Origin of the sequence: Noviherbaspirillum massiliense JC206, from assembly GCF_000312045.1 — a bacterium.
Lineage (GTDB): Bacteria > Pseudomonadota > Gammaproteobacteria > Burkholderiales > Burkholderiaceae_D > Noviherbaspirillum > Noviherbaspirillum massiliense.
In genome coordinates, this window is the sequence record NZ_HE978634.1 from 985,206 (window position 1) to 1,026,838 (window position 41,633).

Sequence of the window (41,633 nt, forward strand, 5' to 3'; positions counted from 1 at the left end):
GCCGTTGTCGATCAGGACCGTATTGCAGCCGGCGCGCCTGCCGGCTTCGACGTCATTGAGGATGTCGCCGATCATCCAGGACTGCGACAAGTCGATTCCGTGCTCGGCGGCGGCACGCTCCAGAAGGCCAGGCAAGGGCTTGCGGCAATCGCATTCCATTGCATAGTGCGGTACGACCCCATCGGGGCTGTGCGGGCAGTAGTAGAAGCCGGTCAGGCTCACGCCGTATTGCGCGAGCAGTTCATCCAGGCGCTGGCGCACCGGCACCAGTGCCTCCTCGGTGAAGAATCCTTTCGCAATGCCGGCCTGGTTCGTTATCACGAACAGGGCATAGCCCAGGGTCTGAAACAGTTGCAGCGCCTGGCCTGCCTGCCAGGTAAGCCGCATCTGATCGATATTGACGCTGTATGGCACGTCTTCGATGAGCGTGCCATCCTTGTCCAGAAATATTGCGCGCATGGCGGGAGCTTTCGTGATTGCTGTCGCAGCCGGTGCCCGTGCGGGCACCAAGGTAGGTCCCTCGGGCCTGCACGGGAGCGGCGCCATGTGTCAGGGCCAGGAGGTCTCCCGCATCGGCAGCACCGTGATTTCGGGGATCACGGTCTCTGGCGGCAGCAGCAGCAGCGACTGCACTGCCTGAGCAACATTCATCGGATCCTGCAGCACGCCGGGGTCGATATCCGGGAAACGGTCAAGCAGGAAAGGTGTGCGCATGCCGCCTGCGATCACTGCCGTCACCTTGATGTTGTGGGGACGCAATTCCGCATGCAGCGCGTGCGACAGGCCAAGCAGTCCCCATTTGCTGGCGTGGTAGGCGGAAGCATTCGGCCAGGTGCGCTTGGCCGCGGTCGAGGCGATGTTGATGATCTGGCCGCCGCCACTGCGCTTCATCAGGCGCGCAGCGCGCTTCGATAGCAGGAAGGGTCCGTACAGATTGGTGTGCACCACGCGGTCCCAGTCTTCGTACGCGAGTTCTTCGATCGGGCAGGTGACATCGGTGCCCGCATTGTTGATCAGCACATCGAGCTTGCCGAACTTGTCCACGATCTCATCGATGGCGCGCTCGGCGGCATCCGGTTCGCCGACATTGAAGCCGATCGCATGCACCGGCGCCCCGAATTCCTGCAGGCGCGTGGCCATCTCCTGTGCCTTGTCGTGACGCAGGTCGCCTACAACCGTGGTGGCGCCGCAGCGTGCCATGGTTTCCGACAGCGCGGCGCCAAGGCCGCTGGCGCCGCCGGTCACGAGGATGACTTTGCCGGCAAGGGAAGAAGCGGTGTTGCTGCTGTTCTGGGTAGCTGTTGCATTGCTCAATTCAATCTCCAGAGGTTAGAAGTGGATGTTTTCAAGAACGGATTCCGGATTCGGCGGAAGCCACCAGTGGCGACAGCGGCAGGGTGGCGGCGCTGAGGGCGGCTTCATAGACTGCGGCAACCTGGGAGGCTACATTGCGCCAGGTAAATTGCTGGTAGGCGCGGCGCATGCCGGCCCAGCCCAGCCGCTGCGCAATCTGCGGATGATCATGCAACCAGGCCAGCCGTTCGGCCAGCGCGGCAGGGTCGTTCGGCGGCACCAGGTAACCGGTCTCGCCGTCGACCACGGTGGACTTGATCCCGCCGACTGCCGTGCCGACTACCGGTGTGCCGCAGGCCATTGCTTCCAGCGGCGTGATGCCGAAGGGCTCGTACCAGGGCGTGGTGACGAACACGTTGGCTGCACTGTAGAAGTAGCGCAGCTGGTCGCGCGGGCGCTGGCCGGTGAAGGTGACGGACTCGGTGATGCCCACGGATTCGGCCAGGGCCATCATGCGCCCGAGTTCGGGCGTGGCTTCGGGATCGGGTTCGGGCGTGTTGCCGCCGACGATGAGCAGCCTGCATTGCACCTGGTACTGGTGCTTCAGGATCGCGACTGCGCGGATCACGTTGTCCACGCCCTTGCGCGGCACCATGCGGCCGAGCTGCAGGACGACGAATTCATCCTTGCCGATGCCCAGAGGCTGGCGGGCATCGATTGTGTCTGGCCAGAATTCATCCGGATCGAAGCCGCAGGGCACGATGTCGATGCGCTCCGGCGGCGCGCCATACAGCTGTTCCATGTCACTCTGGTCCTGCGGGCATTCGGCAATGACGCGATCGGCTTCCTGCATCAGGCGTTCCTCGATGGCGAAGCGCACGTCGGGAAAGGAATCGGCCTGTCCCTGCGACAGGCGGCGCACACGGCCCAGCGCATGAAAAGTCATGACGAAGGGAATGCCGAGGATTTGCTTGACTTGCTGGGCAACCATGCCGGACATGAAGAAGTTGGCATGGAACAAGTCATAGGGGACTTTTTGCCGGCGCGCAAAGCGCACGACGAAGCGGCTGAACTGGTCCACGAAGGGCAGCATTTCTTCCTTGGGAATGAACTGCGCCGGCCCGGCCGGCACATGGATCACCCGCACGTTCTGCTCCCATTCGACTACTTGCTCCTGATTCTCGGCATCGCGCCGGGTAAAGACATCCACCACATATCCGAGACGCGCCAGATGTCGGGATAACTGGGCTACATATACATTTTGTCCGCCGCTGTCGGTGCTTCCTATCTGCGCCAAGGGTGACGCGTGCTCGCTGATTAGGGCAATTTTTCGCATGATTATTGGGTTGTGTTGTAGGACGTGCTTTTCATGCAAAGCAATCTACATACCTGCTTGCCGTTATTACATAGCAGACGGAAAGAGCCCGTCTTCGCATTTGTCAATGCCGCATCAGGTTCTGATCCACGCGGTGCAAGCTGTGGATATTTCACAGAAGGCAAGTAAGAAATACAGGGCCGTGTAAAAAATGGACGGCCACCCGTGTGAGATCTACACGCATGAAAACTTCCTTTTCCGAAAGAAGCGAAGCGGCACCGACGCTGCAGGCATTTCCGTTCTGGCACGCTAAGTGCATCGTCTCGGCAAAGAAGCATCTCGTGCTGAGAATTCGCGCTCCCGCTTCTTCCCATTCACCTGAGCGGTCTGCACTTCGTGTCATCAGCGACTGCCATTCATTCACGAGGTCAATATGTCGATTCAAAGCAAAAAACTGTGTGCCATCGGTATCGCCGTCATGTCTCTTGCCGCGTGCGGCACTTCCCCCAACAACACGTCCAGTGCTTATCCTGCAACGAGCAGCACGACGAGCACGGCCAGCGGATATGGCGTGGTGCAATCCGTTGATACCGTCAGCCGTGAACAGGCATCGCACATGGGCCTGGGCACGATTGCCGGCGCGGTAGTCGGAGGCGTGCTGGGCAACCAGGTCGGCTCCGGCCGGGGCAGGACGGCGGCTACGGTCGCGGGTGCCGCTGGCGGTGCGCTTGCCGGCAACCAGATGCAGAGGAACATGGACTCTTCCCAGCCGGTCTACCGGATTTCCGTGCGCATGGACAATGGCTCGATCCAGACACTGGCACAGGAAACGCAACCCGGGGTGCAAGTGGGAGACCGGGTGCGCCTGGCGAATGGCGTGATTGTCGAGCGTATGCAGTAGCGCATGCAATAAGGCGGCTGCTTCCAGGGAGAGACCCGGCGATGCGGGCCGAAGGCCCGCATCGCGACCAGCCTTGCCCGGCTGCGGCCGGGAACCCTTCATATGTTTCTGCGCGGCGCTGCCCACAATGGGTGGTGCCGACGCATGCATCGAATAACCGGAACAGATGAACCTGCGTGAATTCGAACAGTGGATCTATGAGGCCCGGCCGTTATTGCACATCGCCCTGATCTGGCTGCTTGCGGCCGTACTGCTGCGTTTCATTCACCGGTTGTTGCGTTTGCTGCAGGGACACATCGCGCAGCGTACGGCCGGCCAGGCCGATCACAAGCGCACCGAAACCCTGATCAGCGTATTCCGCTATGCCGCCAATGTCGTGATCATTGCTCTGGTTGCGATGCTCACCCTGGCCGAAATCGGGATATCGATCACGCCCATCCTTGCTACCGCGGGCGTGGCGGGCATCGCCATCGGCTTCGGCGCGCAAAGCCTCGTCAAGGATTTTTTCAATGGACTGTTCCTGTTGATCGAAAACCAGATCAACGAGGGGGACAGCATCGACGCGGCGGGGAAGGCGGGCATCGTGGAACGGGTGACGCTGCGCCACATCCGCATACGCGATTATGACGGCAGCGTGCATTTCATTCCGAACGGCATGATCACGCTGGTGACCAACCGGAGCCGGGAATTTTCGTATGCGGTCATCGATGTCAGCCTGCCCCGGCAGTCGAATCTGGACCAGGCATTCGGCCTCTTGCAAAAGGTTGGCGATGAAATGCGGAAGGATCCCGCACTGGGCGCGCTCATTGTCGCTGACCTGGAGATCTCGGGGCTGGAAAAAGTGGAAGAGGCGACAGTCGTGGCGCGCTGCCGGATCAAGGTGCTGCCCGCGAAGCAGTGGCGGGTGCGCCGGGAATTCCTGCTCCGGATGAAGCGTGAACTTGACGCGGTCGAGGCGAAGCCTCCCGCGGACTAGCACGGCTGCCGCAACGCGCCCCGCTGCCGCTCTGCATGCAGGGACCGGGCGGGCGGCTGATCCGGTTGATTCGCGGGCATGGATGTTGCCTCGGTTCGGGAAAGAAGTCTGCCCGGACGCGGGCTGACTTGGGAAATACTTTCAGCAAGATAAGGAGCACTGAGTATGGCAACTAGTGAAGCAGACACACGCACAAGCGTCGCCCGGCAGCGTCTCGATGCGGCGGACAGTCCCTACATGCGCAAGCCCCTGTTCCCGGCAATCCGCTGGGGTGCCGTGATCGCCGGCGTGGCGGTCGGCATTTCGGTGCAGATGCTGCTGACCCTGCTCGGCATTGCCACCGGCTTGTCGAGCATGGATATCGCCGAGGGGGAAATGATGGGCGCTGGCCCCTTGCTGTGGGCAGGTTTCAGCATGCTGGTAGCCGCTTTCGTGGGAGGCTATGTGGCCGCCCGCATGTCCGGGCTGAAACGCAAGGCCGACGGCGTACTGCACGGCGCGGTATCCTGGGCAGTCACCACCATCCTGTTCGCGGTACTGGCAACTTCGATCGGCGGCACGCTGCTTTCCGGCGTATTCAGCAACATCACCCAGGCGGCGGGGCACGCCGCAAGCAGCGGCTCGCCATTGAACGCCATGCTGAACAGCCAGCTCGGGCGCTCGATCGACCCGTCTACGGTCCAGCGCCTGCAGCAGTACCTGCAGACTGGCCAGCGCGACCAGGCGGTCGCGCTGGTGAGCTCGCTGGGCGTGGACCAGGGGCGCGCTTCCACCATCGTCGACCAGGCTCTGATCGTCTCCGGCTCTCCCGGACAGGCATCGCCGCAGGGTCGGCAAAAGGCCGGCTCCGCTGTGAAGGCTGCCGGAACCGGGACCTGGGTCGTGTTCGGCGCCGTCACGCTGGCACTGGCTCTGGGCATAGCTGGCGGCGCATTGGGCGCAGCCGGTTCCAGGCGGGTCAACTGGTCCGGGGGCGCTTCCCCGGTACGTTGAGATTCACCGAAAGAGGAATATTGCATGCAACATCGATCAGGGGATGCTTCCGGTACGGCGCCGCGAACATCGGGCGCTTCCCGTTTCAACCGGATTGCCGCGCGCGACTCCGGCACCGCAGACCTGATGCAGGGGTGCCGAGTAGTCACTGTAGATGGCGAGGAAATCGGCGAAGTCGATCATCTCATGGTCGACAAATACACGCATCAGCTTCGCTATGTGATGCTGTCGTCGGGCGCTTCCGGTGCAACGATCGCCATCCCGTGGCAGACCTTGTATTTTGATTCGTCGCGCTCGCAGCTCGTGTTCTACACTGCGGCGTAGCCGGTCGTCAGGCGCATCGTCGAAGCCGGTTTCTGTGCGGGGACCGGGTGCCGCAGGCTGCAAGCGGGCACCCGGGATGGGTCATGCCTCAGGCAGGAACAGCGCCTTGCCGCGGGCCTGGGCGATGTTGCCCTTGACGATCGCGCGCAGGCACATCGCCACCGTGCCGGCAAATGCTTCGTCATACCAGGCATTGGCGCCGCTTGCGCTGACCACGATGCCGTCGACCACCACGCTGCCCCAAAGCACGGTATCCCGCGCGGCCAGCAGGTGGGGCCGCAATTCCTGCACCATGTGCCCGTCCATCCCGCTGCGCCAGGCGACGAGCGCCTTGGCCCGGGCGAAGCCGGCATAGTCGGCATCCCATTTCTCGCGGTCGCCCACCGAGTATTCATACAGGATCGCTTCCTCGAACGAGGAATTGGCCGGGGTACGCAGCGGGTCCATGACCACGATATACAGGAAGCCGCTTTCGCCGACTTCCTTCCTCTTCATTGCCTCGGTGATCAGCGGCAAGCTCATCTTCACCGCCGCCTCGGCGGCTTCACGGTTTGCAAAATAACTGCCTGTGGATGCCATCGGTTTTTCTCCTCTGTAATCCGGTTATTTATAAACGGATGGCCGTGGCAACGTATTGACGCATTCGAATCCAGAGGACCGTAGGGTGCGCCGCGCGCACCAATCCTGTATGTCTCGTGCCTCATTCATGGAACCCGGTGCGCACGGCGCACCCTACGTCCTGTCTCACAAACCCGTCACGAACCGGAGGGTCTTGTCCCAGTCATCCACGAAGCGTTCGATGTTGAAGCGCTCCAGTGCGTAGCGTCGCGCGCCTTCACCCAGTACGCGTGCCTGCTCCGGATCGGCGAGCAGTTCCTGCATGCGGGCCATGAGCTTCGGTATGTCGGTATCCACATAGCCGGATACGCCGTTCTGGATCACGGTCGCCATTTCGGTGGTGGCCAGTCCCACGACGGGGATGCCCACCATCATCGCCTCGATCACCGCGAGGCCGAGGCTGGTGTAGCGGATCGGATTGAACAGGAAGCGGTAGCGGGAGGAAAACGCAGGCAGCTGCGCATGCAGGACCTCGCCGATACCGCCGGCCACTTCTTCCGCGCCCATGCCGACCAGGTCCAGCGGCACCTGCTCGCGCACCCGCAGGTAGACATCGCCGCCAAGGCGCCTGCCGCGCCGGGCCAGATGGTTTACCACGACCAGGCCGCGCTCGAGCTCGCCACTGTAGCGCACATCCTTCGGCGCAACCACGCCATGGTCGATGATCCTGACCGGCGTGCGGCCGCTGTCCCACATCAGAGCATTGAAGGGCGTCACATGCACCAGCAGGACCGAAGGATCGTCCACCGGATGCCGCATGTCGGTCGGATGCTCGCGCGGCGTGTCATGCTCGATGTAGATCTTCGGCAGCCGGCGCTGCGCTTCGCTCAGATAGAGATACTGGTCTTCCATGTATTGCGGATCGTCCTGGAACAGGATGCAGTCGAACTGGGCATCCTTGGCCTCGCTCACCGGCAGGTCGATGACGTTGTCGCCCCAGGGCATGTGGCCGCAGCGCCCGCCGTATCCCGGCGGACGGTCCGGCTTGGACAGCACGTAAAAATCGTGCGGTGCCTGGGTCAGGTAGTAGAGATAGCTGCCGTGGGTATGCCAGGTCAGGATTTTCAGTCGGCGCATGGTTCCTTTTCTTCAAAAAGTGCCCGAGTACAGGGCGCAGCTGCGGCACACCTCGGGCGGCGTGTCGGACGACAGCTGTCTGCGGAATTCGGTATAGGCCGGATTGTTCCAGACCTGTTCGACGCCCTCGTCGAGCATGCTGCCGAAGTTGATCCGGTCCGGAGTCGCGACCATGCAGCAGGGCATGGCCTTGCCGTCATAGCTGACGTAGGAGCCGCGCCACGGCCAGTCGCAGCGCGAGCGGCCGGATGCCGGCGTTTCGCCCTCAGGGCGCGGCCGGGTACGCGGCAGCCGCAGGTCCACGCTCAGCGCGGCAGCGCGGGCGCGCGCCGCGTCGAAGAACTGCTCGATGCGCGCAAGGTCTTCATGCAGCAGGGTTTCGCTGTCGATGAATTCCCGCATCGGCCGGTAATGGGCGGGCAGGCTGGCTTCGCCGAAGTCGTGGCACAGGTGCTGGACGAATACCGTGTGCACGCCTTCATCGTGCGCGAGCTGCACCAGTTCCGGCAATTCCGGGAGGTTGGCGCGCATGACCACCGCCACGAGGCGCAGGTGCGGCAACTCGCTCTGCAGTCTTGCCTTGGCCTGCACCAGCCGGCGCAGGTTGCGCAGCACCCGGTCGAAGCGGGCGCGGATGCGGATCGCCTCGTAGGCTTCGGCGCTGGCACCATCAAGCGAAACATGCAGCGTATGCAGGCCGCTGCGAACGCATTCTTCCGCGCGCTGCTCGGTCATGACCGTCATGTTGGTATTGGTCGAGACGCGGATGCCGCGTGCCGTCGCATAGCGCACCATGTGGAAGAACTTTGGATGCAGCAGCGGTTCGCCCAGGCCCTGCAACTGCAGCTCCTCCACATCGGGGTACTGGTCGATCAGCGTGCGGAAATCGTCGAAGCGCAGGAAGGCTGATGGCTTGCCGGGTCCGCCGTCGGTACGGAACTGGATCGGGCACATCCGGCAGCGCAGGTTGCATTGCCCGACCGGTTCGATCTGGACGAAACGGGGCAGCGGCGTCGGCGTCATGGCCGGACCGTGTTGCCGCAAGCAGGGCGGCAGCTCATAGGAAACCCACCCGGAATTTCAACGCTCCCACCGCGCGCCAGAATACCGCGACCGGCGGGATCAGCGCGGAGGTGACGACCATTTCGGCGATATGGCCCGCGGTCTTGGCGGTATGGCGCAGCCGGGACAGGCAAAAGCGTGCGGTCATGAACAGCCAGATCGCGCCGGAGAGGAAGGCCAGCTCGGGCTGGTCGCCCGCATAGCAGAAGATGGCGGCCAGCAGCGCGGCTACAGTCAGGTAGTAATCCCAGCGCGGCTTGGCGCGGATCCGGCGCCGGTACAGGAAGGGATGCTTCTTGTAGAGCAGGGCATCGAACTGAATCTTCTTGAGCTGGGTCAGGCTTACCCCCCAGGGTGCGGGGCGGATCGGGTGCTCGACCACCGCCTGCGGCGCGCGCACGATATTCGCGCTGTAATCGATCAGGCGGAAATGCAGGTCGGAATCCTCGCGCCATGCGAAGCGGAAACGCTCGTCGAAGCCGCCGAGGTCTTCCAGCACACGCTTGCGGCAGAAGCAGTTGGCGGTCACGAATTCGGCCGTCTCGAGGTTCATCGCATCGCGCTCGTAGTCGGTCGGCGTGCCGGAAAAGGGCATGACGATCTGGCCGCAGACGGTGTGCACGTCGGGGCCGAACGCGGCCAGCCCGTTCTTCAGCCAGTCCGGAGTGGCAACGGTGTCGTCATCCGTGAATGCAATGATCTCGCCGCGCGCGGCCTGCCAGCCATGATTGCGCGCCGCCGCCGGGCCGTGCGGGCCGGGCGAGGGAATGTAAATGATGTCGGGTCCGTCGCCGGAGGAGTGCATTTTCCAGCTGGCGACAATTTCCTTGGTGTCGTCGCTCGGGCCATCGTCGACCACGATGATTTCATAGCGATGGCGCTCCATGCTCTGCGCCACCAGGCTGCTCAGGCACCGGTTAAGCAATTGCGGCCGGCCGCGCGTGGGCACGACCACGGAGACGGCGATATCGGCCTTGACCGGTGCTGCCGCGTCATTGCCGTTGCGGCTTAGCGGCGAGACCGATGCGAGCGGACGCGAACTCGTGGTTGCGACAGCCTCGGCGTTTTTCCTCTCGCCCCTGCTGTCCAGGGCGGAGCGTTTGTATTTTCTTCCAAGTGCGATTACTTTCGGCATGAGTCCTGTTCCAAAAAAATCGGTGAAGCGTATATGGATAGGCGGATAGACCGGCTTTGCCGTATCCATCCGTCATGATGGAATTCGTAAACGCAAGTTTCGTTCCATCGCAGCATTGCCTTATCGACTCTGCGCAAGCGGAACGGTTCAATCGCAAGCGGATAGGCCGGACACAGCGGCCATCATGATTGCCACACGGATCGTGCAGCCACGAGCATGTTGAAGCGGTTCATGCGACGCGTTCCGCGTTGTCCATCTGCTCGCTGGCATCGGTGTGCTGCTGCAGCTGCCACATGCGGGCATACAGGCCTTCGCGCTTCACCAGTTCGGCATGGGTGCCGCGCTCGACCACGGTGCCGCGTTCCAGCACCAGGATTTCGCTGGCCGCGACCACGGTGGAAAGACGATGCGCAATGATCAGTGCGGTGCGGTTTTCCGACATGCGGTCCATTTCCACCTGGATCGCACGTTCAGAGCGGGAGTCGAGGGCCGAGGTGGCTTCGTCGAAGATCAGGATGGGCGGATTCTTGAGAATGGCGCGCGCCAGCGAGAGACGCTGCTTCTCGCCTCCCGACAGCATCACGCCGCGCTCGCCGACCGGGGTTTCGTATTTCTGCGGCAGGGAATTGATGAACTCGTGCACCTGTGCCGCCTTCGCCGCCGCCACGATTTCCTCATGGGTCGCGCCGACGCGACCGTAGCCGATGTTGTAGGCGATGGTGTCGTTGAACAGCATGGCTTCCTGCGGCACCACCCCGATCGCTTCGCGCAGGCTCTTGGAATTCACGCTGCGGATGTCCTGGCCGTCGATGAGGATGCTGCCGCTGCCGACGTCGTAGAAACGCAGCAACAGGCGCGCCAGCGTGGATTTGCCCGAACCGCTGCCGCCGACGACCGCGACCGTCTTGCCGGCCGGGATGCGGAAGCTCAGGTTGCGCAGGATGGGCCGCGCCGGGTCGTAGCCGAAGTTGACCTTGTCGAATACCACTTCACCGCGCGTGACGTGCAGCGCCGGCAGCCCCGGAGGTTCATCGATGTCCGGCTTTGCGCGGAGCAGGGCGAACAGCTTTTCGGCATTCACCATCGCATCCTTCGCCTCGCGGTAGACGAAGCCAAGGGAATTCAGCGGAAGGCAGATCTGGATCACGTAGGCGTTGATCAGTACCAGGTCGCCGACCGTCATCTCGCCGCTCATGACGCCCATGCCGGCAAGCAGCATCACCGAGGCCACGCCGAAGGCGATGATCGCGCTCTGGCCGACGTGCAGCGTGAACAGTGCCTTCTGGTTGTGGACCGCCGCCTCGGCCCAGCCGCCCATGATGTGGCGGAAGCGGTTCGCTTCCACCTGTTCATTGGTGAAGTACTTGACCGTCTCGTAATTGATCAGGCTGTCGGCGAGCAGGCTTTTGGCATTCGAGTCGAGCCGGTTGACACGGCGCTGGATCGTGGTGCGGCGCGCGGTGAAAAACAGGGTGAAGCCGGTGTAGCACAGGAAGGTCACGCCCAGGATCGCGGTATAACCCAGGTTGTAGCGCGCGGTCATGATGACGATCACCATGCCGATTTCGAGCAGGGTCGGCACCACCGTAAACAGCGCGACGCCGAGCAGGAAAGCGATGCCGCTGGTGCCACGATCGATGTCCGGCAGCAATCCGCCGATGCGGCGCGTGGCATGGAAGCGTGCACCCAGTTCATGCAGGTGGGCGAAGGTATTGAGGGCATAGGTTGCCACCGTTTGCTGGGTGACCCGGGAAAACATCAGGTCGCGCAATTCATTGAACAGGGTGCTGGCAAAGCGCAGGATCGCATAGCCGGCCAGAAGGAAGACCGGCAGCGTGTGCACCAGCTCGGGCCGCCCGAGCACGTCGACGATGCGCTTCAACGCCAGCGGGACGCCGATCACTGCCAGCTTGGCCAGGATCAGGAAAAACAGCGCCCCGACGACACGCCAGCGGAAGGCGGATACGACCCGCCACAGGTCGGCCGTCACACTGGCGCGCTCGGTGGCGGGGGCTGGTTGGGATTGGGCTTGTGACATGGATGTGGAATGCCTTTTCTCTCTGATGGTGAAATTGGTGGCTCAGGACCATGCATCCTTTCCCGGACGGAACCTGCGTCCGTCCTTGGAAAAGGGATGCCGGACTGCAAAAGCGGCGACCGGACAAAGGTGCGTTTGCTTTGAACAATCAAAAACCGTGCCGTTTTCACTTGCGGGAAATTCCGGCCCGGCTTTTCCTGGAAACAAGCGCGGCTTCTTGGTATGGAAGTTGCACTCGGAATCCGATAGAACATCTCTCCCGGCATCTTGAACGACAGCGTGTCTATGGTTTCTGCAGACGCATTGTCCGTACCAGGCTTCCCCGACCGGCGGGAATGGCTTCAATTTTTCCTTCAAGTATCCCGAGCGGCTGCACATGCAGCGAAGCGGATCGGTCCTTCGCGGTGCCGTCGCTGCAGCGCTACGCAATCGCAGGGATGCGCATGTTTGTCTGACAGTGGATGACTGAAGCGGTCGCGAAATGAAGAAAGGAAATTCATCATGGATAGAGTCGAGCAGTCAATTGAAGTCAACGTTCCCCTGCACACTGTATACGGCCAGCTGACCCAGTTCGAGCAGTATCCGCGCTTCCTGCAAGATGTGAGGGAAGTGCGGCAGCTCGACGACACCCACCTGCACTGGCACGCGGGCTTGGGAAACCGGGAACGCGAATGGGATGCGGAAATCATCGAGCAAGTTCCGGACCGAAGAATTGCGTGGCGTACCACCAGCGGTCCGAAAGCCAGCGGCGCCATTGAGCTGCAGGCGGTCGACGGGGAGAAGACCCGGATCGTGCTGACACTGGAATGCGACGCTCTCCCTGAGGTTTCTGCAACCACGCCCAATCCCGTGCAGGCGTTCGCGCGGCGCATCGAGGAAGATCTGGCGCGCTTCAAGAAATTCATTGAAAACCTTGGCCAGGCAACCGGCGAATGGAGCGGCGAAGTCAGGCATGGGCAAGTAGTGGGCAGCGGGCAGGGCCAAGCATCGCAGATGGCGGGCGAGGCGATGGGCAAGGCTGTCGGGCGTGGCTCGGCCGAACAGCAGGAAGCGGGCGTGGATGCCATGCCGCGACCGGACATGCATGAAGGGCGGACGCAGGAACGGCAGGCCCGGACCGAGAACGGCGGCCGGAGCAGCGGCAAGCCGGGCCTCTTTCCATCGCGCTTCCCGAACCTGCTGCAGGGATGGGAAGAGCCGCTGGCCGCGATGCGCCGGATGAGCGAGGAAATGGACCAGTTCTTCGAAAAGACGGTCGGCCGCCCGATGATGGGCAGCCGCTGGCGCCAGGCGGCGACCAATGCCGCCTGGACTCCGGCAGTGGAAGTGGCCCGGCGCGAGGACAAGGTGGTCGTCTGTGCCGAACTGCCGGGTGTCAAGCGCGAGGAAGTGCAGGTTGAAATCCACAACGACCGGTTGACCATCGAAGGCGAGCGTCTGCAGCAGCCGCGTTCGGAACGGGAATTCCGCCGCTCCGAGCGCTCGTACGGACATTTTTACCGCTGCATCACCTTGCCGGACGGAGTGGATGCGGATGGCGCATCGGCAGCAATGCATGATGGTTTGCTGGAAATTACGATACCGATCCGCAACGTCGGCGGACACGGGCGCAAGCTGGACATCGCTACCCCGCCGCAGTGAAGCCGGCAACCGCATCTGGCATGACGGAGAAGAAAAATAGATAAGGTGACGGTATGGTTCCTGATCGTCGGCTTCCTGCTGATCCTGATGGGGCTGATCGGATCGGTGCTGGAGCGCCTGCCCCTGAGCCCGGCCATGCTCTACTTGGCAATCGGTTTCGCGCTTGGCCCGTCCGGCGTGGGACTGGTGAACCTGGAGCCGAAGGTGAATGCGGAAGTGCTGACGATCCTCAGCGAAATCGCAGTGCTGATTTCCCTGTTCACCGTCGGGCTGAAGATGCGCGTGCCCTTGTCGGACCGGCTCTGGCGGCTGCCGGTCCGGCTCGGCATCCTGACGATGCTGGTCACCATCGGCCTGCTGACATTGGCCGGCACGTACGCGCTCGATCTGCCACTGGGCGCCGCCATCCTGATGAGCGCCTTGCTGGCACCGACTGATCCGGTCCTCGCTTCCGATGTGCAGATCAAGGATGTCGGGGACCGTGACCGCATCCGGTTCAGCCTGAGCGGGGAAGGCGGGCTCAATGACGGTACCACCTATCCCTTCATGATGCTCGGCCTGTTTCTCCTCGGGGTGGAAGAAGTGGGTGATTACGGCAGCATCCGGGCCGTGCTGCGGGTGCTGTGGGCAATCGTTGCCGGTCTGGGCGGCGGCTGGCTGATGGGGCGCATGGTCGTCGGACTGGTGCTGCACGTGCGCAAGAATTACCGCGAAGCGGTCGGCATGGAAGAATTTCTGACGCTCGGCCTGATCGCACTTTCCTATGGCGTGGCCAGCATCGTCGGCGGCATCGGCTTTCTCGCCACCTTCGCCGCTGGCGTCGCGATGCGCCGTGCCGAGCACAAGGCAAGCGGGGATACCGAGCCGGAGCAGATCATAGGCACGGTTCCCGTGCATGCCGCGGGCGAGGCGGCGATCGACCCGCAAAAGGCGCCCGCCTACATGGCGCAGACGGTACTCGGATTCAACCAGCAGCTGGAACACATCGCCGAGTTTGCGATGGTGCTGCTTCTCGGGGTGATTCTGTCCGGCACAGGCATTTCGAGGGAAGGCCTGCTGGTTGCCTGCCTGCTGATCTTCGTGATCCGCCCGGTGTCGGTATTGAGCATGCTCGCGGGCACCGGACTGAACAGGACGCAGCGCAGGATGATGGCCTGGTTCGGGATCCGCGGCATCGGCACCTTGTACTGGCTCATGTATGCCTTGCAGTACGACTGGCATCCCGACCTGTCCAGGCGGCTGGTATCCCTGACGCTGACGGTGGTGGCGGTATCGGTGCTGGTGCACGGGATTTCCGCCACGCCGCTGATGGACGCCTATTACCGGCGCAAGCAGACTTGAAAGGAAAGTTATTGATGTTCACCGAATTGATCGGCTGGATCAGCACCTTCATCCTCATACTGACGATATCGCGCCAAGTCTATACCCAATGGCGCACGAAGAGCATTGCCGGCGTATCGAAGTGGCTCTTCGTCGGCCAGCTCGCCGCCTCCACCGGTTTCGTCATCTACAGCGCGCTGCTGGAGAACTGGGTCTTCGTGCTGTCGAACGTCTTTCTGCTGCTGACCGCACTCGTCGGCCAGTGCATTTACATCCGCAACAAGCGCCGTGCCGAAAGACAAGCGGCGCAGAAGGACGCCGCGCCTTCCATGCAGAAATAGCAGACGCGGCACGACGCACGGCTTTACTTATTTACAGCATTCTGTATTTCTTACCCGGCAAATCCTGCATGGGTTGACGCGCCGGATTGGTGGTAGCAAGCGTTATCAGCCTTTCCATGTCAATTGGGAAAGCAGGTACGTGAATTGCATAAAGATTGCGAACACGTAATGCATTCCCATTACCACCCTCTCTGGAGAGAAGCCTGTGTACACGCTAGGAATCAATGCTGCTTATCACGACTGTTCCGCGAGCCTGGTGCAGGACGGCACGGTCATCGCCGCAGCGGAAGAAGAACGTTTCACCCGCGTCAAGCACGGCAAGCGGCCGGTGCCGTTCAGCACCTGGCAATTGCCTTTCCATGCCATCGACTACTGCCTGAAGGAAGCCGGCATCGCCCTGAAGGATGTAGACCATGTCGCTTATTCCTACCTGCCCTCGCTGCTGCTTGGAAAATACGACGGCAACGCCACCATCACCCTGCCGCTCGAACCCTCGTCCCATGCGACGAAGGAATGGCTGTCGCCCTGGGATCCGCTGTTCCTGTCATCCATCGTGAACGCGCCGCGCCAGCTGGCGAGCGGCGCGCCGCATCATCTGAAGAAGCGCTTTCGCGATGTGCGCTTCGACGGCCCCTTTGAATGGCATTTCGTCGAGCATCACCTCGCGCACGAGGCAAGTGCTTTCCTGGCCGCGCCCTACGAGGAATGCGCCGTGCTGTCGATGGACGGACGCGGGGAGAAGGCGACCACCAGCTACGGCATTTACCAGGACCGGCGCTACAAGCGCATCAAGCAGGTCAACCTGCCGCATTCGCTCGGCCTGCTGTATGAAGCGGTCACCGATTACCTCGGTTTCCTGCATTCCTCTGACGAATACAAGGTGATGGCTCTGGCTTCCTTCGGCAAGCCCATTTACGCGGACCGCTTCCGCGAGATCCTGCGCTACAACGGCGACGGCGAATATGAAGTGCGCCCGGCCAATTGGGTGGAATTGTTCGGCCCCGGGCGCGAGCGCGGCGACCCGTTTACCGAAGACCACATGAATATTGCCTCCTCCCTGCAATGCGTGCTGGAAGAGCGGGTGCTGCAGATGGTGCAATGGCTGCATGAGCAGACCGGCATGGAAAACCTTGCGATGGCCGGCGGCGTGGCGCTGAACTGCGTGATGAACGCCAGGGTGCGCGACCAGGGGCCGTTCAGGAGCGTGTGGGTGCAGCCGGCGGCAGGCGATTCCGGCACTTCGCTCGGCGCCGCGCTCTGGATCGATTCGAACGTCCGCGGGACCAGCAAGCGTCACTGGCAGATGGACCACGCCTTCCTCGGACCGGCATACGACGACGATGAAATCGAGCAATTCCTGAAGCAGTCAAAGCTGTCCTATCGCCGCATGCAGGACCGCTCCGCCGAAGTGGCCGAGCTGCTGATGAAGAACAAGGTGATCGGCTGGTTCCAGGGCCGCATGGAATTCGGGCCGCGCGCATTGGGCGCGCGCTCCATCCTCGCTTCGCCGCTGGACGCCGCCATGCAGGGCTTGCTGAACCAGATCAAGGACCGCGAGGATTTCCGTCCGGTGGCGCCGGTGGTGCTGGAAGAGGAAGCGGCCAACTGGTTCGTCAACGGCGCGGTCTCGCCCTTCATGGTGTTCGTCTACGATGTGCGGCCGGACAAGGCGGACCGTATTCCCGCGGTAAGGCATGTCGACGGCACCGCGCGCATCCAGACCATCAACCGCGCGCAGAATGCGCCGTACTATGACCTGCTGCACGCTTTCCATCAGCGCAGCGGCGTGCCGGTATTGATCAATACCTCCTTCAATACCCGCGGCGAGCCGGTGGTGTGTACTCCGCGCGATGCGGTGGAGTCCTATCTCACCACGCCGCTGGATGCGCTCGCCATCGGCTCCTTTCTCCTGGAAAAGCAGCCATGATGCGCGGCCAGCCAGGCTTTGCAATCGTGCCGCGCACGGATTCTGCCAGGCGTCCGGTCGACTGGTCCGCCTGCGGGAGGATCGCGGTTTTCCGTGCTCTGCAGCTGGGCGACATGCTGTGCGCCGTGCCGGCGCTGCGTGCCTTGCGCACAGCCGCCCCGCAAGCGCACATCACCCTTATCGGCCTGCCATGGGCCGACAGCTTCGTGCGCCGCTTTGCGCGTTACGTGGATGAGTTGCTGCCGTATCCCGGGTTCCCGGGCATGCCGGAGCGCCAGCCGGATCTTGCCGCCATGCCGGCCTTCCTTGCGGCTGCGCAGGAGCGCAACTTCGATCTGGCAATCCAGTTGCATGGCAGCGGTGTACTCAGCAACCCGGCGATGATGATGCTCGGCGCAAAACGCCATGCCGGCTTTTACCAGCCGGGACAGTTCTGCCCGGACCCGCACAGCTTCATGCCCTGGCCGGAGCAGGAGCACGAGATCTGGCGCTACCTGCGGCTGATGGAGTTTCTCGGCGTGCCCCTGCAGGGCGATGCGATGGAATTCCCCCTGTCCGACGAGGATCACAGGGACTTGCAAGCCAGCCAGCCGGACCTGCCGGCGCCCGGCAGCTATGTCTGCATTCATCCGGGCGCGCGCCTGTCCTCGCGCCGCTGGATGCCGCAGCGCTTTGCCGAAGTGGCCGATGCGCTGGCAGCCGACGGCATGCGCATCGTGGTGACCGGGTCGGAAGACGAGCGTGCCATCACCCAGGCGGTGCTGCACAGCATGCGTTCCCCGGCGCTGGACCTGACCGGCAAGACCAGCCTCGGCGCGCTTGCAGCGCTGGTGGCACAGGCGCGTCTGGTCGTATGCAACGACACCGGCATTTCCCATATCGCCGCTGCCGTTGCCACGCCGAGCGTGATCGTCTCCTGCGGTTCCGATACCCGCCGCTGGGCACCGCTGGACCGGCAGCGCCACCGCGTGATCAGTTCGATGGTGAGCTGCCGCCCCTGCATGCATACGGCATGTCCTGTGGGACACGACTGTGCGCACAACATTGCGGCGCCCATGGTGACGGCGGCAGCGCGCAATATTCTGAGCAACAACAATCAGGGACTACGCTCATGAAAGAACTCGACCGCAAACGCATCCTCGTGACCGGCGGCGCCGGTTTCCTCGGTTCCCACTTGTGCGATTACCTGCTTGCGCAGGGGCATGACGTATTGTGTGTCGATAACTTCTATACCGGAACCAAGCGCAATATTGCCCACCTGCTCGGGCATCCGCGCTTCGAGCTGTTGCGCCATGACGTAACCTTTCCGCTCTACGTGGAAGTAGACGAGATCTACAACCTCGCCTGTCCGGCATCGCCCGTGCATTACCAGAACGACCCGGTGCAGACCACCAAGACCAGCGTGCATGGCGCGATCAACATGCTCGGCCTTGCCAAGAGGTTGAAGGCGCGCATCTTCCAGGCATCGACCAGTGAAGTCTACGGCGACCCGCAGGTGCATCCGCAAACCGAAAACTATTGGGGCCATGTCAATCCGATCGGCGTGCGCTCCTGCTACGATGAAGGCAAGCGCTGCGCGGAGACGCTGTTCATGGATTACCGGCGCCAGCACAACCTGCGGGTGAAGATCGCCCGCATTTTCAATACGTATGGTCCGCGCATGCATCCCAACGATGGCCGGGTGGTGTCCAACTTCATCATGCAGGCGCTTTCCAACCAGCCGCTGACGATCTATGGCGACGGCTCGCAAACCCGCTCGTTCTGCTATGTCGATGACCTGATCCAGGGCTTCGACCTGCTGATGAACAGTCAGGACAGCGTCGCCGGACCGGTCAATCTCGGCAATCCGGTGGAGCACACCATGCTGGAGCTGGCGGACAAAATCATTACGCTCAGCAAGTCGCGCTCCACCATTGTGTTCAAACCCTTGCCGAGCGACGATCCCGCACGGCGCCGGCCCGACATCGCACTGGCGCGGACGGTGCTCGGCTGGGAACCGAAGGTGAAGCTGGCCGACGGACTGGAGCGGACGATCGAGTACTTCCGGCAAATACAGTCTGACGTTGGTACAAATCAGGGCGCGTCAGCGCGCGCGGCATTAATCTAGTCCTGAATGAGAACAGCGCCTATCCTGAACAACAGGCATAGCGGAAAACCCAGCCCATCACGGAAACGCAATCATGAATCGCCATCGGATCCGGCAATCGCTGCCTGGCTTGCAGCCAGTGCTGCCGGCAGTGCTGCTTGCGTTGTTATGCGCCTGCGGCAAGCAATCAGACCTGCCGACGCCGCCACACTCGCCGCCGAAGCCGGTCACTTATGAGCCGCAGGCACCTGCCGGGGACGCGGACCGGCAATCGATGCCGGCATCGACGCTGATGCGTTTCATGTAATTCCTACCGAGACGCATATAAAAATATGCAGTCCTTCTCGGCGCTTCGGATGCGCGATCCGGGGTGACCGCCCGGCCACCATCTGGCGAGTATCGGTGGAGCGGCTGCTTCATAGAAGCAGATGCGGATGCACATCGCCGCCGATGCGGCCTGCAATCGGCCGCGCTTCCTGCAAGCGGCTTCGCGCAGCAAACCCGCTTCGTTGGCATGCTGCCCGAGGCAGGCACCTTCTCGAAAGAGGAAGGAAGGCTTCGGATGCGTGGCATGGAGCTTGCATCGCAAAGCGAAGCATTGCTTTTCAAATATTTGCATGATGGTCGATGGTTTTTCCGCTTTCGGCAGCCGGGTTGGAATGAATGCGGCTGCTGCTGTTGCAGCCAGCCTGGAATGGCGTTCCGGTTATGGCTGCAGTACTGATCTCTCTCCTATGGATGAAGCAAGCCGATGGTGCTGCGTGCAGCAGCGCGAGGTGCCGTTTTTACCCGGCCGGACCGGACGGGGCAATTGCCGGGGCTACACGGCATACCGGATTCGGGGAGAGGCATGATGTGCCAGCAGATGCAGACCGAGCGGGTCAGGATACGGGCCGAATCGATTGAGCTGGAAGGGACTCTGCGTCTTCCGGAGGTGCGGGCTGGCGTGGTCCTGTTTGCGCATGGCGGCGCCGGCAACCGCCTGAGCCCTTCAAACGATTATGTCGGCAGCATATTGCGTGCGGCCCGTTTTGCGACCCTCTGGGTAGACTTGCTGGCGCCGCATGAAATGCGCAATCTCCATACGCGCTTCGATGTCCCGCTGCTGACCAAACGCCTCGATGCCGCCTGCGACTGGCTGCGCCAGCAGGAAGAAACGCGCGATCTTCCCCTGGGCCTGTTCGGCGCGGGCCATGCTTCAGCGGCGGCGCTCCAATCCGCAGCTTCGCGCGGCAGCGAGATCGCGGGCATCGTCTCGCGCGGTGGACGTCCGGATCTTGCAGGCCAGCATGCCCTGGCGCGGATCGCCGCGCCGACGCTCCTGATCGTCGGCGGGTTGGATGAAGCCGTGATCCAGATGAATCGCACCGCCTACGCTTCGCTGCGCTGCAAGAAGCGCTTCGAGATCATCCCGGGCGCCACGCACCTGTTCGAAGAGCCCGGCAATCTCGAAGTGGTGGCAAGGCTTGCGCGCAGCTGGTTCCAGTCGCACTTCCATACAAGGGCGAGCTCCCTGTATGCCTGAAAGGCAAGTGGATTGCCGGCCATCCTTGCGGCTGCGGATGAAGCAGGACTCGGAATGCATGGAGCTTGCCGGTAAAGAAGGATTTCCGATGAAAAACCGGACAGAGTCCGGGAAGGGGTGGATTGCATTGATAGGCAGCGCCGCGCTTGGTGCGGCGGCCATGTATCTCTACGGCTCGCAGCGCGACGCGCAGCGTCCGGAGGGCAAGGGTGACAAGAAGAACATGAAAAACAAGGCAGCTCATGCGGCAGATAGCGCCGTACGCGATGTGGGCCAGCGCTGGCAGGGTTTGCGCGCGAGGCTGGGCAGGATGCTCCAGGCCGGACAGAGAATGGACGACGTGGCACTCGAAGAACGGGTGCGGGCGGCGGCCAGGCATTGCCTTGCCGACCCATCCGCGCTCGCGGTCAATGCGGCCCAGGGCTGCGTGACGCTGGACGGACAAGTGCCCGAGAGCGAAAGACTGAAACTGCTGGCTAACGTGGGCACGCTGCAGGGCGTAAGCAGGATAGATGACCGGCTGGAAAGATCCGGTGCCGAACCGGCTGCGGACGGGCCTCGGGAAGGGGATGGTCAGGCGCACGACGTTGCGGAAGAAGCCCAGTGGGTGCCGGCAGTGCGTACTGCGACCGCCTTGGGCGCGGGCACGCTTGGCGCCTACGGTGTGATGCGGCGCAGCCCGGGCAGCATCGCCATGGCCGTCATTCTGGGCATACTGGCGCGCAATGCGGCGGACCAGAGCGTAAAGGCGGGCAATGACGATGCCCGGCCGGATACCCTCGTTGTCGAAGCGGATGAGGATATCCATGCCGCGCCCCAGACAGTGTTTGAACTCTGGAGCCGCTGCGAGAATTTTCCCTTCTTCCTGCCGCAACTGGAGCAGGTCAGGGATCTCGGCGAAGGCCGATCGCACTGGATGATCAAGGGCGCGGATGGTACCCGGCTGGAATGGCAGGCAATGCTGACCGAGTGCCAAGCGCCCACGATCCTCGGCTGGAAGAGCGAACCCGGCTCGCCGCTCGAGCATGCCGGACTGGTTCGCTTCGAACCGAACGGCGGCATCACGCATGTCGTGCTGAAGATGGCCTATGCTTGCCCGCCGGGCGAGCCGCAGCATCGTCTTGCCGCCATCCTTGGATACGAACCCCAGGTGCGGCTGAGAGAAGCCATGGTGCACATGAAAGCGTTCATCGAAAAGAGCCTCGCGCCGCCGAGCACCGCATCATCGCCGGCCCGCGACCTGTTGCGATGAGCGCGCAGCAGTGCGGCCTGCCCGGCCCGCTGCCTCCAGCAATCCGCCTATCACCGCCTGGCGCAGGCGGCGCCATTCGGCGGCCGGCGCGAGTGCATGCTTCTGGTTGATTTCCAGCTCCAGCCCGACGTAGCGCCCGGCGGGAAAACGCCTTCTCAGCGCAGTCGTCATGCCATCGGCCGTGCCGGCATAGGGATAATTCATGCGCACCTTCAGGGCGGGCGAGGCGTGGCGGATAGCCTCGCGCCAGCGCCGGCTCAGCTCGACTTCGCCGGGGCGCGCCGGATCGTAGAGCAGTCCGACGTCGGCATTGCGCGGCGTGCCGTCGAGTTCCGGGGTGAATGAATGGCTGGAGATGTGGATCACCCGGGCGCCAGTGGCGATGGCGCGTTCGATCGCCGCTGCGGCTTCCTCGCGGTAGGGCAGGTAGTGGTCCTCAAGGATCTGCCCGCGCAGCGCGGGAGGTGCATTGCGCGTCATCTCGGAGTAAAGCCGCGGATGACCTTGCGAGCGGTTCAGGTCGATGAGCAGGCGCGTCACGGTAGAGGCGAGCAGCGGTGCACCCAAGGCAGCGGCCAGTTCGCGCGCCATCTGCAATGCGCCGGCATCGAAGCCGCGATGGCTCCACAGGACCGCGTCCTGCCCGCGAAAGAGATCAAGGTAGGGCAGCGGCACCCGGTTGCCGCCGTGTTCACAAGTGATCAGAAAAAAATTCCGCTCCGCCAAGCTGCCCCCTTGTCAGCTCAGGAACATCTGCCCGTTACGCAGGCAGTCGCACAGCTGGCGGAAAATCCCGGCCAGCTGCATCTTCGACACCTGCCTGCCGGCGGCGCGCAGCATGCGGCGGCCGAGCGGGCCGTGCTGCAGCATGATATGCAAGGGTTCCTTCCACATCGATGCCAGGTCGGGCCCCTGCTGCGCAACGCGTTCGATCAGATGCCGCCACAATTCCAGCGCGGTACAGCTGCGGCCAGGAAAGCGGCACAGGCGCAGGTAATCCGTATCCGTGATCAGGGCCTGGTCGGCATCGCGGATGCAATCATGCAATATGGCGGCGAGCGCTTCGGTAGGGATGGCCTGCTGCTCGCGCAAGGCGGGACCGGCATGGTAGAAATCCTTCACTGTCGCGACGGTGGCGGCTGCAACTGCAAGGTCGGCGCGTACGCATTCCTGGGTATCGATGACGCGGATTTCGATCGCATTCCGGTCGAAGCGGGCGATGGCGCCGCGGGAATTGAGCCATTCATGGCGCAGCACGCCTTCCGGATCGAAGGGCGCGACGTCCGCGTACATGGGCGCGAGGATGCATTCCTCGTATTCGGCGTGGCTGGAAACCGTTTCCGGAATCACCATGCCGGCGATCGACGGCACCCGGTCGGAATTGCTGCAATACACCTGCATGCGGTAATCGAGGCAACCGGTGGCCTCGCCATCGGCGAAGGGCGAGCTGGCCGCCAGTGCGGGCAGGATGGGCAGCACCAGCCGGATGGCGGCATGCAGGCGCGCGAATTCCCCATCGTCGGCAAACGGCAGGTTGATGTGCATGCTTTGCAGATTCGACCAGCCATGGCTCCTGCTGTCGAAGATCCGGTCGTACGCGCGATAGATGGCTTCGTTCTGATGCGGCCAGAGCCGGGTTTCCGTCACCGGGTCCATCCAGGGATGCATGGCGGAGGGCATCAGGCGTGCGCCCATGGATTCCAGCAGGCGGTTGATCGCGCCGATCTCATGCTGGAAGGCTTCCGGCAGCGTGGACAACGCCGTCGCCGGGCGCTGGTTCTTCACTTCGATCACATGCAGCACGAATTCATTCGACCAGCCGAGCATGCCACGGTCCACTTCCGCACTCGGCGCACAGGCACCCATCTCGAGCAGGCGGTCGGCTACCGGCAGAACCGACAGGCTTTCCCGGTCGACGATCATGTATTCCAGTTCGATGCCGACGCCCTTGAACGCGGAAAGCTGCGGAGGCTCGTCGCTCATGGCTTGCCGGTCCCCCTGTTGAGGCCCACTGCGGCATTGACCGAGGTATTGCCCTTGCGCGCGTCGATGCGCTTGCGGAACACGCCCATGATTTCCCGGTAAAGCGCGTCGCCCAGTACCGAGTCTTCATTGCCGGCATCGACGTTCGGGTTGTCGTTGATTTCGATGACGTAGCAGTGGCCGCCGGATTGCTTGAGGTCGACGCCGTAGAAGCCGTCGCCGATGAGGTTGGCTGCCTGCAGCGCGATCTTCACCACCTCGTCCGGCGCTTCTCCCACCGACAGGGTTTCGACCATGCCTTCGGAAGCGGTTTCCTGGGCATGGTGGTTGATGATTTGCCAGTGGCCGGGCGCCATGTAGTACTTGCAGACGAACAGCGGGCGGCGGTCGAGCACCGCGATGCGCCAGTCGAACTCGGTAGGCAGGTATTCCTGTGCGAGGATCAGTTCGGATTCGCGCAGCAATTCCTCCACCTTCGCATGCAGCTGCGCTTCCGATTCGATCTTCACCACTCCCAGGGAAAACGCGCCGTCCGGCTGTTTCAGGATGCAGGGCAGGCCGAGCGTGGGCAGGATCTGGTCGATGTTGTGTCTGTGTACCACCAGGGCTTTCGGGATCGGGATGTGATGGCGTGCGAGCAGTTCGGATAGGAAGATCTTGTTGGTGCAGCGCAGGATCGAATCCGGATCGTCGATCACCACCATGCCCGCTGCCGCTGCCTGCCGTGACAGCTGGTAAGTGTAGTGGTTCACATTGGTGGTGTCGCGCATGAACAGTGCGTCGAATTCGGTCAGGCGGCGCGCTTCCCGGGGCGAAAGAATCTCGGCATGCATTCCCAGCACTTCCGCGGCTTCGCGGAACTTGCGCAACGCCGCCCTGTTGGAAGGCGACTCGGACCGATGCGGGTCGTGGAGGATGGCGAGCGTCGGCATGGCCGGGTCCAGATTCCTCGTGCGCAGCTTCTGCTCCTTGAGGCAGTGGATCGCCGCCTCGCGGATGAAGGCATGGTGCTGCAGCGGGACCTCGCCGGCATTGCCCGCATGGATGCTGCACAGCCGCCACAAGTCGTTGACCCGTTCGAAGCGCGCATGCAGGATCGGCGCCTGCAGCAGGGCGAACAATTGCTCGCACAGGTGTGCATAGCGTCCCTGGACTTCATGCCCGAAGTAGATGTCGAGTTCGGTGAAATCGTCGGCGGTGCGGGAAAAGGAGCATTCGATCAGGTTGCCGAGCTTTTCACTCAGGTCGGCGACGAGGTGTTCCGACTGCAGGTCCTTCATCTGTTCCAGGCCCGGCATCGGATGGTGGCCGCGCGCCTCGGCGAGCAGGGATACGTAATAGCCGTGGCTCTGGTAGCGGTAGGACTTGCACAGATTGAAGACTTTGGTTGCGCTTATATCGCCATAGGCGGGGTCCATCAGATAGGTTTCTGCAGGAAGAAGGGTGACTCCCGGGATGTCGAAGGGCCAATCCTGCTGCTGACTCACGACAAAGAGAACGTTCATGGCACTTCCTGTTTTAACCGCCCGGGCGGGTGAATGATCAAGAGGTTTGCATCATGGGTGACGATGCCGAGCAGCACGGCCCCCACCACACGCTCGGCGCTCAGCCAGTATTCCTGGTTGCTTGCATAAGGATTCGACTGGTACGGGTCGACCACCAGCAGGCGGCGCCGTACGCGGTCATAGCCGCCGATCACGACGAAATGCCCGGAGGGCAGGCCGCGGATGTCGTCCGGCTCGTCGTTCGGGCCGTATTCGCGCGGCACGCGGTAGAGGTAGGTGGAGCTCAGGCCGGTGATGATCGGCACCCGGCGCCGCAGCATGCCGTGGAGCAGGCCTCGCGACAGATCCAGCAGGCGCAGGCGGCCGCCGAGCTTGAGGAATTCGAGATAGCCGGTGGTGGCGTGCTGCAGGCGGTAATCCATCTTGTGTTCGCGCTGGCGCTGCAGGCGGTCGGCGATGTCCACGTCTTTCCGCGTGAACCAGGTGGGGTCGAACACGTTGAGGTTGTAGGTATAGATGGTGGCCTGGTAACCCTTGCGCAGGGCGTCGCAGGCGAGGTAGACCGCGAAGGTGCCGCCATGCTCGAGCTTGCCGGTGCGCTCGATCACCTGGCCGAGCGGCTCGGTATCGCCCCAGTAGCCATATACCGAATGCAGGCAGGTCGGGCCGCAGGTGGTCTCGTCCGGCTGCGGCAGGATCTTGACGGGCAGTCTGAGAGTTTCGGTAATCACTTGTCTGATTCAGGGTGCAGCCAGCGGCATCGTTTTCCTGAGAGGAAAGGCGGCTTGCCCAACAACTCCTGTATGCGTTCACCGCATACGCCTAGCATTTTCGGTGCCATGTGATCCGGCCGAACGATGCCTTTTAAGGACTGGCCTGACTGATAAAAGTTTCCACCAGTTGCTTTTCCGCTCCCATGAAATTTTGCCGCTTGCAAGGGAGGAATGGTTTTTCGACAGGCATGGATGATGCATGACAGGCGCTGCCGGCATGAGGATGAACATGTTCAGGAAGGCCGGCGGGGCGCTACATGAAACCGAAGGATTCATTTGCAAAAGCATTGCTGCCATGGCTGGGCGCCGGAGCCATGCTCGTACCGGGCTGGGTAGACGCGCAGGCATCAACCGACGCGGTCCGCCCGCAGGAAAAAACCCAGAACGGGCTCGCCTATGCATGCGGCGGCATCGGTGCGGAAGAAGCTGCCTACATGAAGCGGCAGGCACGCGACTATGACCTGATGCTGAGCTTCGTCGCCCGCGACGGCAGCTATCTTGCCGATGTGGGGGTGGAGATCAAGGACGCGCGCGGCAACACGGTGTTCCAGACCCGCTGCGATGCACCGATTCTGCTGGTCGACCTGCCGCGGAACGGCACGTATGAAGTCCATGCGGAGGCGGGCGAATACCGTATCGACCGGAGCGCGACAGTAACGGTGAAGCAGAGGGGAAGAGCTCACCTTGCATTGGTCTGGCCGCAAGCGCCGGGAGGCGGCGGAGCGGCAAGCAGTTCGGGCAGCAGCGGTCGCTGAACTTTCAACATTCGATCACTGGAGGACACATGGAAACACCGGCAAGCATAAGAAAACATCCGCTTCATCCAATGTTGATTGCCTTTCCCATCGGGCTCTGGATCTTCTCTCTCATCTGCGATGGTCTGGGACTGCTGCTGGCGGACGCGAGCTTCGCCATCGTCGCCTTTTATACTTTGATCGGCGGACTGGCCGGTGCCATCATTGCCGCCGTTCCCGGGATGGTTGACCTGCTGAGCCTGATGCATACCCGGGTCAAGGGCATCGCACTGGCGCACATGAGCATCAATATTGCGGTCGTCATCCTGTATGCAGTGAACCTTGGCTTGCGCCTGCCAAGCATTTCGGCGCCGCCCCTGAGTGCCGTCGCGCTGTCGCTGGCGGGCGTGGTCCTGCTCGGGATATCCGGATGGCTGGGAGCGGAAATGGTGCATGTGCACGGGGTGGGCGTATCCGGCGTGCCGCTCGCTGAAGACGCTTCGGCTAAAGCATCTGCCCCGCAGGGCAGCGCCAGGCGCCCCTTGGGTTGAGGGCGCACTTCAGTACAGACATGCGGAAAATGAAAAATGCAGGGCGGCCCCGCGAGAGCCGGCCCTGCATTTTTCAGACACTACAGGGATTACTTGTTTCTGTCGGCGGCGCCCTGAACCTTTTCGCCTCCGCGCTCGACATCCTTGCCAAAGCCATGCATGGTGTTGCATGCGCTGAGGCCGATCGAGAACATCAGGACAGCCAGGAGAGAGATGGTTTTTTTCATGATATTTCCTTTCAGGTTAACGGATAAGACGTCGTTACTCTCAAAAAACAGCAATGATCGTGCCAGAGGCTTGCGTAAGGCTTGCGCTAGTGCGGATTGCGCGGGCCGCCGCGTTGCATGACATCAGTGATCATCGATATGACACTGGTGAGCATTGCAATGTTCGCTTGATTGCGTACCGTCAAATTTGTGATCGTCGTGCCGCTGCGTGCCACGCCGCGCGCAATGCGCCGTGGTCCGATCGCGACCAGCGCGGCGACTGCCACTGCGCAGGCAATCGGATGCTGGGTCAGCAGGCGCATCGCCCCGCTGCGCGGAGCCCAGCGCAGCACGCTCGAGTACGCCTGATGCGTGCCGTCCGCGTTCAGATCGGGTTCATCCGTGAGCATGCGCCTGTAGTTCTCACGCGTGGCCTGCATGCGCGTGAGGATGGCCTGCCTTTCTTCTTCCAGCGAGTGACCGCTCATAGGCTCTCCTTGATGATGTCGAGGTCGCGTTGCAACTCATGCCGCAGCATGGTGGACATCGGCGGCGAGCGGAAATGCTTCAGGCTCAGATTGAGGCAGACTCCGGCGATGACCGCGTACAGGATGACCACGGCCCAGGCCGCAAGCGCGCGGTAGGGGGAGTCCCAGAAGCTCACGATCACGGCAAGCCCGAAGAAGATCGTCACGAGGAAGGTGAAAAACAAGGCCACCACGGCGCTTGCGACCCGGATCGCCATGTCGCGGCTCTTGATTTTCGCCTCCACTCGAACCAGGTCGAGGTAATCCCCGACCCGGTCGAGCGTGATGAGGTAAAGCTGCTTGGATTTGTGAAGAGCAGAGAACATCGTTGCGCTTTTCATGGCAGGTTCACAGGATCGGCTAAGGCGCGATGGCGCTTAGCGGCGCTTGAACAGCATTCCGAGCAGCAGTCCTGCGCCCATTGCAACGGCAACCGATTGCATCGGGCGATCCTTGACGTACTCGGTGGTGGTTTCCATGCTGCGGTTGAACTGCTGGCTCGCCTGATTGGCGATGCCCCTGGCTGCATAGCGCATTGAACTGAATTTCGCCATCATCTGGCTGTGGGCCTGGCTCAGCTCTTCATCCGACATGTTGGAGGCACGATTGACCAGCGAGTCGAGGTCGTCTTTCAGGTTGGAGAGCTCTGAGCGCAGTGTCGAGCTGACGCGCTGCGCGGCGCCCTTCGTGTCCTGCATGGTTGTCCTGGCGGCGCTCGCGGTGCTGGAGGCCGTGTCGGATCCATTCGGGGATTGAGGTGCGGAATAATTGGTTTCCATGAATCGCTCCTTGTGAAATGTTGATTGTTGAGACTGCTTCAGGGAAAGGAAAGACGGCTGGACCTTGCCTCCGATGCTTCCCCGGCCTTTGCACTGAAACGAAAAGCAGCCCGATAACAAACGTATGGATGCGACAGGAAGGAACTCTGCTGCCGTGCGGCAGGACATGACGCAGCACGCTTGCTTTCGGGCTTACGCCGACATCCTCAGCAAAGGATGTGCCACGTCACGGCTGGACGAAAAACCTGTTCGTCAGTGCGAAGATGGCCGCTTTCACGAGAAGGAAAATTCTTTTTTGTATGGTTTGCATGTAAGTTTTCCAATCGCGCGCGGGTTTTCACCATTGGAGGCGCGTCCCCGTTTCTGCCGCTTTGTATCCTGTGATCAAGGGAGGGTGGTGCAGCGGAAAGGAAATGCGGGAAAAAGCGCGTTCTAACCTGCGGCTTCAGCGGCAAATACTGCCCGAATGTTCTGAGCGGTAAATCATGCGGGCGATGCGAATTGCCTTGGCGCCAGATACAGGCGGTAAGTTTTGCAATGCCGGAAGACATGCTGTAGCGAGTACAGCTTATGCCGATAGTCTTGCAAAAGATTCAAAACCTGATGGATGTTTTACATGAGCCGGAAATCGCGCAGCCGGACATGGCTGCGCGATTTCCAGTCAGCAGGAAGGGAGATGAATCGGCTTTGCCCATGAAAAGGGCAAAGCCTGCCCTGGCCGACTCGGGCGTCAGGCATTCTCGCAGCACTGCTGGATCTCGATCGTGGTATGGACGATTTCCTCGTGCACGGCCAGCTGCCCGCGTACTTTCGCGGGGGTGAGGTTGCGGTCATGCGTGACCAGGCTCAGCGCGCAGGAATAGGCGTGTTTCCCGACGCGCCAGACATGCAGGTCGGTAATACGGGTGTGGCCCGCGTCAGGACCTGATTCCACCGCTTCGCGGATCTCGTCGACCACCGGATGATCCATCTCGCGGTCGAGCAGCACCTTGCCGGTTTCGATGATGAGATTCTTCGACCAGATTGCCACCAGCACCGCGCCGACGATGCCCATGGCCGGATCCAGCCAGGACCAGCCGTAGAGCCAGCCGCCGGCCAGGGCAACGATGGCCAGGACGGAAGTGGCTGCGTCGGCGATCACATGGAGGTAGGCCGACTTCAGGTTCAAGTCGTGGTGGTGGTGATGATCATGATGGTGGCCGTGCGCTTCGTCGCCGTGGTGATGATGCGCGCCGCCGAGAATGATCGCGCACACGATGTTGACGACCAGTCCGATGACGGCGACGACCATCGCTTCCTGATAATGGATGGCTTGCGGCGACAGAATACGCTCGATCGAGCCCGCCACCATCATGGCCGCGATCCCCATCAGAAAAATCGCGCTGGCAAAGCCGCTCAGCACCTCGATCTTCCAGGTGCCGAAGGCAAAGCGGGGATCCTGGGCATAGCGGCGCGCGGCTGCATAGGCGAAGGCACTCAGGCCGATAGCGAAGGCATGCGAACTCATGTGCCAGCCGTCGGCCAGCAGGGCCATCGAATTGAACCACCAGCCGGCGCCGATTTCCACGACCATCATGACGAGGGTGATCCACATGACGGTGCGCGTGCTTTTCTCCGCCGCATGGCTGCCTGCGTCGAAGACATGGTCGTGCATCCAGTCGGAAAGCTTGTGAGTGTGCATGGATTGATCTCCGGTCATTCGTTGGATAGTCAGAACCCGAAGCGCTCACCGGCGCCGAGCAGGGTTGCAGAGCCGAGGACGGCGAAGATTGCCGCAGCGAGGACATGGACCAGCCGCACCGGCATCTTGTGCGCAATGCGTTCGCCGAGCAGCACGGCGGGAACGTTCGCAATCATCATGCCGAAGGTGGTGCCGGCTACCACCGGGAGGAAGGCATGGTATTGCGCCGCGAGCGCAACGGTGGCGACTTGCGTCTTGTCACCCATTTCGGCGAGGAAAAAGGCGACGAGGGTGGTGCCGAAAACCCCGAAGCGGGCCAGCTTCGCGTCCTCTTCGTCCAGCTTGTCGGGAATCAGGATCCATACCGCCATGGCGAGGAAGGACAGGCCGAGCACCCAGCGCAGCACCTGGGGCGACAGCAGGGAGGTGATGAAGGAGCCCACGGCGCCGGCCAGCCCGTGGTTGGCCAGTGTGGCGACCAGGATGCCCAGCACGATGGGCCAGGGCCTGCGGAATTTTGCGGCGAGGAGGAAGGCAAGGAGTTGTGTCTTGTCGCCGATTTCGGCGAAGGCAACGATGCCGGTAGATACGAGGAAGGCTTCCAATTGATTTGCTCCCGGGCCGGATGACAATCCAATGACCATGACGCCTCTCCGGCCGGAGCGAAGGCGCATGGTCAAAGGTCTTGCCAAGCTCGGGAACCGCTTGCGCCATGGCCGCAAGGCCAAGTATGTTGACGCAAGCCCCTTCGGCATGGCGAAGGGCGGCTACTCCCCAATGACGGGGCGCATTGTACAGGGGAAGGCGAACTGCGTCCACCGGGGGCGTGCAGCGCGGGAGGGAAATTGCAGTGAGGGCGGGAGGCGAACGGGCCCGGACGCTTGCGCGATCCGGGCCCGTCGGGAGGGCAGGTGCGGACTTTGATCCGGCTCAGTCGCGTCCGGCGATCTGGCGCAATTCAGTAGCCAGGCTCGGGCTCATCGATTCATAACGGGAAGCGAGGCGGTACAGCTTGGCGATGCTGGCAGCCCTTGTGCGTCCGTCCATTGCCGGTTTGGCCACGGCAACCTCGGATTTCGAGGGCTTGACGGCAAACAGTGCGGCTATGAAGGCGCGCGCGGCGTGCGCCAGGTTTTGGCCGTATGAAGAGGAGGAAACCTGCGGATAAGTGGCAAAACTGGAATTCGACATTTCATGCTCCTGAAGAAGTTCTTGTCCTTGCTTCTTAGTATGAATGCTCGCGGATATAAATCCAGTTTCGATTTTGAATGTCAGCCATTTATCTGATGAATGAGGCTCAGCTTCAGGCAGGTTCGATCAGATGGACCCCATCGTTGCCGACCCGGTTCACATCCCGGGTGACTTTGTACCATTCGAAGGCGTCCGGCGGCAGGGCAGTCGAGCGGGCCAGGTATTCCGCCTGTTCTGGCGGCAGTTCGTTATCCATCCACAGTGCAGCATCCTCGGGGCTGAACACCACCGGGCGCCTGTCGTGCACATCCACCATGCCGCCTTCTGCCGCGGCGGTGACGATGACAAAGCCGGTGTTTTCATCCGGCTCCTTGCCCGGCCGGTAGCTCGTGAGCGCCGCTAAAAACATCGGCTGGTCCGACCTCAGCCGGATGTACCAGGGTTGCTTGTGTCCCTTTTCTCCGGTCCATTCATACCAGCCATCCGCCGGCACGATAGCCCGGCCGGATTTCCAGTGGGGGCGGAAAAATGCGCCGCTTGCCGCTTTTTCTATGCGCGCATTGATTGCGAGCGGAAGGCCTTTCTCCGCTGCCCAGGAGGGGCGGTAGCCCCAGTGGACAAGGTCCATGTGTTCCCTGCCGTCGGCAAGCCGGTGCATCAGCCATGGAGAGGAGCTGGGAGGGACATTCCAGCTCGGGGAGCGTCTGCCCGCTTGTTCTCCTAAAGCGCTGGCGTCCCATCCCATCTCGGTCAGATAGGCTGTTGCTTTCCTGTGCTGGGTAATTCGGCCACACATGATGTTCCTCGCGAGTTCGGGAAAGGGCGGGGAATTGTCCATGCCTGCGATTGTTGCCTAAACAGGCTCCCGGCTCATCTTAGGCGCGAAATCCCGGCAATGGTTTAGAGACGGAACAAGGATCGCGCATCCGGGAGCATGGAAGGATGCATGCGCAGGGAAAGTGGGCCGCTTGCAGGAGCCTGAAAATGAAAAACCCGCTGGCGCGGGCTTTTCATTTTTCCGCCTGGACGGAACCGGGTCGGTTCGCAGCCATCCTGGCACGCGAAGCAATCCGGGCTGACTGCACAGATCTTAAATCTTTGCTACAAAAAAGGTTGCTGCGAATGTTGCAAATACCAGGGCGATATAAGCTGCCGCGCGTAACCACTCCATTTGGTGCTCTCCTCCGTTTTTCGACTGCCAACTTGCGCGATTATTGAAGAACCGCGAGGTAATGAGCGTACATGATTGCCGCCGCGCCGGCACATTTCATCTCTGAAATTTTTGTAACCAATGTTAATAACCAACAGTAGGCGCGGTTCCGGCAGCATGCGGGAGGATCCGTGCTACTCCGAGTACAGGTACAGCTCTTCCTCGACAACCTTGCCATCGGTTTTTTCGTATTTCACGATATAGGATGCGCCGCTGCGGGTCAGATCGACGATGCGCGAGACGGCGTCTGCCACGGTGAGTGACATGCTGGGGTCCGCTCCGTCCATTTGCTGGAACTGCAATTCGCCCTTTTCGATGAAGCAGCGAATTCCGTCTTTGGTGATTTCATTCATGAAAAGCCTCCTGTCGTCCACTCTCTTGTCGAGATGTTGTTGATTGCATTGGTGACGTGATAGCTGCGGTGGCGGATGCGGTCGTAAAGGCCGGACATCGGACCAGACATCGCTTGCCGAACCCTGCTTGAACCGGGCGATAGGTGGACGGCAACCGGGACTATCGAAGGTAGGATAATCCACTAAGTTTCTAAATTGCAAGATTTATGGAGGGGGCTCTGGTTTTTGCCCCGGAAACTGCCTAGTGCCGGTGGCCGCCCCAGCCGTGCCTGCCGCCACCCCAGAAGCCGAAATTCAGGCCGAATGAAATTGGAGGCTCTACGTAAACCGGAGCTGGCTGAACGTAGACCGGTGCCGGCTGGGCATAGACGGGAGCCGCTTGGTAATACGGTCCCTGGCTGTAGGCCGGTGGTGGACCGTACACTGCGCAACCACCGAGGAAAGATGATACGAGAAGCGACACTGCCAAAGGCTTGACTGCGAATTTCATGAACGGATTCCTTTCCACTTAAGTATAGGAAAGCTTGTCGCGGCCACCCGGACTATTACGCATCCTTACACTTCCCGGAGTAGCGACACAAAGGTCGCGCATATTCCTTTCATGCCGCTGCTTCATGCGCCTGCGCCAGCAAAAGTGCTGCAGACCGCCGCAGCGAAAGTGCGATGGCATCACGCAAGATGCCGGCTCCAGACACGGCTTCCCCTGGACGCGGCTTAATAGTGGTCAAGCTGTTAACTTTTATCAAACGAATTCCGGAGGGGAGCGGATATTCTGCATGCGGACAAATGCGCCCGAAAGGCGTTCGATGATTGCCGCCAGTGTCCCCGGCTGCCTTGCCCGGCGGGACCAATGAATATGGAGGAAGGGTGGAGCAGGAAGCTTCGAGTTCGGTCATGCCGGGAGGCGGCGTGTGAAGCCGCAGGATATGCCGCTGTTGCAGCCGCGTCGCCTGGAACAGGACTGGCCTGCCGATCTGCCGCGCTACTGGAACCGGGGCGAAGCCTTCCGCACTCACTACATGAATGCGCTCAGCATCCTGTTCCCGGACGGCGAGCAGCATTTCATCGATGCGGTACGTGCCTTCCGCGACCGTAACGACGATTCGCAACTGGAGCGCGACATTCGCGGCTTCATCGGGCAGGAAGGCTGGCATCGCCACGAACACGGTCGTTACAACCGCTGGCTCGACTCCATCGGCCTGCCAGCTGCGACACTGGAGGCACGCATCCGCCGCAACCTGGAGATGGCGAAGCAGGTCGCGCCGCAGATCGACTGGCTGGCGCAGACGGTCTGCCTCGAACACTTCACTGCCATCATGGCGCAGGCCTTGCTGAAGCACCCGGACTGGCTGGCCGAGATGCATCCGCATTTCCGCAAGGTATGGATCTGGCACGCGCTGGAAGAACTGGAGCACAAGGCGGTTGCATTCGATCTGTACGCCAAGGTGGGCGGCGGCTACCTGCGCCGGGTGTCGATCATGCTGCTGATGACAGTGTTTTTTCCATTCGACACGCTATGGAACCTGGTGGTGCTGCTGCGTCGCGACGGGCAACTGTTCAAGCCGCGCACCTGGTGGCATGGTTTCCGGTTTTTCTTCGGACGCGATCCCGGCCTGTTCTGGAAAATCCTGCCGGCTTACCTGCGATTTTTCAAACCCGGGTTTCACCCGTGGGATGAAGACGATCGCCAGCTAATCCGGCAAGGGATTGGCTGGCTGGAGCAACTGGGAGAGGTTTCCTACACGAGGGGGAGCAAACAATGAAAACAATCAAGGCAAGTTTCAGGCTGGCCATATTGGCCATGCTGATCAGCGCGGCCACTGCAGCCGCACAGGACGAACCGGCTCTTGGTTCCGCCGAAGAATTGCGAAACCGGCTCTCAGACATGAAGCCCGCCATGCAATGCGACTGGCTGTCCCAGGCGATGAGTCGGCAGCATCTGGTCAAGGCATCGGATGCGCAATTGCAGGCGATCCTGCAGTCGGTCGAGCCATCCACCCTGTTTTGCCCGGCCAGGCGCATGGTCGAGCAGACGCCCGAATATGAATTTCTCATGCTGCGGCGAGAGCGGGTGCGGGAAATGGACGATCTGCCCGATACGCCCGAACGAATGTTCGTGCGCCTGCGCCGCGAACCGCTGACGATTTATGCGCGCTGGGAGGAGGGCGGAACGCGGGCAGGGCAGGAAGTGTTGTACGACGCCGGCAAGGACAACCGGAAAATGCTCGCCCACGTCGGCGGCATGTTCGGCGTGGTATCGATGAATGTACCGATTGACGGCGCCTTGGCAAGGTCGCAGTCACGCCATACGGTGCGCGACCTCGGCATGGGCTTCATCCTGGCGCAGCTCGAATCGGACCTGGAAAAAGCACGCGCCCGCAACCTCTCCACCCGCCCCACCAGCGTGAAACTCGTGCGCGAAGGCGGCAAGCGCTATGCGGAAGTGGTGTACGACAACCCGGGCATGCCGACTTTCTACTCCAAGCAGACCCGCTTCTGGCTCGACCTGCGCGAGCCGATCATCCGCATGGTGGAAAGCCGCGACAACAATGGTGAAGTGTTCGAGCACATCGTGTTCGAATCGCTGGAGCGCAAGAAGTTGGCGCCGAATGCCTTCGATGCGAAGAATCCGGAATATCGGTTTTGATAGATTGCGCAGGGTCAGGGGGTGAATTGCTTGGTTAGGCCTCAGCCCCTTTTTTCGCTCGGCAGTCGAGGCGCAATGATGCCTACATGACGCCTACACGGCTCCGGAAAGCAAAAAGCCCAGTCCGAAGAACTGGGCTAAGTGCTTGAATTTTTTGGGGTGGCCGATGGGACTCGAACCCACGACGACAGGAATCACAATCCTGGACTCTACCAACTGAGCTACGGCCACCACTGAAACATTGCTCAATGCAACATCGAGCGAGCCGACGATTATACAAACTTCCCCGCAAACTGGCAAATATCTTGCTGCCTATGCGGCAACGGCAAGGCGGTGAATCTCGGGCTGCAAGTGGAGCAGCCTGGAAAACGCGCTGGCAAGCGCGGTTTCGCTGCCGGTCGTGAAAGCCTGGATTGATCCCGGATCTGTGGACCCGTTCAGCAGTTTGCGTTCGGTCAGCAGGCGCGTCAGTTGCCTTGCGACCGGCTCGCCAGTGTCGATGATGCTGACCGGGCGAGAGCTTATGCGCGTGGCAATCTCCTCGATCAACTGGCGCACAAAAGGATAGTGGGTGCAGCCGAGCACCAGGGTATCCGCGCCTTGTTCGAGCAAGGGCTCGACATAGCGTCGCACCAGCAATGTGGTTGCCGGCGACTGCAGTTCCCCCTTTTCGATCTGGTCGGCCAGCCCGCTGCACGCCTGCGCCAGGAAACGAACATTTGTCTCTGCGGAAAGCCGGTCGCGCAGGGCCGTGAATTTGCTGCTGGCGAGCGTGCCCCGGGTGGCAAGAACGCCAACCGTGCCTGTGCTGGTCAGGGTGGCGGCCGGCTTCAGGCCGGGCTCGACGCCGACGACAGTCAGGGCGGGATGACGTTCGCGGATGAACTTGATTGCGGCTGCGGTCGCGGTATTGCAGGCGACCACCAGGGCCTTGGCCCGGGACTGTACGAAGAAATCGGTGACCGCAAGCGAGCGGGCGATGATTGCGGATTCCGGCTTGTCGCCATACGGGGCAAAGCCGGAATCCGCGAAATACAGGAGTTCTTCACACGGCAACTGCGCGCGGATATGCCGCAGCACCGAGAGGCCGCCGATGCCGGAGTCGAAAATGCCGATGGGGGCAGAGCAGGAATTGCGGGGAATATCGTCCCGCGCCGGCGAAGCCGTGCAGGCCGGCAGGCCGGCGCCTGTGACCGTCACGACTTGCACATCATCAATCAAGATCAGACGGTCTTGACCGGGATCTTGCCGATGCTGCCGGAGACGATCTTTTCCTGCCATTCCTTCGGCCCGGTGTTGTGGACCGAGACGCCATTGCTATCGACTGCGACGGTGACCGGCATATCCTTGACTTCGAACTCATAGATCGCTTCCATGCCCAGGTCTTCGAAGCCGATCACTTTCGCTGCCTTGATCGCTTTCGACACCAGGTAGGCGGCGCCGCCGACGGCCATCAGGTAGGCCGACTTGTGCTTCTTGATCGACTCGATTGCAACCGGACCGCGCTCGGCCTTGCCGATCATCGAGATCAGGCCGGTTTTTTCCAGCATCATGTCGGTGAACTTGTCCATCCGGGTCGAGGTCGTCGGGCCGGCAGGGCCGACCACTTCATCGCGCACCGGGTCGACCGGGCCGACGTAGTAGATGACGCGGTTGGTGAAGTCCACCGGCAGCTTTTCGCCACGAGCCAGCATGTCCTGGATGCGCTTGTGGGCGGCATCGCGGCCGGTCAGCATCTTCCCGTTCAACAGCAGCGTCTGACCCGGCTTCCAGGAAGCGACTTCCTCGCGGGTCAGGGTGTTGAGGTCGACGCGCTTGGACTTTTCAGTGTCTGCAGTCCAGCTCACGTTCGGCCATTCGGACAGCGCAGGCGGCTCGATGTAGGCCGGGCCGGAGCCGTCGAGCACGAAGTGCGCATGGCGGGTCGCGGCGCAGTTCGGGATCATGGCGACCGGCTTGGATGCGGCATGGGTCGGATACATCCGGATCTTCACATCCAACACGGTGGTCAGGCCGCCGAGTCCCTGCGCGCCGATGCCGAGCGCATTCACCTTCTCATACAGCTCGAGGCGCAGTTCCTCGGTCTTGTTCTGCGGGCCGCGCTTGATGAGCTCGTACATGTCGATGTCTTCCATCAGCGATTCCTTCGCCATCAGCATCGCCTTTTCGGCTGTGCCGCCAATGCCGATGCCGAGCATGCCCGGCGGGCACCAGCCGGCGCCCATGGTCGGGACCGTCTTCAGCACCCAGTCGACGATGGAATCGGAGGGATTGAGCATCACGAACTTCGACTTGTTCTCGGAGCCGCCGCCTTTGGCCGCGACTTGCACATCCACCGTGTTGCCCGGCACCAGTTCCATGTGCACGACAGCCGGCGTGTTGTCCTTGGTGTTCTTGCGCTCGAACTGCGGATCGGCGACGACCGAGGCGCGCAGCTTGTTGTCCGGATGGTTGTAGCCGCGGCGCACGCCTTCATTCACGGCGTCGGCGATCGAGCCCTTGAAGCCTTCGAAGCGCACGTCCATGCCGATCTTCAGGAACACGTTGACGATGCCGGTGTCCTGGCAGAGCGGCCGCTTGCCTTCGGCGCACATGCGGGAGTTGGTCAGAATCTGGGCGATCGCATCCTTGGCCGCGGGGCTTTGTTCCACTTCATACGCGCGGGCCAGGTGCTGCAGGTAATCCTGCGGGTGATAGTAGGAGATGTACTGCAGTGCTGCGGCGATCGATTCGATCAGGTCTTCTTGCTTGATGGTAGTCATGATGGAGAGAGCTCAGTGTTCAACGGAATGCTTGGAATGATTGGGCTGGTCGCCCATGAGGCGGTCACACATGGCAATTGCCATTGCGGAAAGCAGGAAAACCACATGGATACCGGTTTGTGCCAGCAAAGTTTTCGCATCGTAGGCGCTGGCATTGATGAAAGTCTTCAGTAGATGGATGGACGAGATGCCGATGATTGCGGTGGCAAGCTTCACCTTCAGGACCGAGGCGTTCACATGCGACAGCCATTCCGGCTGGTCCGGATGGTTCTCGAGGTTCATGCGCGAAACGAAGGTTTCATAACCTCCCACGATTACCATGATCAGCAGGTTGGAAATCATGACCACGTCGATCAGTCCGAGAACGACCAGCATGATGGTGGATTCATTGAGCTTGGAAGGCTTGGCCACACCCTCGATGGCGACTGCGTCGAGGGTGTGCTGCAGGGCGCCCGCGTTCCCGAGAGCGGCGCCGATCAGGTCCACCAATTCAATCCAGAAATGATAGACATAGACGCATTGTGCCAGGATCAGTCCGAGGTATAACGGCAGTTGCAGCCATCGGCTCATGAAGATGAATGCGGGAAGCGGGCGGATCGGGCTTGCGGTCTTGCTCTGAGGTCTGTCGTTGAGATTCATCGGAACGTTCTCTGAGGAAATGCTGGGAAAACGCAAGCATTTTACACGCAGAGGGCACGTTCCTGCCCGCCCATTCCGCGCCGGCAGCAATGGCAGCCGCAATGACAAATCTCAATAGCACAAAGACAAGAGGCGTTATAACGAAGCCAGGAAGCGGGCGCATCCTTGCCGCCTGCCCGCTGCAGCACCGATTGAAACCGGCTTGGCCAGGAAAGCCTCTCTCTGTAAGGCTTGAGTAAGGCTGAAAGCTTATGTTTCTATCAAGCCAACGATAGAGCAGGAGACAACCATGGCAGATACAGACGCCCAGAAACAGGAAAACCGCATCTTCCCGCCGCCCCCGGACTTTGCCAGGAATGCCACCATTTCCGGCATGGACGCCTACAAGGCAATGTGTGCCGAGGCGGACCGCGACTATGAAGGCTTTTGGGCAAAGCTGGCAAAGGACAACCTCGCATGGCACAAGCCTTTCAGCAAGACCTTGAACGAGTCGAATGCCCCTTTCTATAAGTGGTTCGAGGACGGTCAGCTGAACGTTTCCTACAATTGCCTCGACCGCAATCTGGAAAATGGCAATGCCGACAAGACTGCCATCATTTTCGAGGCTGACGACGGCAAGGTCACCCGGGTCACTTACCGGGAATTGCATGAGCGTGTGTGCAAGCTGGCCAATGCCCTGAAATCGATCGGGATCAAGAAGGGCGACCGGGTCGTCATTTATATGCCGATGTCGGTCGAAGGCATCGCCGCGATGCAGGCCTGTGCGCGCATAGGCGCCACCCACTCGGTCGTGTTCGGCGGATTCTCCGCCAAGTCGCTGCAGGAGCGCATCATCGACGCTGGCGCGGTTGCGGTGATTACTGCTGACGAACAGGCCCGTGGCGGAAAGCATCTGCCGCTGAAGGCGATCGTCGACGAGGCGATCGGCATGGGCGGGTGTGACGCCGTTCGCAACGTCATCATCTACCGGCGCACTGGCGGCAATATCAACCTGGTCCGGGGGCGGGATGTATGGCTGCATGAACTGGTCGACAAGCAGCCGGCTTCGTGCGATCCGGAATGGGTCGAAGCCGAGCATCCGCTTTTCATCCTCTATACCTCGGGATCGACCGGCAAACCCAAGGGCGTGCAGCACTCTTCTGCAGGCTACCTGCTGTGGGCATTGCTGACGATGAAGTGGACCTTCGACATCAAGCCGCAGGATATTTTCTGGTGTACCGCCGACATCGGCTGGGTCACCGGCCACACCTACATCACCTATGGCCCGCTGGCAGCAGGTGCAACCCAGATCGTGTTCGAAGGCGTGCCGACCTACCCGAATGCCGGACGTTTCTGGGACATGATCCAGAAGCACAAGGCGACCATTTTCTACACTGCGCCCACCGCGATCCGCTCGCTCATCAAGGCTGCGGACGCCGATGCACAGGTGCATCCGAACCAATACGACCTGTCGAGCCTGCGCCTGCTCGGCTCGGTCGGCGAACCGATCAACCCCGAAGCATGGATGTGGTACTACCGGAATGTCGGGCGCGAGCGCTGCCCGGTCGTCGATACCTTCTGGCAGACCGAGACCGGCGGCCACATGATCACGCCGCTGCCGGGCGCGACCCCGCTGGTTCCCGGATCCTGCACCCTGCCGCTGCCGGGCATCATGGCTGCGGTGGTCGACGAAACCGGTCAGGCCCTGCCGAACGGGCAGGGCGGCATCCTGGTGGTCAAGCGGCCATGGCCGTCGATGATCCGTACCATCTGGGGCGATCCCGAACGCTTCAAGAAGAGCTACTTCCCGGAAGAGCTCGGAGGCAAGACCTATCTCGCGGGCGACGGTGCGGTACGCGACGAGAAGACCGGCTATTTCACGATCACCGGCCGCATCGACGACGTCCTGAACGTGTCCGGTCACCGGATGGGCACGATGGAAATCGAATCGGCCCTGGTTGCGAACGCCCTCGTTGCCGAAGCCGCGGTGGTTGGCAAGCCGGATGAAACCACGGGTGAAGCGATCTGCGCCTTCGTGGTGCTGAAGCGCGCGCGCCCGAGCGGCGACGAGGCCAGGCAGATCGCCAAGGAATTGCGCGACTGGGTGGCCAAGGAAATCGGCCCCATTGCCAAGCCCAAGGAAATCCGCTTCGGCGACAACTTGCCGAAGACTCGCTCGGGCAAGATCATGCGCCGGCTGTTGCGCGTGCTCGCCAAGGGCGAGGAAATCACGCAGGATGTCTCCACCCTGGAGAATCCGGCGATCCTCGAGCAGCTCAAGCAGTCCCA

At 61.6% G+C, this 41,633-nt stretch carries 43 protein-coding genes, 1 tRNA gene and 1 riboswitch (1 of these 45 only partly in view); of the genes, 18 read left to right on the plus strand and 26 right to left on the minus strand.

What is annotated here, in order from left to right; all coding sequences use genetic code 11:
• The 3 genes from HGHM_RS04980 to HGHM_RS04990 form a co-directional block, all read right to left on the minus strand.
• Positions 1 to 459, minus strand: the 5' portion of a protein-coding gene (locus HGHM_RS04980) for a D-glycero-alpha-D-manno-heptose-1,7-bisphosphate 7-phosphatase (RefSeq protein ID WP_019140410.1). The gene continues 135 nt to the left of window position 1, outside the view; the window shows 459 of its 594 coding nt (coding positions 1-459); its start codon is at positions 457 to 459; its stop codon lies off the left edge, out of view.
• Between the two features lie 90 nt (positions 460 to 549).
• Positions 550 to 1,314 carry an SDR family oxidoreductase gene (locus HGHM_RS04985; protein WP_019140411.1) on the minus strand — a complete coding sequence of 255 codons (765 nt, stop codon included), beginning with the start codon at positions 1,312 to 1,314 and terminating at the stop codon, positions 550 to 552.
• A gap of 31 nt (positions 1,315 to 1,345) precedes the next feature.
• On the minus strand, positions 1,346 to 2,629 hold the full coding sequence (locus HGHM_RS04990; RefSeq protein WP_051155281.1) for a glycosyltransferase family 4 protein: 1,284 nt from the start codon (positions 2,627 to 2,629) through the stop codon (positions 1,346 to 1,348).
• 412 nt (positions 2,630 to 3,041) lie between these two features.
• Between HGHM_RS04990 and HGHM_RS04995 the strand changes: the two genes are divergently transcribed.
• The 4 genes from HGHM_RS04995 (at position 3,042) to HGHM_RS05010 (ending at position 5,802) form a co-directional block, all read left to right on the plus strand.
• Positions 3,042 to 3,509, plus strand: a complete 468-nt coding sequence (locus tag HGHM_RS04995) for an outer membrane lipoprotein (protein ID WP_019140413.1) — start codon at positions 3,042 to 3,044, stop codon at positions 3,507 to 3,509.
• Between the two features lie 166 nt (positions 3,510 to 3,675).
• On the plus strand, positions 3,676 to 4,485 hold the full coding sequence (locus HGHM_RS20690; RefSeq protein WP_019140414.1) for a mechanosensitive ion channel family protein: 810 nt from the start codon (positions 3,676 to 3,678) through the stop codon (positions 4,483 to 4,485).
• A 165-nt stretch (positions 4,486 to 4,650) separates the two neighbouring features.
• Positions 4,651 to 5,478 (plus strand): hypothetical protein, encoded by an 828-nt coding sequence (locus HGHM_RS22185; protein ID WP_075111688.1) that lies wholly within the window; start codon positions 4,651 to 4,653, stop codon positions 5,476 to 5,478.
• Positions 5,479 to 5,502: 24 nt separating this feature from the next.
• Positions 5,503 to 5,802, plus strand: coding sequence for a PRC-barrel domain-containing protein (locus tag HGHM_RS05010; RefSeq protein WP_019140416.1), 300 nt, complete (start codon positions 5,503 to 5,505; stop codon positions 5,800 to 5,802).
• Between the two features lie 81 nt (positions 5,803 to 5,883).
• On the opposite strand, the gene HGHM_RS05015 is transcribed toward HGHM_RS05010, so the two are convergent.
• The 5 genes from HGHM_RS05015 to HGHM_RS05035 all read right to left on the minus strand — a co-directional run bounded on the left by HGHM_RS05015 (position 5,884) and on the right by HGHM_RS05035 (position 11,732).
• Complete coding sequence (locus tag HGHM_RS05015; RefSeq protein WP_019140417.1) at positions 5,884 to 6,381, minus strand: hypothetical protein; 498 nt, start codon at positions 6,379 to 6,381, stop codon at positions 5,884 to 5,886.
• Positions 6,382 to 6,546: 165 nt separating this feature from the next.
• On the minus strand, positions 6,547 to 7,497 hold the full coding sequence (locus HGHM_RS05020) for a glycosyltransferase family 4 protein (RefSeq protein WP_019140418.1): 951 nt from the start codon (positions 7,495 to 7,497) through the stop codon (positions 6,547 to 6,549).
• 12 nt (positions 7,498 to 7,509) lie between these two features.
• Positions 7,510 to 8,520: a radical SAM protein gene (locus HGHM_RS05025; RefSeq protein ID WP_019140419.1), complete on the minus strand. Its 1,011-nt coding sequence runs from the start codon at positions 8,518 to 8,520 to the stop codon at positions 7,510 to 7,512.
• A 34-nt stretch (positions 8,521 to 8,554) separates the two neighbouring features.
• Positions 8,555 to 9,763, minus strand: coding sequence for a glycosyltransferase family 2 protein (locus HGHM_RS05030; RefSeq protein WP_019140420.1), 1,209 nt, complete (start codon positions 9,761 to 9,763; stop codon positions 8,555 to 8,557).
• A 160-nt stretch (positions 9,764 to 9,923) separates the two neighbouring features.
• Positions 9,924 to 11,732: an ABCB family ABC transporter ATP-binding protein/permease gene (locus tag HGHM_RS05035; protein ID WP_019140421.1), complete on the minus strand. Its 1,809-nt coding sequence runs from the start codon at positions 11,730 to 11,732 to the stop codon at positions 9,924 to 9,926.
• 501 nt (positions 11,733 to 12,233) lie between these two features.
• On the opposite strand from HGHM_RS05035, the gene HGHM_RS22190 reads away from it, so the two are divergent.
• From HGHM_RS22190 to HGHM_RS05085, 9 genes are all read left to right on the plus strand, one after another.
• The gene (locus HGHM_RS22190) at positions 12,234 to 13,373 is read left to right on the plus strand and encodes an Hsp20 family protein (RefSeq protein WP_019140422.1); all 1,140 of its coding nucleotides are present in this window, start codon (positions 12,234 to 12,236) and stop codon (positions 13,371 to 13,373) included.
• A gap of 45 nt (positions 13,374 to 13,418) precedes the next feature.
• A complete protein-coding gene (locus HGHM_RS05045) occupies positions 13,419 to 14,714 on the plus strand; it encodes a cation:proton antiporter (RefSeq protein ID WP_019140423.1) in 1,296 nt (431 codons plus the stop codon).
• A 14-nt stretch (positions 14,715 to 14,728) separates the two neighbouring features.
• Positions 14,729 to 15,034: a PQ-loop repeat-containing protein gene (locus HGHM_RS05050; RefSeq protein WP_019140424.1), complete on the plus strand. Its 306-nt coding sequence runs from the start codon at positions 14,729 to 14,731 to the stop codon at positions 15,032 to 15,034.
• 205 nt (positions 15,035 to 15,239) lie between these two features.
• Positions 15,240 to 16,961, plus strand: coding sequence for a carbamoyltransferase family protein (locus HGHM_RS05055; RefSeq protein WP_026075715.1), 1,722 nt, complete (start codon positions 15,240 to 15,242; stop codon positions 16,959 to 16,961).
• Positions 16,958 to 18,076 carry a glycosyltransferase family 9 protein gene (locus HGHM_RS05060; protein WP_019140426.1) on the plus strand — a complete coding sequence of 373 codons (1,119 nt, stop codon included), beginning with the start codon at positions 16,958 to 16,960 and terminating at the stop codon, positions 18,074 to 18,076. Before HGHM_RS05055 ends, HGHM_RS05060 begins: the two co-directional genes overlap by 4 nt.
• Positions 18,073 to 19,068, plus strand: coding sequence for a UDP-glucuronic acid decarboxylase family protein (locus HGHM_RS05065; protein ID WP_019140427.1), 996 nt, complete (start codon positions 18,073 to 18,075; stop codon positions 19,066 to 19,068). The genes HGHM_RS05060 and HGHM_RS05065 overlap by 4 nt, the downstream gene beginning before the upstream one ends.
• A 73-nt stretch (positions 19,069 to 19,141) precedes the next feature.
• Positions 19,142 to 19,354 carry a hypothetical protein gene (locus HGHM_RS05070; protein WP_019140428.1) on the plus strand — a complete coding sequence of 71 codons (213 nt, stop codon included), beginning with the start codon at positions 19,142 to 19,144 and terminating at the stop codon, positions 19,352 to 19,354.
• Between the two features lie 543 nt (positions 19,355 to 19,897).
• A complete protein-coding gene (locus HGHM_RS05080; RefSeq protein WP_245549157.1) occupies positions 19,898 to 20,572 on the plus strand; it encodes a dienelactone hydrolase family protein in 675 nt (224 codons plus the stop codon).
• Between the two features lie 88 nt (positions 20,573 to 20,660).
• Complete coding sequence (locus tag HGHM_RS05085; protein ID WP_161603771.1) at positions 20,661 to 21,824, plus strand: SRPBCC family protein; 1,164 nt, start codon at positions 20,661 to 20,663, stop codon at positions 21,822 to 21,824.
• Here HGHM_RS05085 and HGHM_RS05090 read toward each other — a convergent pair.
• The 4 genes from HGHM_RS05090 to HGHM_RS05105 are packed head-to-tail and all read right to left on the minus strand — an operon-like array spanning position 21,795 to position 26,043.
• Positions 21,795 to 22,550, minus strand: a complete 756-nt coding sequence (locus HGHM_RS05090; RefSeq protein ID WP_020693819.1) for an N-formylglutamate amidohydrolase — start codon at positions 22,548 to 22,550, stop codon at positions 21,795 to 21,797. The genes HGHM_RS05085 and HGHM_RS05090 overlap by 30 nt on opposite strands.
• Before the next feature lie 12 nt (positions 22,551 to 22,562).
• Positions 22,563 to 23,807, minus strand: a complete 1,245-nt coding sequence (locus HGHM_RS05095) for a carboxylate-amine ligase (protein ID WP_019140433.1) — start codon at positions 23,805 to 23,807, stop codon at positions 22,563 to 22,565.
• Positions 23,804 to 25,312, minus strand: a complete 1,509-nt coding sequence (locus HGHM_RS05100; RefSeq protein ID WP_019140434.1) for a RimK family protein — start codon at positions 25,310 to 25,312, stop codon at positions 23,804 to 23,806. The genes HGHM_RS05095 and HGHM_RS05100 overlap by 4 nt, the downstream gene beginning before the upstream one ends.
• Positions 25,309 to 26,043, minus strand: coding sequence for a hypothetical protein (locus tag HGHM_RS05105; RefSeq protein WP_019140435.1), 735 nt, complete (start codon positions 26,041 to 26,043; stop codon positions 25,309 to 25,311). Before HGHM_RS05105 ends, HGHM_RS05100 begins: the two co-directional genes overlap by 4 nt.
• A gap of 299 nt (positions 26,044 to 26,342) precedes the next feature.
• Between HGHM_RS05105 and HGHM_RS22195 the strand changes: the two genes are divergently transcribed.
• Together HGHM_RS22195 and HGHM_RS20710 are read left to right on the plus strand one after the other, a co-directional pair.
• Entirely contained in the window at positions 26,343 to 26,840 is a 498-nt protein-coding gene (locus tag HGHM_RS22195; protein ID WP_019140436.1) for a hypothetical protein, read from the plus strand.
• 29 nt (positions 26,841 to 26,869) lie between these two features.
• The gene (locus tag HGHM_RS20710) at positions 26,870 to 27,370 is read left to right on the plus strand and encodes a DUF2231 domain-containing protein (protein WP_034348411.1); all 501 of its coding nucleotides are present in this window, start codon (positions 26,870 to 26,872) and stop codon (positions 27,368 to 27,370) included.
• Positions 27,371 to 27,459: 89 nt separating this feature from the next.
• On the opposite strand, the gene HGHM_RS22580 is transcribed toward HGHM_RS20710, so the two are convergent.
• The 10 genes from HGHM_RS22580 to HGHM_RS22585 all read right to left on the minus strand — a co-directional run bounded on the left by HGHM_RS22580 (position 27,460) and on the right by HGHM_RS22585 (position 33,807).
• Positions 27,460 to 27,597 carry an entericidin A/B family lipoprotein gene (locus HGHM_RS22580; protein ID WP_019140438.1) on the minus strand — a complete coding sequence of 46 codons (138 nt, stop codon included), beginning with the start codon at positions 27,595 to 27,597 and terminating at the stop codon, positions 27,460 to 27,462.
• 86 nt (positions 27,598 to 27,683) lie between these two features.
• Positions 27,684 to 28,064 carry a hypothetical protein gene (locus HGHM_RS05125; RefSeq protein WP_019140439.1) on the minus strand — a complete coding sequence of 127 codons (381 nt, stop codon included), beginning with the start codon at positions 28,062 to 28,064 and terminating at the stop codon, positions 27,684 to 27,686.
• A complete protein-coding gene (locus tag HGHM_RS05130) occupies positions 28,061 to 28,444 on the minus strand; it encodes a phage holin family protein (RefSeq protein WP_081583534.1) in 384 nt (127 codons plus the stop codon). The genes HGHM_RS05125 and HGHM_RS05130 overlap by 4 nt, the downstream gene beginning before the upstream one ends.
• 36 nt (positions 28,445 to 28,480) lie before the next feature.
• The gene (locus HGHM_RS20715; protein WP_019140441.1) at positions 28,481 to 28,882 is read right to left on the minus strand and encodes a DUF883 family protein; all 402 of its coding nucleotides are present in this window, start codon (positions 28,880 to 28,882) and stop codon (positions 28,481 to 28,483) included.
• Positions 28,883 to 29,612: 730 nt separating this feature from the next.
• A complete protein-coding gene (dmeF, locus tag HGHM_RS05145) occupies positions 29,613 to 30,563 on the minus strand; it encodes a CDF family Co(II)/Ni(II) efflux transporter DmeF (RefSeq protein ID WP_026075717.1) in 951 nt (316 codons plus the stop codon).
• A gap of 29 nt (positions 30,564 to 30,592) precedes the next feature.
• A complete protein-coding gene (locus tag HGHM_RS05150) occupies positions 30,593 to 31,168 on the minus strand; it encodes a TMEM165/GDT1 family protein (RefSeq protein ID WP_026075718.1) in 576 nt (191 codons plus the stop codon).
• 7 nt (positions 31,169 to 31,175) lie between these two features.
• Positions 31,176 to 31,351: riboswitch (yybP-ykoY riboswitch) on the minus strand.
• A 142-nt stretch (positions 31,352 to 31,493) separates the two neighbouring features.
• A complete protein-coding gene (locus HGHM_RS05160) occupies positions 31,494 to 31,754 on the minus strand; it encodes a hypothetical protein (protein ID WP_019140445.1) in 261 nt (86 codons plus the stop codon).
• Positions 31,755 to 31,866: 112 nt separating this feature from the next.
• Positions 31,867 to 32,592 (minus strand): SOS response-associated peptidase, encoded by a 726-nt coding sequence (locus HGHM_RS05165; RefSeq protein ID WP_245549158.1) that lies wholly within the window; start codon positions 32,590 to 32,592, stop codon positions 31,867 to 31,869.
• Between the two features lie 506 nt (positions 32,593 to 33,098).
• Positions 33,099 to 33,317: a hypothetical protein gene (locus tag HGHM_RS05170; protein ID WP_019140447.1), complete on the minus strand. Its 219-nt coding sequence runs from the start codon at positions 33,315 to 33,317 to the stop codon at positions 33,099 to 33,101.
• Between the two features lie 241 nt (positions 33,318 to 33,558).
• Positions 33,559 to 33,807 carry a hypothetical protein gene (locus tag HGHM_RS22585; RefSeq protein ID WP_075111689.1) on the minus strand — a complete coding sequence of 83 codons (249 nt, stop codon included), beginning with the start codon at positions 33,805 to 33,807 and terminating at the stop codon, positions 33,559 to 33,561.
• A 421-nt stretch (positions 33,808 to 34,228) separates the two neighbouring features.
• Between HGHM_RS22585 and HGHM_RS20720 the strand changes: the two genes are divergently transcribed.
• Positions 34,229 to 35,080 carry a metal-dependent hydrolase gene (locus tag HGHM_RS20720; RefSeq protein ID WP_019140448.1) on the plus strand — a complete coding sequence of 284 codons (852 nt, stop codon included), beginning with the start codon at positions 34,229 to 34,231 and terminating at the stop codon, positions 35,078 to 35,080.
• A complete protein-coding gene (locus tag HGHM_RS20725) occupies positions 35,077 to 35,964 on the plus strand; it encodes a DUF1571 domain-containing protein (protein WP_019140449.1) in 888 nt (295 codons plus the stop codon). The genes HGHM_RS20720 and HGHM_RS20725 overlap by 4 nt, the downstream gene beginning before the upstream one ends.
• 155 nt (positions 35,965 to 36,119) lie before the next feature.
• On the opposite strand, the gene HGHM_RS05185 is transcribed toward HGHM_RS20725, so the two are convergent.
• The 4 genes from HGHM_RS05185 to HGHM_RS05200 form a co-directional block, all read right to left on the minus strand.
• A tRNA-His gene (locus tag HGHM_RS05185) sits at positions 36,120 to 36,195 on the minus strand.
• Between the two features lie 81 nt (positions 36,196 to 36,276).
• Positions 36,277 to 37,185 carry a glutamate racemase gene (murI, locus tag HGHM_RS05190; protein WP_019140450.1) on the minus strand — a complete coding sequence of 303 codons (909 nt, stop codon included), beginning with the start codon at positions 37,183 to 37,185 and terminating at the stop codon, positions 36,277 to 36,279.
• 2 nt (positions 37,186 to 37,187) lie between these two features.
• Positions 37,188 to 38,726: a fumarate hydratase gene (locus HGHM_RS05195; protein ID WP_019140451.1), complete on the minus strand. Its 1,539-nt coding sequence runs from the start codon at positions 38,724 to 38,726 to the stop codon at positions 37,188 to 37,190.
• Between the two features lie 12 nt (positions 38,727 to 38,738).
• Positions 38,739 to 39,365: a YqhA family protein gene (locus tag HGHM_RS05200; protein WP_019140452.1), complete on the minus strand. Its 627-nt coding sequence runs from the start codon at positions 39,363 to 39,365 to the stop codon at positions 38,739 to 38,741.
• Positions 39,366 to 39,654: 289 nt separating this feature from the next.
• Here HGHM_RS05200 and acs point away from each other — a divergent pair.
• Positions 39,655 to 41,633 (plus strand): acetate--CoA ligase (gene acs / locus HGHM_RS20730; protein WP_019140453.1); only part of this gene is annotated, 1,979 nt, incomplete at its 3' end.

Excerpts from the sequence above, each read along its gene's own strand:
- HGHM_RS20710 (WP_034348411.1), top strand. The coding sequence starts at position 26,870 with ATGGAAACACCGGCAAGCATAAGAAAACATCCGCTTCATCCAATGTTG.
- HGHM_RS04990 (WP_051155281.1), bottom strand. The coding sequence starts at position 2,629 with ATGCGAAAAATTGCCCTAATCAGCGAGCACGCGTCACCCTTGGCGCAG.
- HGHM_RS05015 (WP_019140417.1), bottom strand. The coding sequence starts at position 6,381 with ATGGCATCCACAGGCAGTTATTTTGCAAACCGTGAAGCCGCCGAGGCG.
- HGHM_RS05080 (WP_245549157.1), top strand. The coding sequence starts at position 19,898 with ATGATGTGCCAGCAGATGCAGACCGAGCGGGTCAGGATACGGGCCGAA.
- HGHM_RS22185 (WP_075111688.1), top strand. The coding sequence starts at position 4,651 with ATGGCAACTAGTGAAGCAGACACACGCACAAGCGTCGCCCGGCAGCGT.
- HGHM_RS04995 (WP_019140413.1), top strand. The coding sequence starts at position 3,042 with ATGTCGATTCAAAGCAAAAAACTGTGTGCCATCGGTATCGCCGTCATG.
- HGHM_RS05085 (WP_161603771.1), top strand. The coding sequence starts at position 20,661 with ATGAAAAACCGGACAGAGTCCGGGAAGGGGTGGATTGCATTGATAGGC.
- HGHM_RS05025 (WP_019140419.1), bottom strand. The coding sequence starts at position 8,520 with ATGACGCCGACGCCGCTGCCCCGTTTCGTCCAGATCGAACCGGTCGGG.
- dmeF (WP_026075717.1), bottom strand. The coding sequence starts at position 30,563 with ATGCACACTCACAAGCTTTCCGACTGGATGCACGACCATGTCTTCGAC.
- HGHM_RS05060 (WP_019140426.1), top strand. The coding sequence starts at position 16,958 with ATGATGCGCGGCCAGCCAGGCTTTGCAATCGTGCCGCGCACGGATTCT.
- HGHM_RS05165 (WP_245549158.1), bottom strand. The coding sequence starts at position 32,592 with ATGGACAATTCCCCGCCCTTTCCCGAACTCGCGAGGAACATCATGTGT.
- HGHM_RS05095 (WP_019140433.1), bottom strand. The coding sequence starts at position 23,807 with ATGAGCGACGAGCCTCCGCAGCTTTCCGCGTTCAAGGGCGTCGGCATC.
- HGHM_RS05050 (WP_019140424.1), top strand. The coding sequence starts at position 14,729 with ATGTTCACCGAATTGATCGGCTGGATCAGCACCTTCATCCTCATACTG.
- HGHM_RS22190 (WP_019140422.1), top strand. The coding sequence starts at position 12,234 with ATGGATAGAGTCGAGCAGTCAATTGAAGTCAACGTTCCCCTGCACACT.
- HGHM_RS20715 (WP_019140441.1), bottom strand. The coding sequence starts at position 28,882 with ATGGAAACCAATTATTCCGCACCTCAATCCCCGAATGGATCCGACACG.
- HGHM_RS20725 (WP_019140449.1), top strand. The coding sequence starts at position 35,077 with ATGAAAACAATCAAGGCAAGTTTCAGGCTGGCCATATTGGCCATGCTG.
- HGHM_RS05170 (WP_019140447.1), bottom strand. The coding sequence starts at position 33,317 with ATGAATGAAATCACCAAAGACGGAATTCGCTGCTTCATCGAAAAGGGC.
- HGHM_RS05065 (WP_019140427.1), top strand. The coding sequence starts at position 18,073 with ATGAAAGAACTCGACCGCAAACGCATCCTCGTGACCGGCGGCGCCGGT.
- HGHM_RS05010 (WP_019140416.1), top strand. The coding sequence starts at position 5,503 with ATGCAACATCGATCAGGGGATGCTTCCGGTACGGCGCCGCGAACATCG.
- HGHM_RS20690 (WP_019140414.1), top strand. The coding sequence starts at position 3,676 with ATGAACCTGCGTGAATTCGAACAGTGGATCTATGAGGCCCGGCCGTTA.
- HGHM_RS05130 (WP_081583534.1), bottom strand. The coding sequence starts at position 28,444 with ATGAAAAGCGCAACGATGTTCTCTGCTCTTCACAAATCCAAGCAGCTT.
- HGHM_RS05125 (WP_019140439.1), bottom strand. The coding sequence starts at position 28,064 with ATGAGCGGTCACTCGCTGGAAGAAGAAAGGCAGGCCATCCTCACGCGC.
- HGHM_RS05195 (WP_019140451.1), bottom strand. The coding sequence starts at position 38,726 with ATGACTACCATCAAGCAAGAAGACCTGATCGAATCGATCGCCGCAGCA.
- HGHM_RS05200 (WP_019140452.1), bottom strand. The coding sequence starts at position 39,365 with ATGAATCTCAACGACAGACCTCAGAGCAAGACCGCAAGCCCGATCCGC.
- HGHM_RS05035 (WP_019140421.1), bottom strand. The coding sequence starts at position 11,732 with ATGTCACAAGCCCAATCCCAACCAGCCCCCGCCACCGAGCGCGCCAGT.
- HGHM_RS05030 (WP_019140420.1), bottom strand. The coding sequence starts at position 9,763 with ATGGATACGGCAAAGCCGGTCTATCCGCCTATCCATATACGCTTCACC.
- HGHM_RS05100 (WP_019140434.1), bottom strand. The coding sequence starts at position 25,312 with ATGAACGTTCTCTTTGTCGTGAGTCAGCAGCAGGATTGGCCCTTCGAC.
- HGHM_RS05020 (WP_019140418.1), bottom strand. The coding sequence starts at position 7,497 with ATGCGCCGACTGAAAATCCTGACCTGGCATACCCACGGCAGCTATCTC.
- HGHM_RS05070 (WP_019140428.1), top strand. The coding sequence starts at position 19,142 with ATGAATCGCCATCGGATCCGGCAATCGCTGCCTGGCTTGCAGCCAGTG.
- HGHM_RS22585 (WP_075111689.1), bottom strand. The coding sequence starts at position 33,807 with ATGAAATTCGCAGTCAAGCCTTTGGCAGTGTCGCTTCTCGTATCATCT.
- HGHM_RS22580 (WP_019140438.1), bottom strand. The coding sequence starts at position 27,597 with ATGAAAAAAACCATCTCTCTCCTGGCTGTCCTGATGTTCTCGATCGGC.
- HGHM_RS05160 (WP_019140445.1), bottom strand. The coding sequence starts at position 31,754 with ATGTCGAATTCCAGTTTTGCCACTTATCCGCAGGTTTCCTCCTCTTCA.
- HGHM_RS22195 (WP_019140436.1), top strand. The coding sequence starts at position 26,343 with ATGAAACCGAAGGATTCATTTGCAAAAGCATTGCTGCCATGGCTGGGC.